42 protein-coding genes and 2 tRNA genes are annotated in these 44,281 nt (G+C 62.5%); 11 read left to right on the forward strand and 33 right to left on the reverse strand.

Going from position 1 to position 44,281, the window contains the following annotated elements:
• Both secD and yajC read right to left on the reverse strand, forming a co-directional pair.
• A partial coding sequence (secD, locus tag EN949_RS07425; RefSeq protein ID WP_127371662.1) for a protein translocase subunit SecD occupies positions 1-1,545 on the reverse strand: 1,545 nt, incomplete at its 3' end.
• 51 nt (positions 1,546-1,596) lie between these two features.
• Positions 1,597-1,935: a preprotein translocase subunit YajC gene (gene yajC / locus EN949_RS07430; RefSeq protein WP_008876289.1), complete on the reverse strand. Its 339-nt coding sequence runs from the start codon at positions 1,933-1,935 to the stop codon at positions 1,597-1,599.
• Between the two features lie 255 nt (positions 1,936-2,190).
• Here yajC and EN949_RS07435 point away from each other — a divergent pair, with 255 nt between their 5' ends.
• The gene (locus EN949_RS07435) at positions 2,191-3,066 is read left to right on the forward strand and encodes an ATP-binding protein (protein ID WP_127367235.1); all 876 of its coding nucleotides are present in this window, start codon (positions 2,191-2,193) and stop codon (positions 3,064-3,066) included.
• Between the two features lie 39 nt (positions 3,067-3,105).
• Here EN949_RS07435 and EN949_RS07440 read toward each other — a convergent pair whose 3' ends face one another.
• Positions 3,106-3,942, reverse strand: coding sequence for a helix-turn-helix domain-containing protein (locus EN949_RS07440; protein ID WP_027160425.1), 837 nt, complete (start codon positions 3,940-3,942; stop codon positions 3,106-3,108).
• Positions 3,943-4,040: 98 nt separating this feature from the next.
• Between EN949_RS07440 and EN949_RS07445 the strand changes: the two genes are divergently transcribed.
• Entirely contained in the window at positions 4,041-4,931 is an 891-nt protein-coding gene (locus EN949_RS07445; RefSeq protein ID WP_127367305.1) for an NAD-dependent epimerase/dehydratase family protein, read from the forward strand.
• 132 nt (positions 4,932-5,063) lie between these two features.
• Here EN949_RS07445 and EN949_RS07450 read toward each other — a convergent pair whose 3' ends face one another.
• The 13 genes from EN949_RS07450 to EN949_RS07510 form a co-directional block, all read right to left on the reverse strand.
• Entirely contained in the window at positions 5,064-6,566 is a 1,503-nt protein-coding gene (locus tag EN949_RS07450; RefSeq protein ID WP_127367304.1) for a peptidoglycan DD-metalloendopeptidase family protein, read from the reverse strand.
• 191 nt (positions 6,567-6,757) lie between these two features.
• Entirely contained in the window at positions 6,758-7,417 is a 660-nt protein-coding gene (locus EN949_RS07455; protein ID WP_027160428.1) for a protein-L-isoaspartate(D-aspartate) O-methyltransferase, read from the reverse strand.
• A complete protein-coding gene (gene surE, locus EN949_RS07460) occupies positions 7,414-8,172 on the reverse strand; it encodes a 5'/3'-nucleotidase SurE (protein ID WP_024503850.1) in 759 nt (252 codons plus the stop codon). Before surE ends, EN949_RS07455 begins: the two co-directional genes overlap by 4 nt.
• Positions 8,172-9,476: a serine--tRNA ligase gene (serS, locus tag EN949_RS07465; protein ID WP_127367245.1), complete on the reverse strand. Its 1,305-nt coding sequence runs from the start codon at positions 9,474-9,476 to the stop codon at positions 8,172-8,174. Before serS ends, surE begins: the two co-directional genes overlap by 1 nt.
• 345 nt (positions 9,477-9,821) lie before the next feature.
• Entirely contained in the window at positions 9,822-10,688 is an 867-nt protein-coding gene (tatC, locus tag EN949_RS07470) for a twin-arginine translocase subunit TatC (protein WP_127371663.1), read from the reverse strand.
• Positions 10,685-11,485 carry a Sec-independent protein translocase protein TatB gene (gene tatB, locus EN949_RS07475; RefSeq protein WP_063168118.1) on the reverse strand — a complete coding sequence of 267 codons (801 nt, stop codon included), beginning with the start codon at positions 11,483-11,485 and terminating at the stop codon, positions 10,685-10,687. Before tatB ends, tatC begins: the two co-directional genes overlap by 4 nt.
• 30 nt (positions 11,486-11,515) lie before the next feature.
• Positions 11,516-11,737: a twin-arginine translocase TatA/TatE family subunit gene (locus tag EN949_RS07480; RefSeq protein WP_013531295.1), complete on the reverse strand. Its 222-nt coding sequence runs from the start codon at positions 11,735-11,737 to the stop codon at positions 11,516-11,518.
• Positions 11,738-11,907: 170 nt separating this feature from the next.
• Positions 11,908-12,675: an SMC-Scp complex subunit ScpB gene (scpB, locus tag EN949_RS07485; RefSeq protein WP_013531294.1), complete on the reverse strand. Its 768-nt coding sequence runs from the start codon at positions 12,673-12,675 to the stop codon at positions 11,908-11,910.
• Positions 12,672-13,472, reverse strand: coding sequence for a ScpA family protein (locus EN949_RS07490; protein WP_013531293.1), 801 nt, complete (start codon positions 13,470-13,472; stop codon positions 12,672-12,674). Before EN949_RS07490 ends, scpB begins: the two co-directional genes overlap by 4 nt.
• A 61-nt stretch (positions 13,473-13,533) precedes the next feature.
• The gene (gene nagZ, locus EN949_RS07495; RefSeq protein WP_013531292.1) at positions 13,534-14,553 is read right to left on the reverse strand and encodes a beta-N-acetylhexosaminidase; all 1,020 of its coding nucleotides are present in this window, start codon (positions 14,551-14,553) and stop codon (positions 13,534-13,536) included.
• A gap of 132 nt (positions 14,554-14,685) precedes the next feature.
• Complete coding sequence (locus EN949_RS07500; RefSeq protein ID WP_127366069.1) at positions 14,686-18,033, reverse strand: SPOR domain-containing protein; 3,348 nt, start codon at positions 18,031-18,033, stop codon at positions 14,686-14,688.
• Positions 18,034-18,136: 103 nt separating this feature from the next.
• Entirely contained in the window at positions 18,137-19,894 is a 1,758-nt protein-coding gene (argS, locus tag EN949_RS07505; RefSeq protein WP_064993663.1) for an arginine--tRNA ligase, read from the reverse strand.
• A 75-nt stretch (positions 19,895-19,969) separates the two neighbouring features.
• Positions 19,970-21,184 carry a deoxyguanosinetriphosphate triphosphohydrolase gene (locus EN949_RS07510; RefSeq protein ID WP_127371664.1) on the reverse strand — a complete coding sequence of 405 codons (1,215 nt, stop codon included), beginning with the start codon at positions 21,182-21,184 and terminating at the stop codon, positions 19,970-19,972.
• A 90-nt stretch (positions 21,185-21,274) separates the two neighbouring features.
• Here EN949_RS07510 and erpA point away from each other — a divergent pair, with 90 nt between their 5' ends.
• The 4 genes from erpA (at position 21,275) to EN949_RS07530 (ending at position 23,220) form a co-directional block, all read left to right on the forward strand.
• Positions 21,275-21,622 (forward strand): iron-sulfur cluster insertion protein ErpA, encoded by a 348-nt coding sequence (gene erpA / locus EN949_RS07515; RefSeq protein WP_013531288.1) that lies wholly within the window; start codon positions 21,275-21,277, stop codon positions 21,620-21,622.
• A 1-nt stretch (position 21,623) separates the two neighbouring features.
• Positions 21,624-22,019, forward strand: coding sequence for a VOC family protein (locus EN949_RS07520; protein ID WP_013531287.1), 396 nt, complete (start codon positions 21,624-21,626; stop codon positions 22,017-22,019).
• Positions 22,020-22,035: 16 nt separating this feature from the next.
• Positions 22,036-22,830: an exodeoxyribonuclease III gene (gene xth / locus EN949_RS07525; RefSeq protein WP_013531286.1), complete on the forward strand. Its 795-nt coding sequence runs from the start codon at positions 22,036-22,038 to the stop codon at positions 22,828-22,830.
• A gap of 135 nt (positions 22,831-22,965) precedes the next feature.
• Positions 22,966-23,220, forward strand: a complete 255-nt coding sequence (locus EN949_RS07530; RefSeq protein ID WP_244506831.1) for a hypothetical protein — start codon at positions 22,966-22,968, stop codon at positions 23,218-23,220.
• Positions 23,221-23,270: 50 nt separating this feature from the next.
• Here EN949_RS07530 and EN949_RS07535 read toward each other — a convergent pair whose 3' ends face one another.
• From EN949_RS07535 to EN949_RS07575, 9 genes are all read right to left on the reverse strand, one after another.
• Positions 23,271-24,110, reverse strand: a complete 840-nt coding sequence (locus EN949_RS07535) for a tetratricopeptide repeat protein (RefSeq protein ID WP_013531284.1) — start codon at positions 24,108-24,110, stop codon at positions 23,271-23,273.
• Positions 24,097-25,821, reverse strand: coding sequence for a dihydroxy-acid dehydratase (gene ilvD, locus EN949_RS07540; protein WP_024503842.1), 1,725 nt, complete (start codon positions 25,819-25,821; stop codon positions 24,097-24,099). Before ilvD ends, EN949_RS07535 begins: the two co-directional genes overlap by 14 nt.
• A gap of 306 nt (positions 25,822-26,127) precedes the next feature.
• Entirely contained in the window at positions 26,128-27,348 is a 1,221-nt protein-coding gene (locus EN949_RS07545) for an OmpP1/FadL family transporter (protein ID WP_013531282.1), read from the reverse strand.
• Positions 27,349-27,706: 358 nt separating this feature from the next.
• Positions 27,707-30,490, reverse strand: a complete 2,784-nt coding sequence (locus tag EN949_RS07550) for a valine--tRNA ligase (protein WP_013531281.1) — start codon at positions 30,488-30,490, stop codon at positions 27,707-27,709.
• 218 nt (positions 30,491-30,708) lie between these two features.
• Positions 30,709-31,527 (reverse strand): PopZ family protein, encoded by an 819-nt coding sequence (locus tag EN949_RS07555; protein WP_013531280.1) that lies wholly within the window; start codon positions 31,525-31,527, stop codon positions 30,709-30,711.
• Positions 31,528-31,742: 215 nt separating this feature from the next.
• Complete coding sequence (locus tag EN949_RS07560) at positions 31,743-33,134, reverse strand: TolC family outer membrane protein (RefSeq protein ID WP_063168121.1); 1,392 nt, start codon at positions 33,132-33,134, stop codon at positions 31,743-31,745.
• A 181-nt stretch (positions 33,135-33,315) separates the two neighbouring features.
• The gene (locus tag EN949_RS07565) at positions 33,316-33,984 is read right to left on the reverse strand and encodes a protein-L-isoaspartate O-methyltransferase (protein WP_024503837.1); all 669 of its coding nucleotides are present in this window, start codon (positions 33,982-33,984) and stop codon (positions 33,316-33,318) included.
• Between the two features lie 90 nt (positions 33,985-34,074).
• A tRNA-Cys gene (locus EN949_RS07570) sits at positions 34,075-34,148 on the reverse strand.
• 288 nt (positions 34,149-34,436) lie between these two features.
• A complete protein-coding gene (locus EN949_RS07575; RefSeq protein ID WP_024503836.1) occupies positions 34,437-34,694 on the reverse strand; it encodes a hypothetical protein in 258 nt (85 codons plus the stop codon).
• A gap of 224 nt (positions 34,695-34,918) precedes the next feature.
• Between EN949_RS07575 and EN949_RS07580 the strand changes: the two genes are divergently transcribed.
• Both EN949_RS07580 and EN949_RS07585 read left to right on the forward strand, forming a co-directional pair.
• Positions 34,919-34,993 (forward strand) — tRNA-Asn (locus tag EN949_RS07580).
• Positions 34,994-35,409: 416 nt separating this feature from the next.
• Complete coding sequence (locus EN949_RS07585; protein WP_127367194.1) at positions 35,410-35,658, forward strand: hypothetical protein; 249 nt, start codon at positions 35,410-35,412, stop codon at positions 35,656-35,658.
• 503 nt (positions 35,659-36,161) lie between these two features.
• On the opposite strand, the gene EN949_RS07590 is transcribed toward EN949_RS07585, so the two are convergent.
• The 4 genes from EN949_RS07590 to EN949_RS35800 form a co-directional block, all read right to left on the reverse strand.
• On the reverse strand, positions 36,162-36,461 hold the full coding sequence (locus tag EN949_RS07590; RefSeq protein ID WP_127367195.1) for a DUF982 domain-containing protein: 300 nt from the start codon (positions 36,459-36,461) through the stop codon (positions 36,162-36,164).
• 43 nt (positions 36,462-36,504) lie between these two features.
• A complete protein-coding gene (locus EN949_RS07595; RefSeq protein WP_245441289.1) occupies positions 36,505-36,966 on the reverse strand; it encodes a hypothetical protein in 462 nt (153 codons plus the stop codon).
• A 62-nt stretch (positions 36,967-37,028) separates the two neighbouring features.
• Positions 37,029-37,517, reverse strand: coding sequence for an Hsp20 family protein (locus EN949_RS07600; RefSeq protein WP_013531273.1), 489 nt, complete (start codon positions 37,515-37,517; stop codon positions 37,029-37,031).
• A 28-nt stretch (positions 37,518-37,545) separates the two neighbouring features.
• On the reverse strand, positions 37,546-37,824 hold the full coding sequence (locus tag EN949_RS35800) for a hypothetical protein (RefSeq protein WP_164753782.1): 279 nt from the start codon (positions 37,822-37,824) through the stop codon (positions 37,546-37,548).
• Here EN949_RS35800 and EN949_RS07605 point away from each other — a divergent pair.
• The 3 genes from EN949_RS07605 to EN949_RS07615 all read left to right on the forward strand — a co-directional run bounded on the left by EN949_RS07605 (position 37,742) and on the right by EN949_RS07615 (position 39,523).
• Positions 37,742-38,173 (forward strand): cupin domain-containing protein, encoded by a 432-nt coding sequence (locus EN949_RS07605; RefSeq protein WP_024503833.1) that lies wholly within the window; start codon positions 37,742-37,744, stop codon positions 38,171-38,173. The two genes, EN949_RS35800 and EN949_RS07605, sit on opposite strands and share 83 nt — an antisense overlap.
• An 85-nt stretch (positions 38,174-38,258) precedes the next feature.
• Entirely contained in the window at positions 38,259-39,029 is a 771-nt protein-coding gene (locus tag EN949_RS07610) for a copper homeostasis protein CutC (protein WP_063168153.1), read from the forward strand.
• A complete protein-coding gene (locus EN949_RS07615) occupies positions 39,026-39,523 on the forward strand; it encodes a GNAT family N-acetyltransferase (RefSeq protein ID WP_127371665.1) in 498 nt (165 codons plus the stop codon). The genes EN949_RS07610 and EN949_RS07615 overlap by 4 nt, the downstream gene beginning before the upstream one ends.
• A 260-nt stretch (positions 39,524-39,783) precedes the next feature.
• Here EN949_RS07615 and EN949_RS07625 read toward each other — a convergent pair whose 3' ends face one another.
• The 4 genes from EN949_RS07625 to EN949_RS07640 form a co-directional block, all read right to left on the reverse strand.
• A complete protein-coding gene (locus EN949_RS07625; RefSeq protein WP_013531269.1) occupies positions 39,784-41,163 on the reverse strand; it encodes an OFA family MFS transporter in 1,380 nt (459 codons plus the stop codon).
• Between the two features lie 247 nt (positions 41,164-41,410).
• Positions 41,411-42,433 carry an acyltransferase gene (locus EN949_RS07630; protein ID WP_127367334.1) on the reverse strand — a complete coding sequence of 341 codons (1,023 nt, stop codon included), beginning with the start codon at positions 42,431-42,433 and terminating at the stop codon, positions 41,411-41,413.
• Between the two features lie 408 nt (positions 42,434-42,841).
• Positions 42,842-43,639: a xanthine dehydrogenase family protein subunit M gene (locus EN949_RS07635; protein ID WP_063172334.1), complete on the reverse strand. Its 798-nt coding sequence runs from the start codon at positions 43,637-43,639 to the stop codon at positions 42,842-42,844.
• 113 nt (positions 43,640-43,752) lie between these two features.
• The coding region (locus EN949_RS07640; RefSeq protein WP_164782480.1) for a molybdopterin cofactor-binding domain-containing protein at positions 43,753-44,281 on the reverse strand (529 nt) is incomplete at its 5' end.

A 44,281-nucleotide genomic window follows, 5' to 3' on the forward strand; every position in this document is an offset into this window, starting at 1 on the left:
GGTGAAGGCGGTGAAGACGGTCGTCAGGATGCCGATGGCATAGGTGATGGCAAAGCCCTTCACCGGACCGGTACCGAGATAGAACAGGACCACGGTGGCGATCAGCGAGGTGATGTTGGAATCGACGATGGTCGCCAGCGCCTTGGTGAAACCGGTATCGATCGCCTGGATGACCGAGCGGCCGGCGCGCCGCTCCTCGCGGATGCGTTCGTAGATCAGCACGTTGGAATCGACCGCCATGCCGATGGTCAGCACGATACCGGCGATGCCAGGCAAGGTCAGCGTCGCGCCAAGCAGCGAGAGCACGCCGACGATCATCGCCACGTGCACCGCCAGCGCGATGTTGGCGAGGAAGCCGAGGAAGCCGTAGGCGACGAACATGAAGGCAACGACGAGGATAGAACCGATGATGCCAGCAACCTTGCCGGCATGGATCGAATCCTGGCCAAGGCCCGGACCAACGGTACGCTCCTCGATGACGGTTAGCGTCGCCGGCAGCGCGCCGGCGCGCAGCAGCACGGCGAGATCGTTGGCGCTCTGGGCGGTGAAATTGCCGGAGATCTGGCCGGTGCCGCCGAGGATCGGCTCGCGGATCTGCGGCGCCGAAATCACCTGGTTGTCGAGGATGATGGCGAACAGCTTGCCGACATTTTGCGCCGTGGCCTGGCCGAAGCGCGCCGCCCCTTTCGAATCGAAGCGGAACGACACCACCGGCTCGTTGTTCTGCGAATTGTAGGTCGCCTGCGCATCGACGAGGTTTTCCCCCGAAACGATGACGCGGTTCTCGATCAGATAGGGGACGGGCGGATCGTCCTGCGAATACAGGACCGACGAACCGGCGGGCGGACGGCCATTGAGCGCGTCCTGCACCGGCATCGACTGGTCGACCATCTGGAAGGTCAGCTTGGCGGTCTGGCCGAGGATTTCCTTCAGCCTTTGCGGGTCCTGAAGACCCGGCACCTGGACAAGGATACGGTCGTCGCCCTGCCGCTGCACGATGGGTTCGGTCGTGCCGAGTTCGTTGACGCGGCGTTCGACCACCTCGATCGACTGCGTCAGCGCGGTCGACGTGCGGTATTTGATGCCGGCATCGGTGACGTTGAACTTGAGCAGGCCGGGCTCGGAATCGTCGAGCGTCATTTCCTGCACGGAACCGCCGGTGAACAGGCCGGCGGCGACCGGATCGGTCAGCGTCTTCAGCGCCGTCTTGGCGGCATCGATCTGGGCGGGATCGGTAATGCGAACCTGCAGGGTCCGCCCGGTGCCGGCAAGGCCGGTATAGCCAATCTTGGCGTCGCGCAACAGCGTGCGGATTTCGTCGCGTGTCGTCTCCAGCCGGTCCTTGATCAGATCGTTCTGGTTCATTTCCAGCAAGATGTGCGAACCACCCTGCAGGTCGAGGCCGAGCGTCATCTGCCGCTTCGGCACCCAGTTGGGCAGCTGCGCCAGCGTGCTGGCGGAGAACAGGTTGGGCGCGGCGAGGATCACCGTGATGGCCACGGCCACCCAGATCAGGATCATCTTGAAGCGCGAGAAATACAGCATATGGCGTCGTCCGTCAGAGCGTGTCCGCGGATCGCTCCGCCTAAAATTGGATTATTTCTTGGCGTTCTGGTTGGCCACCGGCTCGCCCTTGACGCGCACATCGGCGATCGTCGAACGCAGCGCGGTCACCTTGGTGCCGCCGCCAAGGTCGATCTCGAGCTCGTTGTCGTCGATCACCTTGGTCACCTTGCCGACGAAGCCGCCGCCGGTAACGACCGTGTCGCCGCGACGGACCGCGGCCAGCATCTCGCCGCGCTTCTTCAGCTGCGTGCGCTGCGGCCGGATGATCAGAAAATACATGATCACGAAAATCAGGACAAACGGCAAAATGCTGATGAACATGTCGGGAGAAGCGCCGACGCCTTGGGCGTATGCCGGTGTCACGAACATCGAGGTACTCCTGAATTTTGAAAACAGCCGCCAATCTGGCGGCCCCTTGAAATTTGGCCGGAATATAGTCGGTAAAGTTGTCAATGCAACTGCGCGGCCGGCCAAATCGGCTGCTTTTCCGGCCTGTTGAGCCGTGTTAGAGCATGATCGCGAAAAGATCACGCTCGAACAAAAGGTTGCAACCGGTTTTGTATCAGGCGGAATCGGGCAGCTTCACGCCCCAAGACATCAAAAACGCGAAAACAAAAGACAGACATGACCGACAGCAGCATTGAGGCCCTGAACCAGAAACTCGACCGGCTGATCGAAGCAGTGAGCCGCCTCGCTCCGCCGCCGGTGCCTCAAACCGACCTCCGCGAGGCCGATTGCTTCGTTTGGCAGGCCGATCCGGGCTATCTGGAACCGGTGCACAGGGTTAACCGCGTCGACATCGGACTGATCCGTGGCGTCGACCGTGTCCGCGACATCCTTGTCGACAACACCGAGCGCTTCGCTGCCGGCTACCCGGCCAACAATGTGTTGTTGTGGGGCGCGCGCGGCATGGGCAAATCGTCGCTGGTCAAGGCCGTGCATGCGGAAATCAACGCCAAGGCCAGGTCCGACCTGCCGTTGAAGCTGATCGAGATCCACCGCGAGGACATCGACACGCTGCCGAAGCTGATGGGTCTGCTGAAGGCGGCGCCCTTCCGCTTCATCCTGTTTTGCGACGACCTCTCCTTCGACCATGACGACACCTCCTACAAATCGCTCAAGGCAGCGCTCGAAGGCGGCGTCGAGGGCCGTCCAGCCAATGTCATCTTCTACGCCACCTCGAACCGCCGGCATCTGTTGCCCCGCGACATGATCGACAATGAACGCTCGACCGCGATCAACCCGTCGGAGGCAGTCGAGGAAAAAGTGTCGCTGTCCGACCGGTTCGGGCTGTGGCTCGGCTTCCACAAATGTTCGCAGGAAGAGTATCTCGACATGATCGACGGCTATGTCCGGCACCATGGGCTGACAATCGATCCCGACACGCTGCGCGCCGAAGCACTGGAATGGGCGACCACCCGCGGCAGCCGCTCGGGCCGCGTCGCCTGGCAGTTCACCCAGGATTTGGCTGGCCGGCTCGGCAAACCGCTGAAGGACTGATGCGTTGGATAGCGTCGCCAACGCCATCCGATGACAAGATCATTTGGGCGGCTGCGACCGCCGCAAATCACGCGGCGTTTGGCCGATCTCACGCCGCATCCAATGCGCCAGATGTGACTGGTGTGCGAAGCCCGTCAATTCCGCCACTTCGCTTGTGCTGAGATCGCCTTGCTGCAGCAGGACGCGTGCGCGTTCGACGCGACGCCGTAGCACGTAGCGGTGCAGGGTGAAGCCCGTCGCCGCCTTGAACCATGTCCGCAAGTGCGAACTGCTGGCGCCGGCAACCCGGCTCAGTCGATGGATCGACAGGGGTTCGTGCAGCGCAACCTCGATATGCTCCAGCACGCGCTTGAGCTGAGTATCCGACAATCGGCTCGCGCGATCGATATCAGGTTCATCGAGGCCAAGCAGCCTCACAGCGAGCGCGGCGCCGATGCTGTCGACAAACAACGACCCACTCGGCGAACTCGCATTGAGATCGCTCTCCAGTGCTCGCGCGAGGTGTTCGATGCGCTGGTCACGAAGCAGGTGACGTGTGCCGAGCGGCAATGCGCGCGCCTTGCCGCCAAGTTCGGCTGCCACCCTTTCCATCAAGGCCGGTTGTAAGGCGATCTCGATCGTGTCGAACGGGGTCTCAGCCTCGAACCCACCCTCCTGACCGGCGGGCACCAGGTCGATATGGCCGGCGCGCCTGACGAAATATCGTCCAACCTCATGGCAGTAGGAGCGCGTCGCGGCACTTGCATGCACCATGATGCGATGGTGTGGCGCCCGGAGCAGACGATGGACCCCGGCTTCGACATGCCGGGAGGCCAATGTTACGTCGGACGGGGATCGGGCCGGGGCGACTTGCGAGAGCATGCTTTCTCGATTCATGGCAAAACCTGTTCAAGACTTGGCAATTCCCGCGCGATTTTCAATGCCGTGGCTATGTACCTACGCCTCTCCATAAAACTTGGATGAGAGGTTATGCCATGAGTTTCTATGTTGTTGTGGGAGCAGGCCCGGTCGGTCGCGAGACCGCGCGGCTTCTGGGCGAAGAAGGCCATGATGTTGTCTTGACGAGCCGGAGTGTCGGTTCGAACGCGCTGCAAAACGTCCGGACCGTGCAGTCCGACGCCACCAATGCCGCGGAACTGGCGCGTATCAGCCGAAACGCCGACGCGATCTTCATGTGCGCCATGGCCGCCTATCACCGCTGGCCGACCGACTTCTTCCCAATCATCGACGGCACCGTGCGGGCTGCCGAAGCGGTCGGCGCGAAGCTTGTGGTGCTCGGAAATCTCTATGGCTATGGCAAAGATGCCGAAAGCCCGCTTCACTCCGACCTGTCTCTGGATCCGACTTCGAAGAAAGGAACCGCCCGGACGATCATGTGGCAGCGGGCGGTCCGTGCGGACGTGCCGGCCGTCGAAGTGCGGTCCAGCGATTATCTTGGACATGGCGCGATCAGCTCTTTCTCACTGGTCGCGCTGCCCTCCATACTCGAGGGGAAACCGACGGCTTTCATTGGCGACCTCGACGCAACTCACGCCTGGTCCTTCACGAAGGACGTGGCCAGGACACTGGTCGCTGCCTCGCGCTACACGGGCGAATGGGGACGGGCGTTCCATGTTCCATCGCAACACGCCCCATCCCGGGAACTCATCCGGGCGACCGCGGCAATGCTTCACCGTGAAATTCCAGAAACACGCTCCTATTCCATCTCCGAAGTGGAAGCATTGGGCATGCATGAGCTTATCGAGATGAGCTATCTCTTCGACAAACCCTTGCTGGTCGATTCCTCCGACGCGGAGACGCTTCTCGGCGTCAAGGCCAGCAGCCTTGGCGTCATGATCGCCGACACTCTGCGCGACCATCTTTGAAGCTTGAAGACTGGCGCGTCGCACCGGAACTGAAAAAGCCCGCTCCTTTCGGAACGGGCTGAGCCGGCGGGCCGGACTGGAGGTCAGACGGCCCGCAAATTGCTTTTTTTCTTCTATTCGAAACAGCCCCGACTATTCGAGATAACCGGAGGGATCGACTGGCGCCGAATTCTTGCGCACTTCGAAGTGCAGCTTCGGCGAGTCCGTCGTGCCGCTCATGCCCGACAGCGCGATCTCCTGGCCGCGCTTGACCTTCTGGCCGCGCTGCACCTCGATCGAGCTGGCATGGCCGTAGACGGTGACCAGGCCGTTCTCGTGGCGCACCAGCACCGTGTTGCCGAATTCCTTGAGGCCGTCGCCGGCATAGATGACGACACCGTTCTCGGCCGCCTTGACCGGTGTGCCCGTCGGCACGGCGATATCGACGCCGTCCTTGCCCGAGCCGAAACCGGAAATCACGCGGCCGCGCACCGGCCAGCGCATCTTGCCGATGCCGGTGGCATCAGGCGCGACGGCATCGTCGGCCTCGGCCTGCTGGATGACCTTCGAATCCTTTTTCGGCGGCGTGTAGGACGCCAGCGTTTCAGACGGCGTGGTCTTTGCCGCGGGCTGCGTGGTGGCCGTCGTCACCGGATCGACCTTGGCCGGCTTGGCAGCGGCGACGGTCGCGGTTCCGCCGGCCGGCACCTTCAGGGTCTGGCCGATCTTGAGCAGTCCGTCCTTCATCCCGTTGGCCTGCTTTAGGGCAACGACGCCGACGCCGGTCTTCCTGGCAATCGAAGACATCGTGTCGCCCGACTGGACCGTGTAGGTCCCAGCAGCGCCGGTCGTCTTGGCAACCTGCGGCTTGGGCTCCTTGGGCTGGTTTGCTGCGGCCGACGCGTCGACCTGAGCGGCGGACTTGCCTTCCTTAGGCTTCGGCTGCTGCGGCAGAACGGCGACCTTGTCCGGCGCAGTGGCCGGCAGGTTGTGCTTGCCGTCTTTCGCCGGCTTGGCATCCGCGACCTTCGCCTCGCTCTTGCTGGAATAGGCATAGGCCGGGATGACCAGCTTCTGGCCGGTCTTTAGCCCCTTGGTCGCGCTCAGCCCGTTGACCTTCATGATCACGTCGGACGGCACCTTGTAGCGCTGCGCCAGGCCGCCGATCGTTTCGCCGTCCCTGACGACGATCTCGGTTGCATGCGGAGTGCCGGAAGCAGCCACGCGGGGTTCGTCAGGTTGCGAAACCTTGAAAGGCGACGCCGCCGGAGCGACGGTGCCGGTCGTGGTCCTGTCGACATGCGGTGCCGGGGCCAATGCGGTGCGCACCGGCTTCGATGCCGGCGCCTGCTGCGCTTGGGCAACGGGCGGCGGCAGCGGCCGCGTCGAGACCGGCTCGAGGCTGGAGCGGCTGACCGATTGTGTATGGCTGCCATCGATCGGAGCGGCGGCGACATCGCCCGGATAGGGCTGCTGTACGGCATCCTGCTTGTTGATGATGGCGCGCTGATTGTTGGTCGAGGATGTAAAGACGTCGTCGACGCCATTGAACCGCGAAACCTGGGAACTGCACCCCGCAGCAGCACCCGCGACCATCAGAATGGCGCAGCCTCGCGCCAGATTGCGACCGTTTGTCTTCAAAACACTGAGTTGCATCGCACTAACCCGCACATACCCGGTACAAACTAGGCATGATTAAAGCGCGTTAATGTTACTCGACGGTTAACCTCATGGAATCCGACGCAATTTTTCTTAAAATATTAGAGAGCGAGCCGTGCGAAGATTTCGGGTCAGGCCAGCCGGGGTCGAAGACGGGCGCACGACGCGGCCGAACATCGACATCCGCGCTAGATAATAGCGGCAACACCGCGCAGGATCGGCTGCAGGCGAACGAGGCCGATGTCTTCGCGCTCGAAGCGGCTGCCGACCTTGGTCAGCTTGGCCAGCACCTGTTCGCCCTCTTCGGGGCCGATCGGAGCGATGACGATACCGCCGCTCGACAACTGGTCGAGCAGGAAACGCGGCAGGCTGTCGAAGGCAGCCCAGGCGACGATGCGGTCAAATGGCCCTTCATTCGGCAGCCCGCCGGAACCATCGGCGTGGCGCACGATCACATTGCCGATGCCGAGCGCCTCGAAGCGCTGCCGCGCCTGCTCGGCGAGCGTCTTGTAGCGATCGGTGGTGATGACCCGAGCGGCCAGCCGCGACATCACCGCCGAGGTGTAGCCCGAGCCGGTGCCGATCTCGAGCACGCGGTTGCCCTGCTCGATGGTGAGTGCGGCGATCACCGCCGCCTGCATGTCGGCGCCTTCGATCGCCTCGCCGCATTCGATCGGCAGCATGCGGTCCGACCAGGCGATCTGATGGAACTGGGCCGCCAGGAAGCCGCGCCGCGGCGTCGCCTCGAAGGCCGCGATCAGCGCCTTCGGCACAGTCCCCCGGCCGCGCAGACGCAGCAGAAAGGCGGCAAAACCTTCGCGGTCGTCGATCGGGAGGCCCTGGTTCATGCGAGCGCCTTGCTCAGTTGGTCACGGATTTCATGGGCGGTAAGGTCGAGCTGCAGCGGCGTCACCGACACCAGCCGGTTGCGCAAGGCGTAGAGGTCGGTGCCTTGCTTGCCTTCGACCGGCTCGCGGCCGAAACGCAGCCAGTAGTAAGGCAGGCCGCGCCCGTCACGGCGCTCGTCGACCCACAGGGAGTGCACGAGCTTGCCCTGCGAGGTGACCACCGTGCCTGCGACTTCCTCGGGCGTGCAGTTGGGAAAATTGACGTTGAGCAGCACGCCGTCCGGCAATGGCGTCGCGACAAGTTTCTTCAGCAGCGCCGGCGCCAGCGCCTCCGTCGTCTCGTAGGGCACGACGCGATCTTCGCCGACATAGCTGTACCCCTGGCTGAGCGCGATCGAGCGAATGCCGAGCAGCGCGCCCTCCATGGCGCCGGCGACGGTGCCGGAATAGGTGACATCGTCGGCGATGTTGGCGCCCGAATTGATGCCGGACAGGATCAGGTCGGGTGCGCCAGGCAGGATCTTCTTGACGCCCATGATGACGCAATCGGTCGGCGTGCCGCGCACGGCAAAATGCTTCTCGCCAATCTTGCGCAGCCGCAGCGGCTCCGAGATCGACAGCGAATGCGCATAGCCGGACTGGTCCTGCTCGGGCGCCACCACCCAGACATCGTCGGACAGCGTACGTGCGACGCGTTCGAGCGACGCCAGGCCCTCGGCATGAATGCCGTCGTCATTGGTCAGGAGGATACGCATTATTTCGCTTCGATCTTTTCCAGACCGCCCATGTAAGGCCGCAGCACTTCAGGAATGGTTACGCTGCCATCCTCGTTCTGGTAGTTTTCGATGACGGCGATGAGCGCGCGGCCGACGGCTGTGCCCGAGCCGTTGAGCGTGTGGACGAAGCGGTTGCCCTTGCCGTCCTTGTCCTTGTAGCGGGCGTCCATGCGGCGTGCCTGGAAATCGCCGCACACCGAGCAGGACGAGATTTCGCGATAGGCGTTCTGGCCGGGCAGCCAGACCTCGATGTCATAGGTCTTGCGTGCGCCAAAACCCATGTCGCCGGTGCACAGCGTCATGGTGCGGAACGGCAGGCCGAGCCGTTTCAGCACTTCCTCGGCGCATTGCGTCATCCGCTCATGCTCGGCAAGTGACGATTCCTGATCGGTGATCGACACCAGCTCGACCTTGTAGAACTGATGCTGGCGCAGCATGCCGCGCGTGTCGCGCCCGGCCGAACCCGCTTCCGAACGGAAGCACGGCGTCAGCGCGGTGTAGCGCAGCGGCAGTTTTTCATGCGCGGTGATCTCTTCCCGCACCAGGTTGGTGAGCGGGACTTCGGCGGTGGGGATCAGGCCAAGCCTGCCCTCCCCGTGCGGCGTGAAGAACAGATCTTCCTCGAACTTCGGCAATTGGTTGGTGCCGAACAAAACATTATCCTTGACCATCAACGGCGGGATCACTTCTTCGTAGCCGTGTTCGGTCGTATGCAGGTCCAGCATGAACTGGCCGAGCGCGCGCTCCATCCGCGCCAGTCCGCTTTTCAGCACCGTAAAGCGCGAGCCCGACAGCTTTGCCGCGCGCTCGAAATCCATCATGCCGAGCGCTTCGCCGATCTCAAAGTGCTCCTTCACCCAGTTCGGCCGCGTCGGTACCTTGCCGACGATGTGCTTGACGACATTGTCGTGCTCGTCCTTGCCGACAGGCACGTCGTCGAACGGTACGTTGGGCAGCACCGCCAGCGCATCGTTCAGCGCCTTGTCGAGCTCGCGTTCGCGCGCCTCGCCGTTCTGGATGAAGACCTTGATCTCGCCGACTTCGGCTTTCAGCGTCTCGGCCAGGGCGGCATCGCCCGAACGCATGGCGTTGCCGATCTCCTTCGACGCGGCATTGCGGCGCTCCTGCTTGGTCTGTAGCTCGGTAACGTGTTCGCGCCGCGCCTCGTCCGAGGCGATCAGCCCGCCGACCGTGGACTGCGCCTCGTCAGCCGACCACGAGCGCTTCACCAGCGCCTCGACAAGGGCCTTCGGGTTGTCGCGAATCCATTTGATGTCAAGCATGGTTTGAACGCTCCGGGGTAGCATGTCGCCCAAAGTGCGCAGCGGTTTGGGACAACGACATGCTTCAAACAAAAGTGAAACGCATCGCTTTCAGTGCGATGCGTTTCAGCCAGAGGGCGTAAACCGCATCCTCGATCGATGCAAGATGGGGCATGGGGAACGCAAGCATGCGATCACGCTTTGACGCGCTTTCGGCTGAGGGCGGAGGAGAGCCTGAAATGAAAAACCCGCCTCTACGGCGGGTCGCTGGCGCAAGTCGGCACCATACCGAGAATCATAGCATAGCTGCCCTCACCAGGTCAAGAAAAAATTCCTATCGAGGCTGGCCAGACGCGGCGGCGCCGTTCAGGTGGAGGACGCGTCCGCCGGCTTCTTCTCGGCGACCTCTTCCGCCGCGTCCTGCTTCTCGCGTGCCACGCGCTGCTTTTCCTGATCGCGCTCGATCAGCCGGGCAGCCCAGATGGAGACCTCGTACAGAAGGATGGTCGGAATGGCGAGGCCGATCTGGCTCATCGGATCGGGCGGCGTCAGCACCGCCGCGACGACGAAGGCGATGACGATCGCCCATTTGCGCTTCTCGGCCAGCCCCTTGGACGACAGCATGCCGACGCGTGTCATCAGGCTGGTCACCACCGGCAGTTGGAACACCAGGCCGAAGGAGAAGATCAGCGTCATGATCAGGCTGAGATATTCCGACACCTTTGGCAGCAGCGAAATCTGCACCTGATCGTCGGTGCCGGCCTGCTGCATGGCGAGGAAGAACCACATCACCATCGGCGTGAAGAAGAAATAGACCAGCGACGCACCCATCAGGAACAGGATTGGCGACGCGATCAGGAACGGCAGGAAGGCGTTGCGCTCGTTCTTGAAGAGGCCGGGCGCGATGAATTTGTAGATCTGCGTGGCGATCAGCGGAAAGGCGATCACCATGCCGCCGAACATGGCGAGCTTGACCTGCGTGAAGAAGAATTCCTGCGGCGCCGTGTAGATCAGCTCGACCTTGTGCGGATCGAGGCCTGCCCACTGCGTCGCCCATTTGAACGGGACGACCAGAAGGTTGAACAGCTTCTTGGCGAAGAAGAAACAGACCAGGAAGGCAACGAAGAAACCGCCCAGCGACCAGATCAGCCGCCGGCGCAGCTCGATCAGATGCTCCATCAGCGGCGCCGACGATTTCTCGATCTCGTCCTTTTCGGTGTCCGAAACGCTCACTTGGCGGCTCCAGCCGTCTTCTTGGCCGCCGGCTTCTTGGCCGCAGCAGGTTTCGGTTCGATTTTCGCCCCCGTCTTGGTCGCTACGGTCTTGGACGCGATCACCTTGGCCGCAGCGGGCGTCTTGGCCCTGGGCGTTTCAGGCATTGCCGCCGTCACCGGCTTCGCTGGCACCTTGGGCGCAGGCGTGGCCTTAGCGGTGACCGTTTTTGCAGGAGCTTTAGCGCCATTTGCCGAAGCCTTTATAGCCGGCGTCGCCCTTGACGGTGCAGGCTTGGCTGCCTTCTTCGCCGTGGACGCCTTCGGCGCCACGACGGGTGTCGTCGGCACCGATGACGTCACCACCGATTCGTCGGTCATCGCCGGGAAAATCGGCGCTGCCGGCGCTGCTTCCGGTCCGTTGACGCCGGGCATGGTCGTTGCACCGTTCTTCAGCGGCTCGGCCGCCTGCGGGGTCGAAGCGGCTGGCGTTGCCGGATCGGCTGCCGGCTTCGGCTTCATCGCCGCGTCGACGCCGGAGCGAACGTCGGCCGCGGCCTGTTCGAACGGATTGAGCTGCTTCCTGATCTCGGCCATCGGGCTCATGCCCCTGAGCTCGTCGACGGACTTCTTGACGTCGTCGAGCTCGGCTTCCTTCAGCGCCTCGTTGAACTGTTTCTGGAAATCGGATGCCATGGCGCGCAGCTTCGCCGTCGTGCGGCCGAAGGTGCGCAGCATATTGGGCAAATCCTTGGGCCCGACGACCACGATCATGACGATCGCGATGACCAGCATTTCGGTCCAGCCGACTTCAAACATGACACTCTGTTCCGACTAGAACCTTTGGGCTCAGCTCTTGCTGGCCTTTTCCTTCGCGGCCGCAACGGTCTCGTCGGCACGATGTTCGACGGTGCGCTTGTCTTCGGCAACGTCGTCGTCGGCCATGCCCTTCTTGAAGCTCTTGATGCCCTTGGCCATGTCGCCCATCAGCTCGGGAATCTTGCCGCGGCCGAACACCAAAAGCACGATCACCAGCACGATCATCCAGTGCCAAATCGAAAATGAACCCATAGCAAATCTCTCTCGAATGTTTTCCCTGGCGATGATCTATGCGTTTTCGCGTTGGGATTCAAACACAACTGCGACAGAGTTTATGAAAGGGTGGCGGATGTCACGCATTTTCGACGTGGCGGCCCCGCTACGAATCCGCGCATCCTCGACAGATCGGCCGCCAACGCCAGTCAATCTTCCGTGACGCGCGGCGTCAGCAGGCCGAGTTCCTCGAGATCGATATCGGTCAGCGCATCCTCGTCGTCGGTCAATGCATCGGGATCGGCCGGCGGCTGCGGAATGGAGAAATTCGACGGCATGCGGCCCGAAAGCAGGCCGGCCCCCTTCAGTTCCTCCATGCCGGGAAGATCGCGGATCTCTTCCAGCGCGAAATGGTCGAGGAAGGTCTCCGTGGTGCCGTAGGTGACCGGGCGTCCGGGTGTCTTTCGCCGACCGCGCATGCGCACCCATTCCGTTTCCAGCAGCGTGTCGAGCGTGCCTTTCGAGGTTTCGACGCCGCGGATGTCCTCGATCTCGGCACGCGTCACCGGCTGGTGATAGGCGATGATCGCCAGCACTTCGAGGGCCGCGCGGGAGAGCTTCCTTTGCTGGACGGTATCCCTGCTCATCAGGAAAGCCAGGTCGCCGGCGGTGCGGAACGCCCAGGCATCGCCGACACGCACCAGATTGACGCCGCGTCGCGCATAGATCTGCTGCAGTTCGGCCATGGCCAGGGCGATGTTGATGCCGTCCGGCAGGCGTGCCGCAAGCTGCTTTTCGCTGACGGGTTCGGCGCTGGCGAACACGATCGCCTCGGCCATGCGCACAGCCTCGGCCAGATGCAGTCGCTCGGCCGGGTTTTGTAGCTGCTGCTCGGCCGGATCCTGGGAAAGCGGGCCCTCTTCGGGTTCATCGCCGACTTTGAACGGGACAACCGAAGCGTTGGCGCGTTCGCTCATGATGCCACCTCGACTGCCTTGATTGTCTGCGTTCGGCCGCGCAGGTAGATCGGCGCGAACGTCTGATCCTGCCGCACATCCATCTTGCCTTCGCGCACCAGTTCCAGCGTGGCAGCGAACGAGCTCGCGATCGCCGTGCGCCGCTCCTCGGGACTGGTCATGTACGCGATCAGAAAACTCTCCATCGTCGTCCAGTCGCTCACGGCTCCCACAAGGCGGGTCAGGATGTCGCGCGCGTCCTTGAGCGACCAGACACCGCGCCTGGCGATGGTCACATTGTTGATCGCCTGCTTCTGGCGCTGCTGGGCATAGGCGGTCAAGAGATCGTAGAGCGAGGCAGAATAGGCGTTGCGCTTTTCGATGATGACCATTTCCGGCATGCCGCGCGCGAACACGTCGCGGCCGAGCCGGTTGCGGTTGACCAGACGCGCCGAGGCGTCGCGCATGGCTTCCAGCCGCTTCAGTCGGAACTGCAGCACCGCCGCCAGTTCCTCGCCGCTTTCGCCCTCGTCGCCTGGCTGCTTGGGGATCAGGAGCTTGGACTTGAGGAAGGCCAGCCATGCCGCCATCACCAGATAGTCGGCGGCAAGCTCCAGCCTGAGCGCCCTCGCCGTCTCGACAAAGGTCAGATATTGCTCGACCAGCGCCAGGATCGAAATGCGCGCCAGATCGACTTTCTGGGTGCGGGCAAGATGCAGCAGAAGATCGAGCGGACCTTCGAAGCCGGCCACGTCGACGACCAGCGACGGGTCGCCGGTGACGCGTGAATCGTCATTTTCGGCCCACAGACGGTCCATCGGTGCGGCCTTCGCGGCCTTGCTTTCCAATGTCTCCGCCACTGCCTGTCACTTTCCCTTGCTATGCCACCGCATCGAAGTAGGTGGCGAATTCGGCGCGTATTTCGGTTTCTTCGACCGTGTCACGGTCCTTTATATAGGTCAGCGCCCGCTTGGCGCGCTCCAGCGACGTGCCCTCAAGCCCAGTGGTGCGCGATGCGATGCCGGCCATCTCCTCGAAAACGCCGTTGCAGTGAAGGACCAGATCGCAGCCCGCCGCAAGGATCGAGGCCGCCTTTGTCGGGAAATCCCCAGAAAGTGCCTTCATCGATGTGTCGTCGCTCATCAGCAGTCCGTCGAAGCCGATTTCGCGCCGGATGATCTCGTCGATGACCTTGCCGGAGGTGGTCGCCGGATTGTTAGGGTCGATCGCGCTGTAGACGACATGCGCAGTCATCGCCATCGGCAGATGGCTAAGCTCCTTGAACGGGGCGAAATCATGCCGCTGCAGATCACTGAGCGAGGCATTGACCACTGGCAGTTCAAAATGCGTGTCGGCAAAGGCACGTCCATGGCCCGGAATATGCTTCATGACCGGCAGCACGCCGCCCGATATCAGCCCTTCCGCGGCTGCGCGGCCGAGCTCGATCACGGGTCGCGGGTCCTTGCCGTAGGCACGCGCGCCGATGACATCGCTGGCGCCTTCGATCGGCACGTCGAGCACCGGCAGGCAATCGGCTGTGATGCCGTAGCGTAACAGATCGAAAGCATGCAGCCGCGCCATCAGCCAGGCCGCGCGGGCGCCGGCATCATGATCGTCGCGCCACAGCGCGCCCAGCGCGCCGCCGGCGGGATAATTCGGCGCCAGCGGCGGCCGCAAGCGCTGCACACGGCCGCCTTCCTGATCGATGAACACCAGCGCGTCCGGACGCCCTATGCAGTCTCGCATCTCGGCGACCAGATCGCGGATCTGTTCGGTCTCGCCGATGTTGCGCGCAAACAGGATGAAGGCCCACGGGCATTCATTGCGATAGAAATTGATTTCTTCGCGGGTGAGCGATTTCCCGGCGCAGCCGAGGATCATGGATTTTGATTCGGTCATGTCGGCAGTTTAGGGCTTTGTGCGATCAAAGGGAATCGCCAGGGATTCATCCACGGCAACGCCGGATATGCTTTCCCCATGAAAAAAGCCGGCGCGGTGACCGCGCCGGCTTTCAATCGGTTGGCTCCGGCTTTAGCGCGAGACGAAGCAGTTGCCGCCGGCGGCCTTGTAGCTGGTGCACAAATTGATCGCGTCATTGCGTGACTGGGCCGGAACGCGCACGCGGTAGAACGTGCCTTTGCCGGCGATCTCGGCCTTGACGATGTTGGCGGTACGCCCGGCAAGCACGCTGCCATAGCGGCGCTGCAGATCCTGATAGCTGGACTGGGCGCTTTCGACGGTCGGCTGCGAGGCGATCTGCATCGACCACGAGCCACCGCCGGCCGCGGTCGATGCCGGATCGATGGACGCAACCTGATCGGGCTTGACCTCGCCGACGACATCGACCGGCTGGTCGGACGGACGCTGCGGCGCGAGCGGAACCTTTGCCGGCGTGTTGGCCGATTGGGCCTTGGCCTCGGCCTTCGGCTTGGCCACCGGCTTGAGGGCCGGCTCGTCGTCCGCCTGGGCGGCGGCAGGCGCCACGGTACCGGTCTGGTCGGCATCGGCTTGCGCCGCCGGGGCGACATGCTGCGGCGCCGGATCGACCGGCTCGGTAGCGGCCACTTGCGGAGCGGCGGGCGCCGCCGGATCTTCACGCGGCACCAGCGAACCGTCCGACTTGACCACCATGGTCCTCACCTTGCGCGGTGCAATGGCGACGACATCGGCATTTGTGCCCTTGTCTGCATCCTGCAGCACCTGCGCGATGCGGTCCTCGGACTTGGGAGTTGGCGCCGTATTGTCGGCCAAAGCGGCGCCGGCCATCGGCGCGGCGTTGCCGACATCGGTTCCAGCGCCGGCTGCATTCTGGTCCGGCGAAAGATCGATGGCGCGGGCCGGGTCCTTCGCCTGCACGTCCACCGGCTCTTCGGTGTTGGTGACCAGCTTTTCCTGGACCGGCTCGGCGGGCTTGGCGCCCCTGACCGCGTCGTAGACCTTGTTGTCCTGGTTGGGCACCACGGCGCCGCCCGGATTCTCCGGCTTGACCTTGATCGGCGCGTTGTCGGCCTTGACGATGACGGGCGCTTCGCTGCCGCCCTTGCCGCCAAAGGACAGCGCAAAGGCACCGAGACCGCCCGCGACCGCGACCGCGCCGACAATCGCGGCGATGAACAGGCCGCGTCCGCGCGACGGCCTTGCGGCCTCACGCTCGCCGAGACCCGGAACAGCCATCTCCTCGTCGAGTTCGGGATCGTAGTCGAGTTCATCGACGGTGAAATCATCGGCTTGGGAAGCCGGCTGGCTCCCCGGCAGGTTGTCGAGGTCGTAGCCCGAGGCGTCGGCATAACCCGTAGGCGGCGCCGCGCGGGCAGACATTTCCATCGGCCGCGCCGCATAGGTTCGCGCTTCCGGCTCATAGCCCGACTTGATCCCCTCATAGCCCGGCTTGACCCCGTCATAGCCCGGCTTGAGGCTGTCATAGCCCGGCTTGAAGCCCGCGGCATAGGAGCCATCATCGTAAGATGCGCCGGCCGCGTTGCCTGTGGGAGCGGCAGCGACCTCCACCGCGTTCATCTCGGAGAGAAGGCTGGAGAACTCGGCATCGAGATCGTCATAGCCAGGCGACGCCGGCTGGTCTTCCTCGAAGTGCAGTTCGGGGATATCGAGATCGTCCGCCAGCGCCACGACACGCTCGGGCACATCGACCGTCTCGACATCGGGCATGTCTTCGTAACGCGCCGGCTGGCGCGATTGCGGCGCCGATACTGGTGCAGCGGGAGCCAAGGTTTCGACCGGCTCGGACGAACCATAGGACGTCGTGGCGGCGACTGCCGGCGCTGCGGCCATGGATGATGCCACCGAAGCGGCCGGCTGAGCGCTAAACGTAGGCTGCGTGCTGAATGACGGCTGCTGCGGAACCGGCGTCACGCGGCTCCACGAACGCGTCGGCTCTGTCGGTTGGGAACGCTCCGCAAGCCAATCGAAAGAATCCGCCGAATTGTCCCGGGGAGCGGCTTCGTCACGCGGATCAAGGCCCTGGGCCAAAGCCGCGTCCAACGCATCATCGTCGAAATCGACATCGCCAATGGTGTCCGAGTTCGGATCCTGGAGTTCATCAAGCATAAGATCGTCAATATCCGCGTCGGCCGCTTGGGCCGTGCCAACATGTCGATTCTGCTCAGGCGTGGTTTCGTCAAGATCCCAGTCGAGGTCGCCGACAAGGTCGGCCGGTTCCTCGGCAGGCTGGGCAACAGGCGGCGGGGCAGCGACAGCCGGCTGAGCCGTGACAGGCTCGCTGGCCGCCGGCGCCGTGCGGGAAGTCATGGCGCCCAGCAGCGCATTCAACTCGTCTTCCAGGCTCCGTTCGTCCGCAATCGGGGCGTGCACCGCCGGCGCGACATTGGCTTCTGGCGCCGCCGGCTGGACCATAGCGGCAGCAACTTCGGCGACCGGCTCTTCGACCGTTTCGGCGAACGAATCTTCAAAGTTCAGGTCGAAGGCATCGTCCGACAGGCCTTCAGGGCTGGAAATCTCGCTTGTTGAGTCCGCAGCATCGGCAAGCACTTCATGCGCTTCCGGCTCGTCGAAGGCGATCGGCTCATCCGCGCGAACGTCGAAATCCATGTCGACATCGGCCATGGCATCGTCGAGGCCAGCAAAGCTCTCGTCGGAGATTGCCTGGCCGTCAAGCGCCGCCGCCTGCTCCGGCATGGCATGCTCGACGGGATCGGCGGCCATGAATGACTGTTCCGCCGCCGAATGGTCGTCGAGCATCAGCTCGTCTTCAAGCGACATTGCCACCGCATCGTCGAACTCGTCATCGGAGGCAACCGGCTCGACAGAAGCGGGCGTATCGGCAACGCTGTACAGGGCCTCTTCGGCTTCCTCATCGATCCGAAGGTCCTGGTCGAGCGAGGCGGCAAGCTCGTCCGCCATCGACTGATCGTCCTCGAAGGGGGACACGTCCTCGAGCGAACCGGCGACGGCATCGCCAATGTCGGACGCGAAAGCGGGCTCGACGGACGGCACGGCTTCAGCGGCGACCGCATGGCTGGCGCCGGCGACGTGGTCGTCGATCTCAGCCATGTCCAGTTCGAAATCGTCGTCGAGCGACACCGAAAGCTCGTCGTCCATCGCGCTGGCGTCAGCCGCTTCGAATGCCGGCTCATGCACGAAAGTCGGCTCATAAGCCTGGACAACCGGAGCGGCGTCGCTGTCGTCAGCGCCGAACTCGCCCATCATTTCTTTCTCGAGATCGATATCGAAATCGCCCTCTTCGAGCCCGCGATCGGCGGCTGGGGCCTGCGGCTGGGCGGGCGATTGCGGCCTGACCGGCTGGCGCGGGTCGAATCCCATGATCCTGGTCAGTTCCGCGAACGGATCATCCTCAGCGATGTCGTTGTTGTCGGCTACTCTCAGCTGGGTTCTGTCTGCCATTATTGTTCCCGAACTCGCACTCATTCGGACGCCATGGACGTCGCGTAGGGTTGGCCCTTACCAGCGCAATGTGGGCAAAAGGTGACAGGTTATTTAGTCAAACCTAACGCATTTCAGTGGGCGCGGCGGCCCCGATCAACGTCAGGCCGGACGTCAAAACGTCCGAAACAGCCTGCACCAGCCCTAGTCTGGCATGCGTCAATTGTCGGTCGTTAACCTTAACAAAACGTAAGTCCGGATTATCCGTGCCACGGTTCCAGTGCCCGTGGAAGCTGGAAGCCAGATCATAGAGGTAAAATGCCAGCCGATGCGGCTCGAGCGCAAGGGCGGCGGACTCGATCAGCCGCGGGTATTCGGCAAGCTTGCGGATCAGGCCGATCTCGCCCTCGTCGGTCAGCAATGCCGCGGCCGACGCCAGGCTGTTGCGGTCGAAATTGGCTTCGCCCAGTTGCTCGCTCGCCTGCCGGAACACCGAATGACAGCGCGCCGAGGCGTACTGGACATAGAACACCGGATTGTCCTTGGACTGCTCGGTCACCTTGGCGAAATCGAAATCCAGCGGCGCATCGTTCTTGCGATAGAGCATCATGAAGCGGATCGCGTCGCGGCCCACCTCCTCCACCACTTCGCGCAGCGTCACGAAATCGCCAGACCGCTTCGACATGCGCACCGGTTCGCCCTCGCGAAACAGCTTGACCAGATTGCACAGCAGCACGGTGAGCTTGACCTCTTCGCCGGCAATCGCCCGCGCCAGAGCCTCCAGCCGCTTGACGTAGCCGCCATGGTCGGCGCCGAGCACATAGATCAGGTCGACGAAGCCGCGATCGACCTTGTCCTTGAGATAGGCAACGTCGGCGGCGAAATAGGTGAATGAGCCGTCCGACTTGACCAGCGCCCGGTCCATGTCGTCGCCGACCGCGGTCGAGCGGAACAGCGTCTGCTCGCGGTCCTCCCAATCGTCGGGTTTCTCGCCCTTGGGCGGCGGCAGCTTGCCCTTGTAGATATGGCCCTTCAGCGTCAGATCGTTGATCGCGGAGCGGATCTTCCTGGCATTGTCGGCGTGCAGCGTGCGCTCGGAGAAGAACACGTCGTGATGCACGTTGAGCATCGCCAGGTCCTCGCGGATCATCGCCATCATCGCATCGATGGTGCGATCCTTGACGATGGCGAGCGCCTCGTCATCGGGCATCTGCAGCAGCGAGCGGCCGAATTCCGCGACCAGCGCCTGACCAACTGGCACCAGGTAATCGCCCGGATAAAGCCCGGCCGGAATCTCGCCGATGTCGTCACCCAGCGCTTCGCGGTAACGCAGGAATGCGGAACGGCCGAGCACGTCGATCTGCGAGCCGGCGTCGTTGATGACGTATTCCTTGGTCACGTCGTAACCGGCGAAGGCCATCAGATTGGCAAGTGCATCGCCGACGACAGCACCCCGGCAATGGCCGACATGCATCGGTCCGGTCGGATTGGCCGAGACATATTCGACATTGGTCTTCCTGCCGCCGCCAACCATCGAGCGGCCATAGTTGCGGCCCTCGCCGAGCAGTGCGGTCAGATGTGTCTGCCAGAAGCCGTCCTTCAGCCTGAGATTGACGAAACCGGGGCCGGCCACCTCTGTTGCCGCGACATCCTTGTCGTCGCGCAGCGCCTGCGCCAGTCTTTCGGCCAGCGCGCGCGGGTTCTGGCCGGTCGGCTTGGCCAGCACCATTGCCGCATTGGTCGCCAGGTCGCCATGGCTGGCGTCGCGCGGCGGCTCAACGGCAATGCGCGACAGGTCAGGCGAAATGCCGTCTTTGTCTTTCAGATCAAGCGCTTCGACGGCTTTTATGATTCGCGCGGTGAAATCGGCGAAGATGTTCATTTGTGTGACTCTGGGGTCTGGCTCTGGCGGCTTTGCAGCGAATCCGGCTCGTTGGCCGGCAAAATCGAGCCCGCCCTAGCCCAATTCAGGCGTATGGTCAAACAAACGCCGGTGTTCCTTGAGCGCGTAGGTGTCGGTCATACCCGCCAGGAAGTCGGCGACGCTGCGCGCCTTGATGCGATCATCGGCCCGATCCAGCCCCTCGCGCCAGCCATCCGGCATGGCGCGCGGATCGGCGAAATAGGCGTCGAACAGATCCTTGACGATCTGCTCGGCATCCGCGCGCACCCTCATAACCTCCGCGTGCCGGTAGAGGTGCTTGTACAGAAAGGCCTTCAGTTCCTTCTCCAGGGCAGCCATTTCGGCCGAGAAAACCACCATCGTCTCGCCAGCTGCCCTCACTGCATCGGCGCTCCGCGGCCTGATGCGATCGAGATTGGCGGTCGTCGACCTGATCACGTCCTCGACCATGGCCGTTATCTGCCGCCGCATCAGTTCGTGGCCGGTGCGCACGGCATCGAGGGAGGGATAGCGTTCGCGCACGCCTTTCAGGATCGTTCCCGGCAGCGAAACCGTCTCCAGCATGTCCAGCGTCAAGAGTCCTGCCCTCAACCCGTCGTCGATGTCATGCGTGTTGTAGGCGATATCGTCGGCGATCGCCGCGCATTGCGCCTCGATGCCGGCGAACCGGTCGAGTTCGAGATCGTGCAGTTGCGAATAATCACGGATCGCCTGTGGCACCGGCCCTTTCAGACCCTTGCCGTTGGCATCCGTCAGCGGCCCATTGTGCTTGACCAGGCCTTCCAGCGTTTCCCAGGTCAGGTTGAGCCCGTCGAATTCGGCGTAGCGCGCCTCCAGCCTTGTCACGATGCGCAGCGATTGGGCGTTGTGGTCGAAGCCGCCCCAGGCGGCCATCTTCTCGTTGAGCGCGTCCTCGCCGGTGTGGCCGAAGGGCGTGTGGCCGAAATCATGCACCAGCGCCACCGCCTCGGCCAGATCCTCGTCGCCGCGCAGCGCCCGTGCCAGGGCGCGCGCTATCTGCGCCACTTCGATCGAATGGGTCAGCCGGGTGCGATAGTGGTCGCCTTCATGGGCGATGAAGACCTGCGTCTTGTGCTTCAGCCGCCGGAAGGCCGTCGAATGGATGATGCGGTCACGGTCCCGCTGGAATGGCGTGCGGGTCGGGCTCTCCACCTCGTCGAACAGCCGCCCGCGCGAGTTTGCCGGATCGCAGGCATAGGCGGCGCGTGGCCGATAGCCGAATCCGATGTCGCCCAACTCACTGGTCATGGCTGATGCTGCCGCGTTTGACTTAGCCAGGTTGACTTGGCCCCTCGCGCTTCATACCTATCATGTGAAACCGAAAGCAAGGTGACGCCCATGGGCGCTGATGCCAAGACTGCCATGAAAGTCGATATGACCGAGGCCGCCGCCAAGCGGATCGCCAGGATTGTCTCGAACGAAGCCGGCAAGACGGCGCTGCGCGTTTCGGTCGAAGGCGGCGGCTGCTCGGGCTTTTCCTACAAGTTCGATCTGGTCGATACGCGCAACGACGACGACGTAGCCATCGAGAAGGACGGAGCCACGGTGCTGATCGACGATTTGTCGCTGGTCTATATGGGCGGATCTGTGATCGATTTCGTCGACGATCTGATGGGCCAGTCGTTCCAGATCCGCAATCCGAACGCCGTCGCCTCCTGCGGCTGCGGCACGAGTTTCTCCATATAGAATGCCTGCCATCGGTGCGGTCCGTCAGATCGCGCTGTCGGCTGGCCGTGACCTCGACGTGACGCTGGCTTTCTGGCGCGACGTGCTGGGCATGGCTGTCCATGCACGCTTCGATCCGCCGGGCATCGCCTTCATCATGGCCGGAGAAATCAGGCTGCTGTTCACCGACGGCGTACCGGCCGGAACCGTCTATCTCGACATATCGGGCCTTGATCAGTTCCATGCCTCGGCTGCTGCCGCCGGCGTGCCTTTCACCGCGCCGCCAACGCTTGTCCATCGCGACACGGACGGCCAGTTCGGTCCAGCGGGGGAAAGCGAATGGATGGCCTTCCTAAAGGACCCGGCTGGCAATACGATCGGCCTCGTCGAACGCCATCCGCCGCAAGAGCCCAACTGAACAGCACGAGACCGCCATGAAAATCGTCACCTGGAACATCAACGGTGTCCGCGCCCGCATCGGCAACCTCACCCATTGGCTGACCGAGAGCGCACCCGACATCGTCTGCCTGCAGGAGATCAAGACGGTCGACGAGCAGTTCCCGCGCGCCGAGATCGAGGCGCTTGGCTACAATGTCGAAACCCATGGCCAAAAGGGTTTCAACGGCGTCGCGCTGTTGTCGAAGCTGCGCTTCGACGAGGTGATCAGGGGCCTGCCCGGCGACGATGCCGATGAACAGGCGCGTTTCATCGAAGGCGTTTTCTCAACCGACAAGGGCGCCTTGCGTGTCGCCTCGCTCTATCTGCCGAACGGCAATCCGATCGATGACGAGAAGAAGTTTCCTTACAAGCTGTCCTGGATGGCGCGGCTTGAGCGCTGGGCCGAAGAACGGCTGAGACTTGAGGAGGCTCTGGTGCTCGCCGGCGACTACAACGTCATTCCCGAGCCGATCGACGCGCGGTTTCCGGAGAATTGGCTGGGCGACGCCCTGTTCCAGCCGCAGACGCGACAGGCCTTCCGTCGGCTGCTCAATCTTGGTTTCACCGAGGCGGTGCGCGCGGTCACCGACGCGCGCGACACCTATACGTTCTGGGACTATCAGGCCGGCGCCTGGCAGAAGAACAACGGCATCCGTATCGACCACCTGCTTTTGTCGCCGGAAGCCGCCAACCGATTCTCATCGGCCTCTATCGAAAAGCATGTGCGCGCTTGGGAAAAACCATCCGACCATGTCCCGGTGGCGATCGATCTCGCGCTTCAGCCGGCTTGAGAGAACCCTCGCCGGGCCCGTCTGCGCTGAACCCTCATATCGCCACATTTCGCGCCGTTCATTGCAGACCAGCATGGCGGCTGGGGTTCCATGAGCGCACGATTTCATCTTTGTCCCATTGGCCTGGCATTTGCCATGGCCGTTCCTGGTACGGCATTTGCCGACCAGGAATGCCTGGCCAATGGAAAATCCTACCAGATCGGTCAGGTCGCCTGCCTGACGGTGGCCGAGCAGAGCCATCTGGCCCGCTGCGATATGGTGCTCAACAACACCTCGTGGACGAAGATCGGGGATAGCTGCCCGGAAAACACGCTGGCGCCACACCCCCATGTCACGCCGATCTCGACGCCGGCGCCCAGCATGGTGCCGACGGAGCCGATCGCGAACTGAGCCAATCTCCCGCTTCGTGGGGGAGATCGGCAGTTCAGCCGCCAGCAAAACTACTGGTCCGCGTTGTTGCCCTTGGTGAGGATATCATCGGCCAGCGAGATCGCGGTGCGGCGGTCGGCCTCGCCGGCGGTGGCAAATGCCTCTTCCTGCATGCCGCGGATCCAGGGCTGGTCAGCGGGCGAAGCGCGTTCGAGCGCTGCCGTCATCATCGCCAGGCCGCGAACGATCTTGCCGCTCTGGAACAACAGATGGCCCAGCGTCGCCTGGGCGCCGGCATGGCCTTTCTCGGCGGCGAGTTGGAACCAGCGCCCGGCCTGCTTGACGCTGGCCTTCACCCCGCCCTCGCCCTTCAGGAACATCTGCCCCATCTCGAACTGTGCGTTCGGGTTGCGGTAGTTGGCAGCCGCGCGCATGTAGTATTCCTGGGCCGCCACCTCGTTCTCGGTGACCGGGCTGCCGGGAATGCCCGTGCGCAAATAGTCGCCAAGCGCCACCAGCGCATCGGAGACATAGCTTTCCTCGGGCGAGCCGGGCTCGACATCCTGGTCGACGATCTCGGAGAAGAACTTGAACGCCTCATAGTCGTCGCGCGCCACGCCGTCGCCCTCGGCATACATGCGGGCAAGCTTCCAGGTGGCGCCGATCTGGCCGTTTTCGGCGGCGTATTTGTAGGCCTCGGCAGCCTGCTCCTTGTGGCCGTTCTTGTAGGCGGAGAAGCCGAACTGGAAGACCGCCCAGGGGCTCGATTGCGGCTTCACCCCGGTCTTGTCGTCGAACACCTTGTCGTCGAAGGCCATGGCCTGGCCGACGGCGCCAAAGGTCGCGCCAAACGTGGCGGCCACGACCAGTGCCGAAAAGACAGATGACCTCAACAACTCAGATGTCCGCATAACAGTGTGTTTCTTTCGCACCGCCCGGATGGGTCACCGCGCCATCGCGCGCTGGCCCCACCGTCTGTGCATATTTCCATATCGCGCCCGACTGATAATCGGTCGCGCGCGCCTTCCATGTCTTTGCCCTCGCCGCCAGTTCGCTATCGGACAACGCCACGTCGATCGTGCCGTTCACCGCGTCGATCGAGATCACGTCACCATCCCTGAGCAGTCCGATCGGGCCACCCACGGCTGCTTCGGGGCCGACATGGCCGATGCAGAAACCGCGCGTCGCGCCCGAGAAGCGCCCGTCGGTGATCAGAGCCACCTTGCCGCCCATGCCCTGGCCGTAGAGTGCTGCCGTCGTCGACAGCATCTCGCGCATGCCGGGGCCGCCGCGCGGTCCTTCGTAGCGAATGACGAGAACCTCGCCTTCCCTGTAGTTGCGATGCGTCACCGCCTCGAAACATTCCTCTTCTGAATCGAAGCAGCGTGCCGGCCCGGAGAATTTCAACTCCGCCATGCCCGCGACCTTCACGATCGCGCCTTCGGGGGCCAGGTTTCCCTTCAAGCCCACGACACCGCCGGTTTGGGTAATGGGTCTGTTGGCCGGGCGGACCACATCCTGATGCTCATTCCAGACAACGTGCTGCATGTTTTCGGCCAAAGTGCGGCCAGTCACCGTCATGCAGTCGCCATGCAGATAGCCGTGGTCGAGCAGGGTCTTCATCAGCAGCGGAATGCCGCCGGCCTCGAACATGTCCTTGGCGACATATTTGCCGCCCGGCTTGAGGTCGGCGATGTAAGGCGTCTTCTCGAAGATCTTGGCCACGTCGAACAGGTCGAACTTGATGCCGGCCTCGTGCGCGATCGCCGGCAGATGCAGTGCCGCGTTGGTCGAACCGCCGGTAGCCGAGACCACGGTCGCCGCATTCTCCAGCGCCTTCAGCGTGACGATGTCGCGCGGCCGGATATTTCTGGCGATCAGCTCCATGATCTTTTCGCCCGAGGCGAAATTGAACCGGTCGCGCATTTCATAGGGTGCCGGCGCGCCGCAGGAATAGGGCAGCGCCAGGCCGATCGCCTCGGCGACGGTCGCCATGGTGTTGGCGGTGAACTGGGCGCCGCAGGAACCGGCCGAGGGACACGCGACCTGTTCGATCTCAAGCAGTTCGTCATCGCTGATCGTGCCGACCGAGTGCTGGCCGACCGCCTCGAAAACATCCTGCACGGTGATCTGGCGGCCGCGATAGCTGCCGGGCAGGATCGAACCGCCATAGATGAAGATCGACGGCACATTGAGCCGCACCATGGCCATCATCATGCCGGGCAGCGACTTGTCGCAGCCGGCGAGCCCAACCAGCGCGTCGTAGCAATGGCCGCGCATGGTGAGCTCGACCGAATCGGCGATGACCTCGCGCGACACCAGGGACGACTTCATGCCCTGGTGACCCATGGCGATGCCATCGGTGACGGTGATGGTGCAGAATTCGCGCGGCGTGCCGCTGGCGGCCGCGACGCCCTTCTTGACCACCTGCGCCTGGCGCATCAGCGAAATGTTGCAGGGCGCCGCCTCGTTCCAGCAGGAGGCGACCCCGACCAGCGGCTGCGCAATCTCGGCCGCCGACAAACCCATGGCATAGAGATAGGAACGATGCGGCGCACGCGCCGGACCGACGGTCACATAGCGGCTAGGGAGCTTAGCCTTGGAGATGACTTTGGCGTCCATACTCTTCCTTGCCCCATCTTCCCTGCAAATGGGGCGGAGCGGCCTGCCCCCTCGCCGAGCCTTTTGGCGCGTGTCCCGAGACAAGATCGAGGTGCGCCGGGTTTATGGCGGGAAATGGGCAATTTCCTCAGCCTGACCTCTACCGCAGGGGTTGTTCAGAAAGTGTTGCCAAAACGTCACAATAGCAGGAGGGCGACAACAGCGCGGCTTATGTGCACGCGGCCTATATGAATGGCGCACGGGCAAGAGCCGCCCAAATGAAAAAGGCCGGGTATTGCCCGGCCTTTTTGTAAAATTCTCAACAGGTTAGAACTTGATCTTGATACCGCCGGAAAATGCCGTGACCAGATCGTTGCCAAAATCGTAGGTGGCGTCGTCACCAATAATTTTTCCGTTCTCGCCAATCACTATGCCGGAATGACCACTGGTGAGCACACCGACTGCACCGGCCAGGCGAACCTCAATGTTGGGCTTCGGCGTATAAGCGACGCCGCCACCCAGCGTCCAGGTGTCGGTCTGCGCGCCGAAGCCATGCGAGGTGCCGCGATCCCAAGTCAACTGACCGGCTCCACTCCACTGATCGTTGAACTTGTGGCCGATACCACCTGATACGGTCCAGCCATCACGATACATCAGGTCAAGGGAGGTTGCCTCTGCCGGGCCGTTGGTGAAGCAAAGTGAGGACGGAGCCCCCACCGGGCAGATAGGAACGCTCTGCAGCAAACTCCAGTTCACCCACTTGATCGAACCGAAGGCAAGCCAGCCGGGAGCGATACCCGACTGCAACTTCAGCTCCACGGAATCAGGCATGTACTGTGTTGATCCGTAAATATCGGTAACGCCTCTGCCAATACTGGTGAGGTCGAGCGCACCCGAGATATTGTCGAGCTTGACTTTCGAATTGTAGACAAGGCTCGCGCGCAACGCGATGTCGGGGATTTCATAAGCGACGCCTGCGCGCCAACCCCAGCCACTGGCCTCGAGATCGACACGGCCTGTCAATGCTGGGAGTACGTTTACCAAGCTTTCTTTGAATCCCGAGATGTCTTGGTAAAACAGCCCGCCGATAAAACGAAGTTGGCCCTTGCCCGCATCAAATTTATAAGAGCATGTACCAGCGTAGTTGTTGCTCTTGATATCGGTTTCCGTATTGGAAAGCGCACCATTCCACATGCCAGGTGCGGTATGCGCGCCCCAGGGCTGCGAATAATCGACCATACAATCCACGCCTTGCACGACCTGGACCTTCATTCCCACGCGCGGAACCCAATAGCCCTCGGCTCCGTCGGCCGAGGTGCCCAAGCCGAGATCGGCTCCGCCTGGACCGCGCGCATTCTCGTACTTGCGGTCCGGCATCACATAGGTCGCTTCCGCTTCGGTCGCGAACGGAGCCGGATCGAACAGCAGATCGATATCGTAGCCGCCACGCTCCAGGCCGCCGGCATGTGCCGGATTCATCGCCGTCCCGATCAAAGCCAGCGAAAAGCAGCCCGCCCCCAGCAGCGCCTTCAGTCGCAGAATAGTCATGAAATGTCCTCCCCGAATTCGAGTGCACCAAGCTAGAACCAATTCAGGTTAACGGTGCAACAACGAATTCGCGGGCGTACATGTACACACTGGCCAGCCGCATTTTCGAGGAAATGCAACCGGGTGCGGCAAGGCCGAAAAATGGTCTGTGAAGGCTGAGCGGCTCTCAAAAAACAGGGAGAACCATCCAAAAAGGCTCGAAAACAGGCCTTTTTTGGGCTCCAGGAGCCCCATTGTTACATTATGGCAACAATGGGGCTAAAACTTCCGTTTACGTCAATATTAACGCAACGGAATGCTGATTTTCCAGGCGGAAAACCAGCATTTTAGAGGGGTCTAAAGTCTCGCGAATCTACCCTCAGCCGGCGTCGCGAACCCTGGCCAGCGCGATCGACAGCTTGTCCTGTGCATCGCGGTATTCGGCGAGCTTTTCACGCTCGGCATCGACGATCTCGGCCGGCGCGCTGGCCACGAACCTCTCGTTCGACAGTTTCTTGTGCAGGCGCGCGATCTCCTCGGTCACCTTGGCCAGTTCCTTCTGCAACCGTGCAGCCTCGGCGGCGAGGTCGATCAGGCTGCCAAGCGGCAGGCAGATCGTCGCCTCGTTGAGCACGATCTGCGCCGAACCCTTGGGCGCGATATCGGCAAGCGAGATGTCGCCGACCCGCGCCAGCCGCTTGATCGCCGACTCCTCGCGAACGAGGCGCTCGCGTGTCACATCGTTGGCGCCGACCACGACGAGCGGTGCGATGGCTGCCGGCGGCACGTTCATCTCCGAACGCACGGAGCGGATGCCGGAGACGAGGTCGACCAGCCAATTGATGTCGGCTGCAGCCTCGGCGTCTTCGAAGTCCGGTGACGGCCACGTGGCATGGCACAGCAGCGAGGGGCGTTGCTTGCCTTCGCCAGCGGTCTGCGCCCACAGTTCCTCGGTCATGAACGGCATCATCGGATGCAGCAGCTTGTAGATCTCGTCGAGCACGAAGGCGACGCAGGCTCGGCTTTCGGCTTTGGCCGCCTCGTCGGTTCCCATGAACACCGGCTTCAGCAGTTCCAGGTACCAGTCGCAGAACAGGTTCCAGACGAAGCGGTAGGCGGCGCCCGCCGCCTCGTTGAAGCGGTATGAGGTGATGCCGTCGGTGATCTCGCGCGCCGCCCGCGTCAGCTCGGTGAGGATCCAGCGGTTGACCGCCAGCTTGGCGTCGTTCAGCCAGAAATCGTCATTGCGCGCGACCTCGTTCATCTCGGCAAAACGCGTCGCGTTCCACAGCTTGGTGCCGAAATTGCGATAGCCGGCGATGCGCGCCGGATCGAGCTTCACGTCGCGGCCTTGTGCCGCCATCACCGTCAGGGTGAAGCGCAGCGCATCGGCGCCGTATTCGTCGATCAGGTCGAGCGGATCGATGACGTTGCCTTTCGACTTCGACATCTTGGCGCCGTTCTTGTCGCGCACCAGCGCATGGACATAGACGGTGTGGAACGGCTCCTCGTCCATGAAGTGCAGGCCCATCATCATCATGCGGGCGACCCAGAAGAAGATGATATCGAAGCCTGTCACCAGCACGTCGGTCTGGTAGTAGGTCTTCAGCTCGGGAGTCTCATCAGGCCAACCCAGCGTCGAGAACGGCCACAGCGCCGACGAGAACCAGGTGTCCAGCACGTCCTCGTCGCGGGTCAGGATCTCGCCCGGCTTGAAGTTCTCCAGCTTGTCCTCGACCCAGGCCTTCCACGGTCCTTCCAGCGCCAGATAGAATTCGATCGCGGCGCTCAGCGCCTCTTCCTCGGTCTTCTCGACGAAGACGCGCCCATCCGGCCCGTACCAGGCCGGAATCTGGTGGCCCCACCAGAGCTGGCGCGAGATGCACCAGGGCTGGATGTTCTCCATCCAGTCGAAATAGGTCTTTTCCCAGTTCTTCGGCACGAAGTTCGTGCGACCTTCGCGCACTGAAGCGATTGCCGGTTTGGCCAGCTCCGCCGCATTGGCATACCATTGCTCGGTCAGGAACGGCTCGATCGGCACGCCTCCGCGATCGCCATGCGGCACCGCATGGCGATGCGGCTCGACCTTTTCGAGGAAGCCGCCCTCTTCCATCAGCTCGACGATCTTCTTACGCGCGACGAAGCGATCGAGGCCGTCGAGTTCGTCCCAGACCGCCTGGCGCTCCGGCGTCACCTCGAGGCCGGCAAGGAAATCCTCATTGTCCCTGAGACTTACCGCCGCCTCCGTGGTCAGGATATTGATCGCCGGCAGCTTGTGGCGCTTGCCGACCTCGAAATCGTTGAAGTCGTGCGCCGGCGTGATCTTGACCGCGCCCGAACCTTTTTCCGGATCGGAATACTCATCCGCCACCACGGGAATCCTGCGGCCGACGATCGGCAGGACGATGTTCTTGCCGACCAGATGCCGGAAGCGCTCGTCGTCGGGATGCACCGCGACGGCCGTATCGCCCAGCATCGTCTCCGGGCGCGTCGTCGCCACGGTGATGAAGGTTTTCGGGTTTTCCGGGTCGAAGACCTTGCCTTCGACGGGGTAGCGGAAGTGCCAGAGATTGCCATTGACCTCCTGCTGCTCGACCTCGAGATCGGAGATCGCGGTGAGCAGCTTGGGGTCCCAGTTCACAAGACGCTTGTCCTTGTAGATCAGCCCTTCCTTGTAGAGCGTGACGAACACTTCGAGCACCGCCTTGGACAGGCCTTCGTCCATGGTGAAGCGTTCGCGTGACCAGTCGGCCGAGGCGCCGAGCCGCTTCAGCTGGTTGAAGATGGCACCGCCGGATTCGGCCTTCCACTCCCACACTTTCTCGATGAACTGTTCGCGGGTCAGGTCGCGGCGATGGATCTGCTTTTCCATCAGCTGCCGCTCGACCACCATCTGCGTGGCAATGCCGGCATGGTCCATGCCCGGCTGCCACAGGACGTTCTTGCCGCGCATGCGCTCGAAGCGCACCAATATATCCTGCAGCGTGTTGTTGAGCGCGTGTCCCATATGCAGCGAGCCGGTGACGTTCGGCGGCGGGATGACGATGGTGAAGGCCTCCGCCCCCTCCTCGGCCCCGGCACCGGCGCGAAACGCGTCGGCCTCTTCCCAGACTTTGGCGATCTTCGGCTCGACGGTTTTGGCGTCGTAGGTCTTTTCAAGCATGGGAAAATGGTCCGCGCTGTCGGGAGTTTGCTGGTCCGGTGTAAATCGGAAGGTTTTGGCCAAGTCAACCGCAAGGGCTGTCTCGGACCCTCACAACCAGATAGGCGCGGCCTCAGTCATTTCAACGGAACGCGATCCGTCGTCCTGCCGACAACGACTTCACCAAAAGAAACGGCGCCACGAAGGCGCCGTTTCCTCTGGGCAATCGGCATGGGGAACTACTGCGCCCCGCGCGCCACGCGCTCGATCTCCTCGCGCACCAGCCTTTCGACCAGTGTCGGCAGATTGTTGTCGAGCCAATCCTGCAGCATCGGCCGCAGCATCTCTTCGGCCATCTCGTCGAATGTCTTCTTGCTGCGGCTGGCAAACGCGTCGGAAAGCTCGCCAAAGGCAGCCGCGACCTGACGGCCGGTGTGCTCGGAAACGATCGCCGGACGCGGCGCGTCGCTGGCCGCCACCGGCCGCACCACGCTTGCATCCGGACGAGACGGCTCGGTAGCCGGTTTCGCGGCCGGTTCATCCCCTGGAGCCTCCACGGACGGCTGGGCAGCCGTCTTGCGTGCCTCGCTCCGGTCCGACACCGCCCTGGCCTGCTCGCCAACCGCGGCGATCTCGCGACGCCAATCGGCGATGGAAGCGTCGGCGACAGGACGCGATATTGGCGCTTCAGCCGTGATTGGCTCCGCTGCAACGCGGGCGCTGACCTCGGCGAGTGTCATCGATGGCCTTGCCGGGCTGGGATCGGGGCGCACCGGCGTTTCCATGCGCGCCACCACCGGCTCGGCCGGCGGCAGCTGTGACTGGACTTCCGCCAGCGTGACAGGCTTCCTGCCCTCGGGGGCGGCATGCAGGTCGGCACGAAAAGCTTCCACGTCGGGGGCTGCATAGGCGCTCGACGCGCGCTCCAGATCCTGGCTCAGCTCATCGGCGTCGCCCGGCTGCTTGCGGCCGCCGTCGCTGTCCTCGATGATCCGCCTGATGGAAGCCAGTATCTCTTCCATGGAAGGTTCGCGCTGTGCGCTGCTTGCCGTTGCCATCGTCACATCCGCCGCCCTTGTGACCCCTGTTGGGTTTTCCGCTCCGGCAGAGCCGGATCGAATCATGGCCACAGCGTAACCGACGGATCGCCGCACGAGAATCCCCAATCTGGGGACTTGTGGGATTTCAACAGATTAGCGCCATCTGAACCCGAGAGCCGCAGCGCGAAAGATCCTGCTCAAGCAGGGAACACGGCCAGTTCAGGCCGAACGCCTCAGCGGCCGTCCGGCGTGCGCAGTCCGTACCACTTGTCCTTGACCGCGTTGTAGTGCTCTTCAGGCTTGTATTTCGCTACCTGCAAGCCAAGGCGGTCGACGGACAGACGGCCGGTCGCCTGCAGGATGGCGTAGCTCGCCACCACCACATCGTGTTCGTAACCGGCCTGGTTGATCTGGGCGGTGATGACCGTCGCCTGCGCATTGAGGACGTCGAGCGTGGTGCGCTGGCCGACATTGCGCTCTTCGATGACACCGTTCAGTGCCAGCTTCGCGGCTTCGATCACTTGCCTGTTGGCCGTCAGCTGCTGCTGCGCGGCGGTGTACTCGGTCCAGGCGGCGGTGACGGCCTGGCGCACCTGGTCGCGGCTGACATCGACCTGGATGCGGGCCTGGCTGAGCGATTCCTTGTCCTGGCGCACGATCGCCGAGGTGCGGCCACCCGAATAGATCGGGATGGTCAGCGTTGCCCCGACACTGGCCGAATTGGTCGTGCCATCCTGCGAACCGACACCCGGCAAAGGCGAGGTATTGCGATAGGCGCTCGAAACGCCGGCGGAAGCCGACAGCTGCGGCAACAGCGCACCTTCGGCCGACTTCACCGAAAACGCCGCGGCATCGACCAGATGCTGCGTGGCAAGGATGGCCGGATGCTCGTTCGAGGCCACCCCGACGGCGGCGGCGAGGCTCGACGGCAACAGCTTTGCCACCGGCGAAGCGCCCTTGAGTTTGCCCGGCTCGTCGCCAACGATCTGGCGATAGAGCGCCGCACTTGCCAGCGCCTGCGCCCGGGCAGCACTCAGCGACGCCACCGCGGCGGCGCGCGAAGCGTCGGCCTGGGCGACATCGGTGCGCGTGCCTTCGCCAACTTCGAAGCGCGAACGCGCCGCGCGCGCCGTTTCGGTCAGGAACTGCAGGTTCTGCTCGGTCAGCACGGCGACCTGCCGGTCGCGAATCACGTTCATATACGCTTGCGCCGCGCTGAACAGGATGCCCTCTTCAGTGTTGCGCAGGCTTTCGACCGAGGCCCGGACCTGCGCTTCGGCGGCAGCGACATTGTTCCTGGTCTGAAAGCCGTCGAACAGCGTCTGGTTGATCTGAACGCCAAAATTGCCGGTGGTCAGCCGCACGCTTGAATTGGTGCCGTTGAGATGGCTGCTCGAATAATCGATATCCGCCGAGCCGGTGACAACCGGGCGGTAGCCCGACTTGGCGATGGCGACACCCTCGTCGGTGACGCGAACGCCGGCACGGGCCGAATTCAGTGAAGAATTGTACTGGTAGGCCTTTGCAAGCGCGCCGGAGATGGTTTCGGCTGAAGCGGCCAGTGGGGACAGCATGGTCGCCGAAACGAGGACGGCGGTGAAAAGTGACTTGCGTAAAGACGGCACGGTTAAACCCTCATTCGTTTTCCATGGGAACCGCGCCGCGCCTGCTTCTCTCATAGATCAGCCGGCGCCGCGTGTTCGTGTTCCCTGCTGCTCACCCCCAAAGTGCCCCCAGTTTGGCATCAGCAGCGATCGTTCAAATGCAAGCGACCATGACAAAGCCTCTGCTGCAAGGCCAAATCATTCAGAATTCGAAAGCACGAATGCGTTCAAACCCCGGTAGTGGCTTAATTGCCGCATTAAATGCACGTCTTCCGGTTACAACCCCCCCGGCCTTGAAAAAGAGACGGGCCACGCCGGAATTGCCCTGCCCTTCGACGGCGACGAGTCGGCCGCCTTCGGCAAGCTGGTCGAGCAACGGGGCCGGCACTTCCGCGACACTGCCACCGATAAAGATAACATCATAAGGCGCCTTGGCGGCATGCCCCTGCGGCAACGCGCCCTGGACGACGGTCACATTGCCGCAGCCAAGCGACGAAAGCGTCGATCTGGCGGTTTCCGCCAGCGCCGAATCGTTTTCGAGCGCCACTACGGACCCGGCCAGCCGCGACAGGATGGCCGAGGCGTAGCCCGTTCCGCAACCGACATCGAGCACCGAATCGGTCGGGTTGATCTCGGCCAGCTGGATAAGCTTGGCCAACGGCGACGCTTCCATCAGGTAGCGCGAACCGTCCGCGCCGGCTGCAATGCGGATGTCCTCGTCGATATAGGCGAGATCGCGCTGGGCGGCGCCGACAAACATCTCTCTTGGGACGACAAGCATTGCATCGAGTAGCGGCGCGCTGGTCACATCTGTGGTGCGGACCTGGCCGTCGACCATCTTGACGCGTAGTTCGGAGAAATCAGCGCTCATGTCCCAACCAGTCCGCTTGCCGCGCCAGAACCGCGGTCCATTGTGTCAGGAACTTCAGGCCCCTGCGCTGCCGCGCGGGGGCCCGGGCATTGGAGGCCTCGCCCGGAATCGAACCGGGGTGCAAGGATTTGCAGTCCTCTGCGTAACCACTCCGCCACGAGGCCTCATTGCTCCCGGCGTTCCACCCGGTTCCAATAGGTTGCGGCGAAAATGCCGTCAAGCGGCCACCTTGCATTCCGAACGGTTTCCTCGCGTCAGTCCGGACGGCGTCCGGCAAATCATCGGACCGCTTTATTAGCGGACAGTTAAGCATAGCCTGATGGGAGAAGAAACGCATCCTGTCGCCGCATGACAGGGCAAGGCTTGCCTCGGCCGCGGCTGTTCTCAAGCAGATCCGTGAGGCACTGGAAGAGCAGGCCGCCCACTGAAACACCACCTTGCGCTATCGGCGGTCAATCGGGCCGGCGACGCCGTTCCCACCAGACGACAAAGCGACGCCGGTGACGGCGGACCATGGCGAATTCATAGGACAGCACCAGCAATCCGAGCGGAACCATCCAGAAGCCGAGGATCGGCAGGAAACCGAGGATGCCACCGATGGTCAGCAGGATGCCGATCGTGATTCTGAGCCCGCGCGAGCGCGGCATTTTGAACTCGCGCCCGAAAACAGAGATTTTGCGCGCCGGCATCTGGTTGTCTTGTGCTGTCATCGTCTCGAAAGATTGACCCGTTTCGATCGTTCGCAAGCATGCTCAAACCAAAGCCGCCGCCGCGCTTTCGGTTCCATATCCCTGCCAAGACGGCTAATATGAGGGCATCCTTCGACGATTGCGAGAAAGGCCTATGCGAAAAAGCCTCGGAAAAATGTGAAAAGCTTCTTTGCAAAGCCGAAAAGGGCAGCTATAGGCTGCGCCACTCACATAAGAGCCTCCGTTCCCCGGTAGCTCAGTGGTAGAGCAACCGGCTGTTAACCGGTTGGTCGCTGGTTCGAATCCGGCCCGGGGAGCCAAATTCTTCAAAGCGTTGAGACGGTCAGGTCGCCCATAGGGGCTGATCTATGGCATGTCTGGAAAACCGCAGGCAGCCGCAGGTTGATCCTCAACTTGACCTGGCGCCGCTATGCAGCGCGCTTCGATCACGGCGATCTCTTCACGGCGATCTCATCAGGATTTCATCTCTTGTCACCGTTCGGGTTGGGTGCCGGTGCCTCTCGCACATCTCGTGGTGGCGGGTCGACATGTTCAAGCTCTGGCGGGGCTTCTTTGTCCCGACGTCGGACAGGTAGCTTCTCCGGTTCGGGCTTCGATGGTGGTTCTTTGATCTTGCTCGGCATAATCGAGTTAACCGCACTGCCGGTCCCTTGTTCCCGCAGCAAGCCGAAAACCTGAATGGGGGAACCGGGAGCGCCAAAGAGCGTTTTCTCGCATGCTCAAGAAGATCGCCCTTGCCGCCGTGCTGGTCCAGGTTGCCGCGGTTTCGGCTCTCATCACTCAGACGGTCCTCTTCGCGTCCACGGCCACACAGGCCGCCAACGCGCAGCCCGGCGACGCAGTCGCTGTCACTGCCGACAAGGAACCGGACAAGGCGGCGCAGCCTGCTGGTGCCGACCAATGCCCAACCCGGCTTGTGACCAGCAAGGTTTTCACGAGCAACGTAATTACGGCGCAACGATAGTTCGCCATCGATGCCGGCCATCCGTCGATCCCCCCAATTTAAGTCAGGGCAATGTGCTTGAAAGCGCAATGATTCCTGTTACTTGCGGCATGGGGCGAGTGCGTTTGGGTTGGGCAAGAATTGGTATGATTTCATCGAATATGGAATGCCCGCGCTGTCATGGCAGCGGCAGGGTTTTCGACTGCTCCAAATGGTATGCGTCAAACGGGCACTGCTGCCCGCAGGGAACCCATCGGGGTGGCTGCCCCGGAAAGACGGGGGCCTGCACGGAATGCGACGGCCTGGGGACAATGGCGGAGCCTCCGCTGAGGGCCGTGGCATAATCTGCGATAGTGTCGCATGCCGCTGATGGCGACGCGGACGCGCCCGCCAAAAAACCGTACTAACGGCTCGAACAACAACCGCCCGCCAAAGGTGAGCTGGCAGGGCAGCTCACTTTGTAGCGATGCGGAAACGACGACCATGCAGCCGAACCATCCTGATGGCGCCGCCCCTTATCAAGGCTAAGCGGTTACCCCACCACGACCTGACCTTGTGCCGTCCATCCAAGGGAATTGGGCAAGCGGGTCCTGCAAGATTTTGACGGATCTTGCGAAGCCGGCGACGGCATCGCGCGCCACTGTCAGCGGAACCTGGCCGTCGTGAGCACGCTGGCAAGCTCGAAAGGCCGTTTCGAAAATCGGACCCCGCCGCTCCCTTGGCCACTCGTCAAAGAAGTCGAACGCATCGTCGAGGCACCCTATTTCTTGAATGAACTCGCCATTCTTGACAAGAACCGGTCGGTCGAACGTCCTGTCACTCATGTAATCCTCCATTCCGCACCTGGGTTGTTGTTGGTTCGGGTCATCATGCGATTGCATGCTCCGGCTCGGCCAACATGCCGCCGCCTCCACGCCCGGGCGGTACCGTCGCAAAGGCCGGGATTGGCGGCGGATCATCATCGTCATCTCGCCAGGGGCGCCGCATCCAACCGAGCCGGCTCTTCTTGCGGCGCCGGTCGAAAGACAGGCTGACGGTTCCCGACTCCTTTGAAACACGCGGTTCCCGCCCGGTTTCGTCCAGAAGGCGGAGTGCGCGAAGTATGTCGCTGACTTCCACGATGGCGCCGTTGTCCAATTGCCGCAACGCGGGATTGTCAGGAACCGCATGAACGTCGGAAGCCCAGAAAGCGAGCAAAGCCCGCTTTGCACCGATCGTCATCGTCTCCTCGTTCAGCACATCATCTGGCGTCCGCAATCCGGCGGATTCCGCGGCAAGATTTTTCGGTTCAGGTTGGTGAAAACTGTAAGTTCCGGTTCTCATCTCCATTCTCCGCGATCTGTGCCTCCCGGCCGAACCGGGAGGCGGACCGTAGATTTAGGTCCAGGGAATCAGGCGACCTCGCGTTGAGGCTCCGCATCCGAGTCGATCAACTGCTTCTTGCCGGGTTGCTCGAGCGAAACCGCTTTGGCTTCGGACCCTATCTCAATGCGCCGAGGCTTGAGTTCCTCGGGCACTTCGCGGACCAGGTCCACTGACAGCAAGCCATTCTCGAGGTTGGCCGCCTTGACCTTTACGTGGTCGGCAAGTTTGAACACCTGCTTGAAGTTGCCCGTCGCCAAGCCGCGATGAAGGACCTCCCGATTTTCCTGGTCGGGTTTCCTTTGGCCGACGACAGACAATTCGGGGCCGTTCTGCATGAGTTCGACCTCATCGAGAGCGAAGCCGGCGATAGCCATCGTAATGCGATAGTCGTTCTCGCCGGTCTTCTCGATATTGTAGGGAGGCCAGTCGGAGCGTACGCTTTTTTCGAGCATATCGAAGAGACGGTCGAAGCCGACCGTTGTGCGGTAAAGAGGGGTATAATCAGAGCTTCTCATAGCCATATCCTCCGTGAAGCAACATGGATTACGAGGCTGTCGCAGCGTCGCTGCGACGCCAGTATGTCGAGCCGAAGCCTCGACGGAAAACGATCTGGTAATCGTGTTTTTTTCCTTCAAGAGGGGCGACAAAAATATTTTTGGCCGGCAGGCAGGTGCCCAAGGCGCTGCCTTGCGTGCTGGTGGCCACTGCGCGATGTTGACGCCAGGGGTGGATGCGAATCATGCGAAAAATTTTGATGTCAGGACTGCTGCTCGCGGCAGCCTTTTCCGCGAACCCGGCCCACGCGCTGGACAGCAGCGGCACGCCTGTCGTCGTGACCCCTCTTGCGTCGCGCACGACGACCGCGTCCGGCCAACCGATCACGCTGCCGCAGAAGAACGTGCAGGTGCTGGTCTCGACCTACGACATCGCGCCGGGCGCGACCTTGCCGGTCCACAGGCACCCTTTCCCGCGCTATGCCTATGTCCAGGCCGGCACGCTGAAGGTCACCAATGTCGAGACCGGCGACAGCAACACCTACAAGGCCGGCGATTTCATCATCGAAATGATCGGCCAGTGGCATCAGGCCACCAATATCGGTGATATCGAGGTGAAGCTTCTGGTGATCGATCAGGTCGAGCAAGGCGCCAAGAACACGGAATTGCGCCAATAACCGCGAAGTCCGTGCCCGGCGCGAAAGTCTGTTCGCGCTTTCGCAGCAACCGGCGCGGTGGTAGGGCTGGCCGGGAAATCATGGAATGGATCGCCCCTTGACCAAAGCTCTCCGCCTGCCGCTGATCGAAATCTGTGTCGAAGGCATTGACGGCCTTCTCGCGGCGCAAGCCGCCGGCGCCGACCGGATCGAACTGTGCGCCAGCCTCGTCGAAGGCGGCATCACGCCAAGCCTCGGCACGATCCGCGCCGCCATCGAGCAGGCAAACGTGCCGTTTCACGTCATGGTGCGGCCGCGCGGCGGCGATTTTCTCTACAGTGCGACGGAATATGCCTCGATGCTGGCAGATGTCTCGGCACTGCGCGAACTCGGCGTGCCCGGCGTGGTGTTTGGCTGCCTGAACGCCGATGGCACCATGGACGAGGCGCGCATGAGCGAACTGACGCAGGCCGCCGGCCCCTTGAACGTCACCTGCCATCGCGCCTTCGACATGACGCGCGAGCCGGCCGAGGCGCTCGAATCGCTGATCCGCAGCAAGGTCGGCCGCGTGCTGACCAGCGGCCAGCGTGACACTGCCATCGAAGGCTTGCCGCTGTTGGCGGATCTGGTGCGGCAGGCCGGCGACCGCATCGTCATCCTCGGCTGCGGCGGACTGGATTTGCACAACATTGCCGAAGTGCGCAGCAGAACCGGCCTGTCCGAAATGCATTTTGCCGCCCTCAAGGATGTGCCGAGTGCCATGGACTACCGCAATCCCCATGTCGGCATGGGTGGTTCCGATCTCGATCGCGAGTACCGCAACACGCTGACCGACACAGCGCTGGTGGCGGCAACGATCGCGGCAGCCAAGGCATGACCTCGAGCCCTGCCCCGATAGCCCGTGTATCGGCCCAAGACGAAGCGGCGATCCTGGCGCTCAACAACGAGCATGCCGCCGAACTGTCGTGGCTGGAGGCTGAGCGGCTGTCCTTCCTGCTTGGCGAAGCATTTTACACCAAGCGCATCGGCGATCTCGAAGCCTTCATCATGACCTTCGACCAGGACGCCCGCTACGACAGCCCGAATTTCCTGTGGTTCCGCCAACGCTACGAGCGCTTCGTCTATGTCGACCGGGTCGTCGTGGCGGCGCACGCACGCGGCCGCGGCCACGCCCGCCGGCTCTATCAGGACCTGTTCGGCCATGTTGAGCGCGCCGGCCACACGCTGGTCACCTGCGAAGTCAACACCGCCCCGCCGAACCCCGCCTCGGATGCCTTTCACGCCGCGCTCGGCTTCGTCGAGGCCGGCGGCGCCGTCATCCATGGCGGCAAGAAAGCGGTGCGCTATTACGCCAGGCAGATCAGCGCCTGACAGACCAGGCAGATCCGCGCACGAAGACGAGGACTACTGGAACAGGGCTGTCGCACTCACCAGCGTCATCCAGAACCCCCAGACCAACGGGATGCCGACCAGCAGCCAGGCCAGCGTGAGTTTGATCGAATTCTCGTTGTCTTGCGCCATGGTCGGCCTCCTCAGAGCTGATCCCGAAAAGTGGACTCCGGTTTTCGGAAAAGATCATGCTCAAACAATAAGATAGAGCCCATCCCGATTCTATCGGGATGGAACTGACTCTAAGCCACCGCTGGTTCGGTCTTCATGTGGAAGCGCGCATTGACGGGCCGCATCATCAGGTTGAGCAGGAGGCCGACAACCAGCAGGCCGGCCATGATGTACATGGTGACCGTGTAGGCGTCGGCCTTCGCAACGCCGCTGTCGATCTGGTACTGCCGGATATAATTCACCAGCACCGGGCCAAGCACGCCCGCCACCGACCACGCGGTCAGCAATCGGCCATGGATGGCGCCGACGTAACGCACGCCGAAGACGTCGCGCAGGTAAGCGGGAATGGTGGCGAAGCCGCCGCCATACATGCTGAGGATGATCCCGTAGAACAGCACGAACAGGAAAACGCTGCCGGTCTGGCCGGTCCACGGCACCGCCGCATAGAGGACGACGCCCAGCGCGAAGAAGATGGCATAAGTTGTCTTGCGGCCGATATAATCGCTGGTCGAGGCCCAGAAGAAGCGGCCAAGCATGTTGAAGATCGACAGCAGGCCGACGAAGCCGGCGGCAGCGGCAGGCGTGATGCGTCCCGGAAACATCTCCTGGCTCATCGCCGAGGCCTGGCCGAGCACGCCGATCCCTGCCGTCACATTAAGGCACAGCACGCCCCACAGCAGCCAGAACTGCGGCGTCTTCAACGCATCGTCGAGATGGACATTGGACGTCGTCACCATCGCATTCTGTGCCGCCGGCGGCGTCCATCCGGCAGGCCTCCAGCCCTCCGGCGGCACCCTGACGATAACGGCGCCGATCAGCATGAAGACGAAATAGACGATGCCCAGCACCAGGAAGGTTTCGGCGACGCCGATGTGCTCAGGCGTCGAAAACAGCTTCATCAGATAAACCGACAGCGGCGAGGCGATGAAGGCGCCGCCGCCGAAGCCCATGATCGCCATGCCGGTTGCCATGCCCGGCCGGTCCGGAAACCAGGTGATCAGCGTCTTGACCGGCGAGATATAGCCGAGGCCGAGACCGATGCCGCCCAGCACGCCGTAGCCGAGATAGATGATCCACAACTGGTGCAGATAGACGCCGAGCGCCGAGACGATGAAGCCGCCGCCGAAACAGCAGGCAGAAGCGACCATGGCTTTGCGCGGACCGACGCGATCCAGCCAGCCACCGCCGAACGCCGCCGCAATGCCCAGGAACAGGATCGCGATCGAGAAAATCCAGCCGAGGCCGGTCAATTTCCAGTCGTCGGGCGCCGAGTCGGTGATGCCGATCAGCTTAGACATCGGCAAGTTGAAAACGCTGAACGCATAGGCCTGGCCGATGCAAAGGTGGATGCAGAGCGCCGCCGGCGGCACCATCCACCTGCTGAAGCCAGGCTCGGCGACGGTGCGTGAGCGGTCGAGCCAGCCGCCCGCCCTTTCCCCGGTCGTATCCATTCCATCCTCCCAGATGCGTCTTCGAACCATCTTCTCAGATGTGTCCTGCGAACAAACTAGGCGGGTAAGCCGGCGAGGCAATAAGGAATGCCTGCCATACGACCAATGTCTAATGAGACTGGTCCATATCGGAAAGCAGGTCATCGCTTTCCCGAAAGTTAGATTAGAAACAATTAATTGACTGTCTGCTTACGAAGCGCGATCCCTCCACCTGCACTCACGATCATCTGGCCGGGCACGACGGCATTCACCAGTTGCGGTTGAGCCATTCGCGCGCCGGGCGCTCTATGAGGTAGTAGCTGCAGGCCGCGCAAGCGAAGACCGCGGCCAGCATCGGTATCGGCGCGCTGCCTTGCTCATAGACGAATTTGTAGAACGGCTGCTGCCATAAATAGAGCGAGTACGACCACAGCCCCAGCGTCGCCATCGGCCAGGACGACAGCAATCCGGAAAAATACCGTGGGCTGAAATCGAGTGCGTTGACGGCCAGAGCCAGCAGCGGCACCGCGAAGAGATAGTGCATCGGCGTCGGCACCCGATCCAGGAACAGGACAACGGCACAGACCGTCGCCACCAGGGCCACATGCTTGCCTCTCAAAAACGCCGGCAGCCTGCCGTCGGTCTTGAGCAGGCAGATCGAAGCCGACAGCAGGATCGACGCGATGTGCACATCCGTGCGCCAATAAGTGGTTTCGTAGTCCATCCCCAAGACCCAGTACGAAACCGCGCCGTTGGCCATGGCCAGCAAGGCCAGCGCCAGGAGCAGCACGACCACGCGAGAGCGACTTGAGACGGTGACGCTGATCAGCGCCAGGATGATGTAGGCGTGCTCCTCGATGCAGAGCGACCAGATATGGTCGAGCGCCCCTGCCCGAGCCACGAGAATGCCGGCATAATTATAGGTGAATGTCAGCGCCGTCAGCGCGGCCTTCCATTTGAAGGCGAGGAACGTGCCGGAGAGCGCGATCATCGCGACGACTACGAAGACCAGAAGAGCCGGATAGATGCGGGAGAAGCGGCGTTTGAAGAATTTTTTCAGCGGGTAGCGTTCGATGAACAGGATCTCGCCCATCAGCCGGCCGCTGAGCACGAAGAAGAATTCGACGCCCAGCACGCCAAGATTGATTCCCGGAACCGGAAAGAAATGGCCGATCAGAACCAGCGCGATCGAAAGCCCGCGCCAGCCGTCGAGATAGGCCAGTCTTGTTCTGGTTGATCTGTCGGCGGCGGATCGGGACGGAACGACATGCGTCGCGGAAATGTCGGTCATGCCGATCCTCTCGCAATAGGTATGCGAAGGGTACGACGGTACATTTCGAACCCAGCTCGCATTCCCGCCCTCGTTCATATTGCAGTGCAATATGGATTTGTGCAAGTGCGAGATTGCTGCCGGATCAGGTCCGGCCTCCGGCTCGGCGGGGATTTGCTTCAAGCAGTGCGGCAGCGATTCCATCAGCAACTGAACGGATGCAGGCCGCCGCACGAGAAAAAGGGGCCACGGAGGCCCCCTTTCCTTGTCTGCGACCGATCGTATTAGAAACTGTTTCGAAACTCGCCCTGGCGAGTCATATGGCGGTGGTTTCGAGAACCGGAGCGGAGCGTACTTTTGGTACGTGAGCACCGGAAGCACAGAAAACGCCATCAGATGGCCGCCGGAGTAGAGTTTCCAAACAGTTTCTCAGGCGTTGGCTGCCGCAACCGCGCGCTTGGCCATCACCGCGATCAGATTGGCGCGATAATCGGCCGAGGCATGGATGTCGGTCATCAGATTCTTCGCCGGCACTTTCACACCTTCCAGTGCCGAGGCCGCGAAATTCTTGGCCAATGCTGCCTCGATCTCCTTCGAGCGGAAGACGCCGTCATCGCCAGCTCCAGTGACGGCGACGCTGACGCCATCCTTGCCCTTGGCAACGAACACGCCGACGATGGCGTAGCGCGATGCCGGATTGCGGAACTTTTCATAGGCCGCCTTGGCCGGCGCGGTGAAGGTGACGGCGGTGACGATCTCGCCTTCCTTCAACGAGGTCTCGAACAGACCCTTGAAGAACTTGTCGGCAGCGATCTCGCGCTTGTTGGTGATAATGGTGGCGCCCAGCGCCAGCAGCGCCGCCGGATAATCGGCCGCCGGGTCGTTGTTGGCGATCGAGCCGCCGATCGTCCCCTTGTGGCGCACCGCCGGATCGCCGATCAGTGACGCCAGATGGGCAAGCGCCGGACAGGCCTTCTTCAGCTTCTCGTCATTGGCAACGGCGTGATGCGTGGTGGCGGCGCCGATGGTGACGGTCTTGCCCGACACCTTGACGCCCTGCAGCTCCGCGATCCGCGACAGGTCGACAAGGTCTGACGGCGCGGCAAGCCGCGTCTTCATCGCCGGGATCAGCGTCATACCGCCCGAAAGCAGCTTGGCGTCGCCTGTCTTGACCAGCTTGGCAGCATCGGCGACCGAGGCGGCGCGGTGATAGTTGACTGCGTACATGGAATTCTCCCTTGGGTGAATGGGCGAATAGGGAGTAGCGAATAGCGAATAGGATCTATCCAGTCGCACCGCCTTCTCTTCCCTATTCGCTACTCCCTATTCGCTATTCGCTTTCAGTGTTTCGTCGCGCGGATCGCGGCCCAGACGGTGGACGGCGAAGCCGGCATGGCAAGATCGTTGCTGCCGATGGCGTCGGTGAGGGCGTTGATCCCCGCCGGCGGCGAGCCGATGGCGCCGGCCTCGCCGCAGCCCTTGATCCCCAACGGATTGCCCGGGCATGGCGTGTTCGAGGTCGAGACCTTGAACGACGGCAGATCGCCGGCGCGCGGCATGGTGTAGTCCATGTAGCTCGCGGTCAAAAGCTGGCCGCTATTGTCATAATGGGCGCCTTCGAGCAGCGCCTGGCCGATGCCTTGCGCCAGCCCGCCATGCACCTGGCCCTCGACGATCATCGGGTTGATGATGTTGCCGAAATCGTCGGCAGCGACGAACTGGACGATCTCGGTGACGCCGGTTTCCGGGTCGACCTCGACCTCGCAGATATAGCAGCCCGCCGGGAAGGTGAAATTCGACGGATCGTAGAACGCCGTCTCCTTCAGCCCGGGCTCCATGCCGCCCGGCAGGTTGTGGGCAGTGTAGGCG

The sequence above is a fragment of the Mesorhizobium sp. M7A.F.Ca.US.007.01.2.1 genome, assembly GCF_003998165.1.
In the GTDB taxonomy this organism is placed as follows: domain Bacteria; phylum Pseudomonadota; class Alphaproteobacteria; order Rhizobiales; family Rhizobiaceae; genus Mesorhizobium; species Mesorhizobium ciceri.

Coding starts and splice junctions, on each gene's coding strand:
- EN949_RS07535 (WP_013531284.1), bottom strand. CDS start 24,110: ATGCGGACATCTGAGTTGTTGAGGTCATCTGTCTTTTCGGCACTGGTC.
- EN949_RS07565 (WP_024503837.1), bottom strand. CDS start 33,984: ATGAGCGCTGATTTCTCCGAACTACGCGTCAAGATGGTCGACGGCCAG.
- EN949_RS07555 (WP_013531280.1), bottom strand. CDS start 31,527: ATGGCAACGGCAAGCAGCGCACAGCGCGAACCTTCCATGGAAGAGATA.
- EN949_RS07590 (WP_127367195.1), bottom strand. CDS start 36,461: ATGAGTGACAGGACGTTCGACCGACCGGTTCTTGTCAAGAATGGCGAG.
- EN949_RS07490 (WP_013531293.1), bottom strand. CDS start 13,472: ATGGACCGTCTGTGGGCCGAAAATGACGATTCACGCGTCACCGGCGAC.
- EN949_RS07615 (WP_127371665.1), top strand. CDS start 39,026: ATGACCTCGAGCCCTGCCCCGATAGCCCGTGTATCGGCCCAAGACGAA.
- argS (WP_064993663.1), bottom strand. CDS start 19,894: ATGAACATCTTCGCCGATTTCACCGCGCGAATCATAAAAGCCGTCGAA.
- nagZ (WP_013531292.1), bottom strand. CDS start 14,553: ATGACCGAATCAAAATCCATGATCCTCGGCTGCGCCGGGAAATCGCTC.
- EN949_RS07600 (WP_013531273.1), bottom strand. CDS start 37,517: ATGAGAAGCTCTGATTATACCCCTCTTTACCGCACAACGGTCGGCTTC.
- EN949_RS07500 (WP_127366069.1), bottom strand. CDS start 18,033: ATGGCAGACAGAACCCAGCTGAGAGTAGCCGACAACAACGACATCGCT.
- EN949_RS07575 (WP_024503836.1), bottom strand. CDS start 34,694: ATGACAGCACAAGACAACCAGATGCCGGCGCGCAAAATCTCTGTTTTC.
- surE (WP_024503850.1), bottom strand. CDS start 8,172: ATGCGTATCCTCCTGACCAATGACGACGGCATTCATGCCGAGGGCCTG.
- EN949_RS07625 (WP_013531269.1), bottom strand. CDS start 41,163: ATGGATACGACCGGGGAAAGGGCGGGCGGCTGGCTCGACCGCTCACGC.
- EN949_RS07480 (WP_013531295.1), bottom strand. CDS start 11,737: ATGGGTTCATTTTCGATTTGGCACTGGATGATCGTGCTGGTGATCGTG.
- EN949_RS07530 (WP_244506831.1), top strand. CDS start 22,966: ATGGCCGTTCCTGGTACGGCATTTGCCGACCAGGAATGCCTGGCCAAT.
- tatB (WP_063168118.1), bottom strand. CDS start 11,485: ATGTTTGAAGTCGGCTGGACCGAAATGCTGGTCATCGCGATCGTCATG.
- EN949_RS07510 (WP_127371664.1), bottom strand. CDS start 21,184: ATGACCAGTGAGTTGGGCGACATCGGATTCGGCTATCGGCCACGCGCC.
- EN949_RS07455 (WP_027160428.1), bottom strand. CDS start 7,417: ATGAACCAGGGCCTCCCGATCGACGACCGCGAAGGTTTTGCCGCCTTT.
- EN949_RS07440 (WP_027160425.1), bottom strand. CDS start 3,942: ATGAATCGAGAAAGCATGCTCTCGCAAGTCGCCCCGGCCCGATCCCCG.
- EN949_RS07610 (WP_063168153.1), top strand. CDS start 38,259: ATGGATCGCCCCTTGACCAAAGCTCTCCGCCTGCCGCTGATCGAAATC.
- serS (WP_127367245.1), bottom strand. CDS start 9,476: ATGCTTGACATCAAATGGATTCGCGACAACCCGAAGGCCCTTGTCGAG.
- erpA (WP_013531288.1), top strand. CDS start 21,275: ATGGGCGCTGATGCCAAGACTGCCATGAAAGTCGATATGACCGAGGCC.
- ilvD (WP_024503842.1), bottom strand. CDS start 25,821: ATGGACGCCAAAGTCATCTCCAAGGCTAAGCTCCCTAGCCGCTATGTG.
- xth (WP_013531286.1), top strand. CDS start 22,036: ATGAAAATCGTCACCTGGAACATCAACGGTGTCCGCGCCCGCATCGGC.
- EN949_RS07585 (WP_127367194.1), top strand. CDS start 35,410: ATGCTCAAGAAGATCGCCCTTGCCGCCGTGCTGGTCCAGGTTGCCGCG.
- EN949_RS07450 (WP_127367304.1), bottom strand. CDS start 6,566: ATGCAACTCAGTGTTTTGAAGACAAACGGTCGCAATCTGGCGCGAGGC.
- EN949_RS07435 (WP_127367235.1), top strand. CDS start 2,191: ATGACCGACAGCAGCATTGAGGCCCTGAACCAGAAACTCGACCGGCTG.
- EN949_RS07550 (WP_013531281.1), bottom strand. CDS start 30,490: ATGCTTGAAAAGACCTACGACGCCAAAACCGTCGAGCCGAAGATCGCC.
- EN949_RS07635 (WP_063172334.1), bottom strand. CDS start 43,639: ATGTACGCAGTCAACTATCACCGCGCCGCCTCGGTCGCCGATGCTGCC.
- EN949_RS07605 (WP_024503833.1), top strand. CDS start 37,742: ATGCGAAAAATTTTGATGTCAGGACTGCTGCTCGCGGCAGCCTTTTCC.
- yajC (WP_008876289.1), bottom strand. CDS start 1,935: ATGTTCGTGACACCGGCATACGCCCAAGGCGTCGGCGCTTCTCCCGAC.
- EN949_RS07630 (WP_127367334.1), bottom strand. CDS start 42,433: ATGACCGACATTTCCGCGACGCATGTCGTTCCGTCCCGATCCGCCGCC.
- EN949_RS07445 (WP_127367305.1), top strand. CDS start 4,041: ATGAGTTTCTATGTTGTTGTGGGAGCAGGCCCGGTCGGTCGCGAGACC.
- EN949_RS07595 (WP_245441289.1), bottom strand. CDS start 36,966: ATGGAGATGAGAACCGGAACTTACAGTTTTCACCAACCTGAACCGAAA.
- scpB (WP_013531294.1), bottom strand. CDS start 12,675: ATGAGCGAACGCGCCAACGCTTCGGTTGTCCCGTTCAAAGTCGGCGAT.
- EN949_RS07520 (WP_013531287.1), top strand. CDS start 21,624: ATGCCTGCCATCGGTGCGGTCCGTCAGATCGCGCTGTCGGCTGGCCGT.
- EN949_RS07545 (WP_013531282.1), bottom strand. CDS start 27,348: ATGACTATTCTGCGACTGAAGGCGCTGCTGGGGGCGGGCTGCTTTTCG.